This window comes from Mesorhizobium calcicola, from assembly GCF_042682105.1.
Lineage (GTDB): Bacteria > Pseudomonadota > Alphaproteobacteria > Rhizobiales > Rhizobiaceae > Mesorhizobium > Mesorhizobium calcicola.
The window spans coordinates 1-54927 of sequence record NZ_JBHUGY010000040.1 but is presented as its reverse complement, the minus strand read 5'-3'; the positions used below and the strand labels follow the sequence as shown (position 1 = coordinate 54927).

Below are 54927 nucleotides of genomic sequence, written 5' to 3'. Positions count from 1 at the left end.
CGCACGCTGTCGCGGCCGTTCCTCTTGGCCTTGTAGAGCGCGTCGTCGGCACGGCGCATCAGCGGCTCCAGCGCCTCGTCGCCGCTGCGGGCCGCCACGCCGAAGCTGGCTGTAACCTTGGTGCCGGCAGGAAGCCCGTCGACATGGCCGGCCGAATAGACCGTGCGCACCGCCTCGGCGAACAGCCGCGCGGCGGCAAGATCGCTCAACGGCAGCAGCACGGCGAATTCCTCGCCGCCGATACGCCCGGCAACGCCGCGCGTGCCGGCGGCCAACCGAAGCTTGCTGGCGAAGTCGGCGATCACGCGGTCGCCCGCCGCATGCCCGTGCACGTCGTTGAGCGCCTTGAAATGATCGAGGTCGGCCAGCACCAGCGCGACCGGGAAGCGGGCCGTGGCGCAGTGCCGCAGCAGCAGCATGCCCCGTTCCTCGAAGCCGCGGCGGTTGAGAAGGCCCGAAAGCGGGTCGGTGTAGGTCTCGGTCTTCAGCGCTCTCATCACGTCAAGTGCCGCGGCGGAGAACAGGCAGAGCGCAATGAGCAGCGACAGCAATGCGTGCGACAGCAGCGCCGTCATCCAGTAGGACGAATCATAGAACCCGTCATAGCTGGTGAAAGGTCCGTGCGCGATGACGACGACCAGGGTGCGCACGAAGAAGTTCAGGCCCGACAGCAGCGACAGCACGAAGAGGATTTTTTCGGTCGGGCCGTTGCGGCGCACCGGCCGCAGTTCGGCGGCGACCAGAAGACTGAGCCCGCCGAAAGCGAAATTCATCGCCAGGATACGCCAGGTGAGATCCGGCGTGACGAACAGGAACCAGCACAGCGACGCCAGACCACCGCCGGCCAGCACGCCGATCCCGACATAGGGCACCTTGCGGCCATGGCGGTGGATGATGGCGCTGGACAGGCAGCAGCCGGCAACGCTGAAGCAGATGTTCGACGCCACCTTGGTCAGCGGCATGCCGATGGGCAAGGTGAAATACTGCAGCAGGAAGCCGCCCGCCGAGAGACTGTAGCTGATCGCCAGCACCGCCAGGTAAGGGCGATGGCGTTGATAGGACCATAGCACGAGGAAGGCCGCGCAGAGTGCCAGCGCGATCGTCGGATTGAGCAGCGCTATCAGCAGGCCGGTGTCCAAAGGACCGTGACTTCCCCTCGCTTACGTGAGGGAAGACCTTAGAGGGCAAGCCCAAACAAGCGGTTAAGCGAAAGCGGAATATGCCGCAGAGCGGATGAAAAAGACCCCGGAGCCGCGAAGCGGTCCGGGGCCTGGACATGCATACGAAGCCGGAGGCTCCGGTACTATTTCCATTCGCGGATGTCGACGAAGTGGCCGGCGATCGCCGCCGCCGCCGCCATTGCCGGCGACACCAGATGGGTGCGGCCCTTGAAGCCTTGCCGGCCCTCGAAATTGCGGTTCGAGGTCGAGGCGCAGCGTTCATGCGGCTTCAGCCGGTCGTCGTTCATGGCAAGGCACATCGAGCAGCCCGGTTCGCGCCAGTCGAAGCCGGCGGCGACGAAGATCTTGTCGAGGCCTTCGGCTTCCGCCTGTTCCTTGACCAGGCCGGAGCCCGGCACGATCATCGCATCGACACGCGGGCTGACCGTCTTGCCTTCGACCACCTTGGCGACGGCGCGCAGGTCCTCGATGCGGCCGTTGGTGCAGGAGCCGATGAAGACGCGATCGAGCGTGATATCGGTGATCCTGGTGCCCGGCGTCAGCCCCATATAGTCGAGCGCGCGCTGCTTGGAGGTGCGCTTGTTTTCATCGGTGATATCGTCCGGGTTCGGCACGATGCCTTGCACCGACACGACATCCTCGGGCGAGGAGCCCCAGGAGACGATCGGCGGCAGCTTGGCCGCGTCGAGCACGATCACCTTGTCGAAATGCGCGCCCTCGTCGGATTGCAGCGTCTTCCAGTATTCGAGTGCCGCATCCCAGGCCGCGCCCTTCGGCGCGCGCGGCTTGTCCTTGACATAGGCGAAGGTCGTCTCGTCGGCGGCGATCAGGCCGGCGCGCGCGCCGCCCTCGATCGACATGTTGCAGATCGTCATGCGGCCTTCCATCGACAGCGCACGGATCGCCTCGCCGGCATATTCGATGACATAACCGGTCCCGCCGGCGGTGCCGATCTCGCCGATGATGGCCAGGATGATGTCCTTGGCGGTGACGCCCTCCGGCAACTGGCCGTCGACACGCACCAGCATGTTCTTGGCCTTGCGTTGGATCAGCGTCTGCGTCGCCAGCACATGCTCGACCTCCGACGTGCCGATGCCGTGCGCCAGCGCGCCGAAGGCGCCGTGCGTCGAGGTATGGCTGTCACCGCAGACGATGGTCATGCCGGGCAAGGTAAAGCCCTGCTCCGGGCCGATGATGTGGACGATGCCCTGGCGGATATCGTTCTCGGAATAATATTCGACGCCGAAATCCTTGGCGTTCCTGGCCAGCGCCTCGACCTGGATGCGGCTTTCCTCGTTCTTGATGCCGAATTTGCGCTCGGGCGAGGTCGAGACATTGTGGTCGACCACGGCCAGCGTCTTTTCCGGATGCCGGACTTTTCTGCCGCTCAGGCGCAGGCCCTCGAAGGCCTGCGGGCTGGTCACTTCATGGACGAGGTGGCGGTCGATGTAGAGCAGGCAGGTCCCGTCGTCCTGGCGGTCGACGATGTGGTCGTCGAAAATCTTGTCGTAGAGGGTGCGCGGTGCGCTCATGTGCGTAAATCCGTCGATATGAGAATGAGAAGGGCAGATGCCCGACCTTCGGCCGGCGAAACGACCTGGACAGGTCGGCCTAGCTAAGTCGGCTGGTCAGTGCGCCCGACACGCGCGCGGAGAAGCGCGACGGCAGGCGTTTTCTGTCCTGCAGCACGAACCCCTTGTAGGCCGGATCGCCAAAAAGCTCTTCCATGGCGTGGCTCATATCAATGTTTTGGGTTTTCGGCAATTGCGGCGGTAATTTCACAGAACTTGGGTTCCTCGCCCTCACTTCTACACCTTCGGGGGAGAGGAAGGGCACCAAAGGTCGGCGAACTCGGGCCTTTCCTCTCCCCCGTCGATCGGGGGAGAGGTGTCGAGCGAAGCTCGACGGAGTGGGGGTCGACCTGGCTCGGCCATTTCAAGCGCCTCGCCCTGATCGAGGCTCCGTGGCGAGTTGTCAGCGGCAGCGCATTTGAGGGCCGGCTTCCCCCACTCCGTCGCTGCTTCGCAGCGCCACCTCTCCCCCTCCGGAGGGAGAGGAAAGGTGCCAAGGCCGGCGAACTCGCGGCTCACACAACCTCAAAAACAAAGGTCTTCACCAGCGCATCAGGCTCGGCGATCGCATAGCAGCGGAACCATGGGCTTTGCTCGACCGGCCGCCATGTCTTCGCCTGCTCCAATTCGTCGAACACGGCCTGAAACCCGCCGCTCGCAAAAACCTGGTCGCGCACGGTGAAGATGGCGTGCCCGCCTTTCCTGGTCATGCGAACCAGCTCATGCAGGGCCGATGCCGGCGCATGGCTGATGGTGAACACGCCGGTCGAGAAGAAGGCGCGGAAATGGCCGTCCGGCCACGGCAGCGGCCCGCCCAGCATCGCCTGTTTCAGCTCACTGTAGGCATTGCGGCTGCCGGCGATTTTCAGCATGTCGTCGGAGAGGTCGAGCCCGGCGATGTCGCGGTAGCCGAGCGCCTTCAGCGACGGCCCCGACAGACCGGTGCCGCAGCCGGCATCGAGCAATGGTCCGTCTCCCGCCGGCACATGGCGAGCCACCCAGGCGGTGATCAGGAACGGCAAGAGATAACCGAGCGACGCGGTCTCGCTGTCATAGGTCGCGGCCCATGCGGCATAGGCATCGGCCAGCGCTTCCGGCGTGTCGGCCGCGTAGACGGAATCCAGCGCCGCATTGGCTTTGTCGACGATCATAGGTCGTGCTTCTCCCAGCTCATGCATGTCGCCTAAAAGTGCGCGCGGTTTTGGGACAACGACATGCATGAACCCAGGATACCGCCGTCTTCGCCCAAACACTATTCCTCGTGCTGGCGGCGCAATCGCCGTTCCAGCCCCCGCAAGGCCAGGGACAGGCCGACTGTCAGGATGAGATAGATGTAGGCGACGATCGAATAGGTCTCGAAGAAGCGGAACGAGCCGGCGGCGTAGACCTTGCCCATCTGCGTGATGTCAGCGACGCCGAGCACCGAGACCAGCGAGGAATCCTTGACCAAAGCGACGAAATCATTGCCGAGCGGCGGCAGGATGGTGCGGATCGCCTGCGGAAACACGATCAGCCGGAAGCGCTGCGCGCGTGTCAGCCCGAGCGCCTTCGCCGCCTCGATCTGGCCTTTCTCGACGGCTTGGATGCCGGCGCGAAAGACCTCGGAGATGAAGGCGGAATAGCCGATGGTCAGCGCCATGATGGCGCGCCACAACAGCGACACGTCGCGCACCAGCAATTCGCCCACGAGGCCCGCATTCTGCAGCGGCGCGGTCAGTGCGTTCCAGCCCACGACGAAGGCCGGCGCGCCGACGAAGGCGATCCAGAACAACAGCACCAGGATCGGCACGCCGCGGATGATCTCGACATAGAAGCGGGCAATCTGGCGTAGCCAGCGCGAGCCCGACAGCCCCATCAGCGCGACGCCGAGGCCAATGGCCGAAGCCAGCACGAAGGCGATCACGGTGACGAAGACGGTGATGCCGATGCCCTTGGCGACGGTGGCGAAAACCTGGGCGTAGAGGTTGCTGGTGGCGACGAAGACGGCCACCGCGATCGCGATGGCCACGGCCACGACGAGCCACCAGGGGAAGTCGGATTTTGAGGACGATGCAGGCGTTGCCATCAGGCGTCACTTGCAAGGCAGATATTGCGAGGGCAGCGTCGTGCAGATTTCAGCGCGCCAGCATCACCCCACACCCGCGCCAAGACGAACTACTGCCCCATCTTGTAATCAAGGAACCATTTCTTGTTGAGCGCATCGAAAGTGCCATCGGCCTTGAGCGCCGCGATTGCCGCGTTGACCGGCTTCACCAGATCGGAACCTTTCGGGAAGATGAAGCCAAAGTCCTCGGTGCCGAGCGGCCCGCCGATCAGCTTCAGCTTGCCCTCGGAAGCATCGACATAGCCCTTGCCCGCGGTGCCGTCGGTCAACACGACATCGACGTCGCCGGACTTCAACGCCTGCACCGTCGCGCCGAAGGTCTCGAACAGTTTGATGCGCGGGTTCTGCTCGTTGCCGTCGAGCACGCTGTAGACGGCGGTGTAGAACGGCGTCGTGCCGGCCTGGGCGCCGATCAGCCCGTCCTTGAAGGCGCCGAAGGTCTTGGCGTCGGTGAAGCGGCTTTCGTCGCCGCGCACCAGCATGAACTGTTCCGAGCGCATATAGGGGTCGGAGAAATCCACCTTCTCCTTGCGGTCGTTCTTGATGGTGATGCCGGTCATGCCGATGTTGTACTGGTTGTCGGAAACCGCCTGGATCATCGCGTCCCAGGAGGTGTTCTGGTACTCGACGGCGAAGTTCAGCCGCTTGGCGATCTCATTCATCGCGTCATATTCCCAGCCGATCTGTTTTCCCGTCTTGGCGTCGATGAACTGCAGCGGCGGATAGGCGTTTTCGGTCACCACCACCACCTTCTTGCCGCCGAGATCGGGCAGCGCCTGCGCCAGGGCGGCAACCGGCGTAAGCATGAGGGCAAGCAGGCCGGCCAGCAGCAGTTTCGATTTGGTCATGACACACTCCCGGAAATTGAATGGCCCGGACAGGGGCCGGGCTTGCAGGAAAATCCGGCGCCGACTTTAGCTTTCCGCAAGCGCCATGCAAGACGGTCCGCTGCGTCAGCGCACGCGAAAAGGGATTCGGATGCCCTGAATTCAGGGATTTCGGGATGATCTGCTTATCTTGAGCCAGAGACCAACGCTTCCGCATCTGCCGACGCGTCTTCCGCTACAGCGTTGCGCAGACCGGCAACAAGATGGGTGAGCGTTGCGTGCAGCGCTTTCGCTGCACCAGGCTCGAGCGGCACGCTGCAGGCAAGTGCCGCAGACACATCCTTTGCGCGCGCACTCAGCGCCTGGCCCTTGGCCGTCGGCTCGACCAGCACGCGGCGCTCATCGGCGGCATCGCGGCGGCGGGTAATGAGGCCGCCTGCCTCCATCCGCTTGAGCAGCGGCGTCAGCGTCGCGGAATCAAGGCCCAGCGCCTCGCCAAGCGCGCCCACAGTGCTCGGCGCGTGCTCCCATAGTGCCAGCATGACCAGATATTGCGGATAGGTCAGGCCGAGCGGATCGAGCAACGGCCGATAGAGCTTGGTCATCAGTCCGCTCGCCGAATAGAGCGCAAAGCAGAGCTGCTGGTCGAGCTTCGGTATCCCGGCGAAATCCGCCGGGACGTCCAGGGGCGAAGGGGTCGTTCTGGTGGTCATGCTGCCTTTGCCGGAAGCGCCACTGCCGAAAGCGCCACGTCGATGTTGCCCTTGATGGCGTTGGAATAGGGGCAAACCTGGTGCGCTGCCGATACAAGCGCTTCCGCCGCCGCCTGAGCAAGACCTTTCGTCTCGGCCGCGAGCGAAACGCCAAGCAGAAAACCGCCCTGGCCATTGGGATGCAGGCTGACATTGGCCGTCACCGAGGCGTCCTGCAGCGGCAGTTTCTGCTTGCCGGCGATGTAGCGCATGGCGCTTTCGAAGCAGGCGGCATAGCCGGCGGCGAAAAGCTGCTCGGGGTTGGTGGCGCCACCCTTGCCGCCCAGTTCCTTCGGCATGGCAAGGTCGAGGCTGAGCAGGCCATCGCCGCTCCGGACATGGCCGGCGCGGCCGCCGACGGCCCGAGCTTGAGTGGAATACAATGCGGTCATCTCGTCTCTCCATTTACTTTGTGCACGATTGTTTAGTACACGATATAAATCGAGTCAACCGCAGATTTCCTGTCAGGGCATAAAACCCCAAAACGAAAAAAGGCGGCCGAAGCCGCCTTTTTACAATCATGCTTGTCTGAAAACCTTATTCGGCGGTAGCCGCTTCCGCGGCCTTGGCTGCCTCGGCGGCGGCCTGCTTCTCGGCGGCGTCCTGGGCGGCCTTCTCGGCGGCCAGAGCCTCGGCGGCTGCGACCTTCTCGGCCTCGATGCGGGCCTTTTCGGCGTTCAGCGCATCGCGCTCGTCATCGTTCAGCTTGCGGGCGCGCACGCCGGTGTTTTCCGAGATACGGGCCGACTTGCCGCGACGATCGCGCAGGTAGTAGAGCTTGGCGCGACGCACCTTGCCGCGACGAACGATCTCGACGCCTTCGACCATCGGCGAGTAGACCGGGAACACGCGCTCGACGCCTTCGCCGTAGGAGATCTTGCGGACGGTGAAATTTTCCTGGAAGCCGGAGCCGGCGCGGGCGATGACGACGCCCTCATAGGCCTGGACGCGGGTGCGGGTGCCTTCGGTCACGCGGACCTGGACGCGCACGGTGTCGCCGGGCTGGAATTCGGGAAGCTTGCGCTTGGCCTCGATCTTGGCGGCCTGCTCGGCCTCGAGTTGACGGAGAATATCCATCTCAAAAATCCACTTCTTGTTCTTCCGACAGCCAGAGCGTCCGACACTCGCCTTGCAGTTCCATTGACCGCTCGGCTATGCCCTTTGTCGAAGACATCGGTGTCCAAGACATCGGGCAGGGGCGACTACACCGTCATTGTTGACGGGTCCGGCAGAGTTTTTCTTGCCGGTACGGGCGGGCACATACAGCTATTTCAGCGCTTTGTCACGTCTGTGTCGGAGTCTTTTTTGCCCGCATGGCACCATCATAACCTTCCGGTGCCGGGTTGCGTCCGTATGCCAAGCTTCCTAAGCCGGGCGAAGCACAGTTTTACGCGGCGGCATTCCATGTCCATCTTCGACGCCATCCTGCTTTTCCTCGCCGGTTTTCTGTCAGGCGCCGCCAATGCGGTCGCCGGTGGCGGCACCTTCATCACCTTCGGCGCCATGACATTGGTCGGCCTGCCGCCGATCGTCGCCAACGCCACCTCCTCGGTGACGCAGCTTCCAGGCTACATCACCTCGACGCTTGCCTACTCAGCCGACATCAGGCATTTCTGGCGCGCAGCGCTGCTGCTCTGTCTGATTTCCGCCGTCGGCGCGCTGGCCGGTGCGCTGATCCTGCTGGCGCTCGACAATCCGTCCTTTCGCGTCCTGGTGCCGTGGCTGCTGTTGGCCGCGACCGCACTGTTCGCCGCCGGGCCGTGGCTGAAGCCGGCGCCAAAACCCGGGCATGAAGCGTCGGTGGGTTCGCTGGCCGGTTCGCTGGCGCAGTTTCTCACCGCCACCTATGGCGGCTTCTTCGGCGCCGGCATGGGCGTGATGATGCTGGCGACGCTCGGCCTGACGCAAGCCGGCGACTATCACCGGCTGAACGCGCTGAAGAACATGCTGGCCGTGGTCATCGCCGCAGTCGCGATCGTCGTCTTCGTCTCGGGCGGCGTCGTCGCCTGGCCGCAGGCGATCATCATGATCCCGGGCGGTGCGCTGGGCGGCTATGCCGGTGTCTGGATCGCCAAGCGCGTGCCGCAGAACGCGGTACGCGGCTTCGTCGTCGCGGTCGGCCTGTTTCTCGCCTTCTACTACTTCAGCAAGGGGTGAGCGCCGAGCAAATCCGGCCGCCGCTCCTTCGTCAGCGCCTCGGACTGAGCCCGCCGCCATGCGGCGATCTTCTTGTGATTGCCGGAAATCAGCACCTCGGGAATCTCGCGCCCTTCGAATTCCTGTGGCCGCGTGTAGTGCGGATGTTCGAGCAGGCCGTTCTCGAAACTCTCCTCTTCGCCCGAGACCGCATTGCCCATCACGCCGGGCAACAGCCGCACCACCGCGTCGAGCACCACCAGCGCTGCCGGTTCACCGCCAGAGAGAATGAAATCGCCGATGGAAACTTCCTCAAGGTTCCGCGCGTCGATCAGCCGCTGGTCGACGCCTTCGAAGCGGCCGCACAAGATAACCACGCCCGGGCCCACGGCCAGTTCGCGCACGCGCGCCTGGGTCAATGGCCTGCCGCGCGGGCTCATCAGCAGCCGCGGCCGCAAATCGCCCGGCGGCGAGGTGTGGTCTATGGCTTTCGCCAAAACATCGGCGCGCATCACCATGCCGGCGCCGCCGCCGGCCGGCGTGTCGTCGACGGTGCGGTGGCGGTCAGTGGCGAAGTCGCGAATCTGGATCGCTTCCAGCGACCATGTGCCGCCTTCCAGTGCCCGGCCGGCCAGCGACAGGCCAAGCGCGCCGGGAAACATCTCGGGATAAAGCGTCAGCACCGAGGCTTTGAACGTCACCGGTTGCCCCCGGCGTCGCTCGGTCCGCGCGGCCTGCCCTTCGGGTCGAAGTCTTCCTCGCGCGGCGCATCGCCATCCGCGTCGTCGACCAGCCCGGCCGCCGCCGGATCGACGCGGACAAAACCCTCGGCGATCGACACATCAGGCACGGCGGCCTGCGTGAACGGGATCAGCACGCCCTTGCGCCCGCCGAGTGTCACATCGAGAATGTCGCCGCCGCCGAAATTGTGCACCGCCACGACCTTGCCGATCGTGGCTCCCGTGTCGTCCCGGACCTCGAGGCCGACGAGATCGGCATGGTAGAATTCGTCCTCCTCGCCGTCATCGGGCAGCATCGAACGGTCGACGAACAGCTCCGTGCCGGCCAGCGCCTCGGCCGCGTTGCGGTCGGCAACACCCTTGAAGCGGACCACGACGACGGTGTTGGCGGGCCTGATATCGATAATCTGGAAGGCGCGGCCGTCCCTGGCGTAGAGCGGCCCATAATCAGCCAGCGCCAGCGGCTCGCCGGTGAAGGTCTTCACCCGCAATTCGCCCTTGATGCCGTGGGCGGCGCCGATCACGGCCATCTGGACGGGGTTCTGGGGCTTGCTCATGGCGCGACATCCTTTGGCTTTGCTCTAACGCTCCCCGATTGTCATTTCAATGACATGGCTCTTCACCGGTTCCTAACCCGGCTGCCGGAAAATGGCCGCCAATGCATGTCGCCCAAAAAGTGGCCCCGGTTTTTGGGACAACGACAGGCATGAAGACAATGCATGTCGCCCAAGAGTGGCCCCTGGTTTTGGGGATAACGACAGGCATGAAACAAAGACTGGAAGCACGCCATGCAGGAATTCCTCATCCCGGCAAAACCCGACCTCCAGGCGGCGCGTGAAAGCTGGCTGAAGATGCTGGCGCGCGAACGCCGGCTGTCGCCGCAAACCGTCGAAGCCTATGAACGCGACACGCGCCAGTTCCTGCATTTCCTCACCGGCCATTGTGGCGGCTCGCCTGGCATCCCGGACATCGCCAATCTGCGTCCGGCCGATCTGCGCGGCTTCCTCGCCGCCCGCCGCAATGCCGGCGCCGGCGCCCGCACGCTCGGCCGCGGGCTGGCCGGCATCCGTTCGCTGCTGCGGTTCCTCGAACGGCGCGGCCTCGTCAATGCGGCGGGTGCTGCCGCATTGCGTGCGCCGCGCCAGCCCAAGTCGCTGCCCAAACCGCTGACGGCGAGCGATGCCAAGCACGTCGTTTCCGTCGAAGGCCAATTGGCGGAGGAGCCGTGGATCGCGGCCCGCAACGCCGCCGTGCTGACGCTGCTCTACGGCTCTGGCCTGCGCATTTCCGAGGCGCTCGGCCTCGCCGGTGCCGAACTGGCATCGGAAGCCGACACCGTGCTGCGCGTCACCGGCAAGGGCGGCAAGACGCGGCTGGTGCCGGTGCTGCCGGTGGCGCTGCGGGCCATCGCCGAATACCGCCGGCTCTGTCCCCATCACCTCGACCCGAAGGGCCTTTTGTTTCGCGGCGCGCGCGGCGGCCCGCTCAATCCGGCGATCGTCCAGCGCGACATGGCCAAGCTGCGCTCGGCGCTCAACCTGCCGGATACCGCGACGCCGCACGCGCTGCGCCATTCCTTCGCCACGCATCTGCTCGGCCGTGGCGGCGACCTGCGCACCATCCAGGAGCTCCTGGGCCACGCCAGCCTGTCGACGACACAGATCTACACCGGCGTCGACACCGCGAGGCTGCTCGAAATTTATGAGTCTGCTCATCCCCGCGCCTGAGTCCGTGTCCAGCGCACAACGAGTACTGGCCGGTCGAAGACAATTTCGCAGCGCCGGTTAACCGTTTTGCCGCTTTTTGGTTCTAGGACAAAGGCTATGAAACGCGTCATCGCCATCGCCGACCGTGCAGCTTCCGTATCGCTGAAGCTGCTTGTCGCGCTCAATGTCCTGTTTTTCCTGTCGTTCCTCGCCGTCTTGCTGTTCGCGGCCGGCAGGGCACACGCCGAGATCCCGACCTGCACCGGCGCCGACATGTTGTCTGCCTTGCAGAAGAACGATCCGGCCACCTATCGCAAGATCGAGGCGGACGCCGCGGCCACGCCGAATGGCAAGGGCCTGTTATGGAAGCTGGAGAAGCCGGGCGAAAAACCGTCCTTCCTGTTCGGCACCATGCACATGACCGACCCGCGCGTCACCGCGCTTCCGCCGGACGCGCAGAAGGCCTATGACGCCGCCGACACCATCGTCATCGAAACCACCGACGTGCTCGACAAGCAAAAGATGATGGCGGCGATGCTCAAGGAGCCGGAACTGATGATGTTCACCGACTCCACGACGCTGTCGTCATTGCTGTCGCCTGGCGATGCGGCGGCCATGAATGCCGCGCTTGACGCGCGCGGCATTCCGCCGGCAACCGTTGCCAAAATGAAGCCGTGGATGCTCTCGGCCATGATGGCGCTTCCGGCTTGCGAACTCGCCCGCCAGTCCGGCGGCGCCCCGGTGCTCGACGTCAAGCTGGCTGAGGGTGCTAAGACTGCGGGAAAGCCGGTGGAAGGCTTGGAAACAGCTGCCAGCCAGCTGCGCGCCATGGCTTCGCTGCCGCTGGCATTCCACATGAAGGGCCTCGTCGACACGCTGAAGCTGGGCGACAAGGTCAACGACATCAACGAAACCATGATCGTTCTCTACCAGCGCGGCGACACCGGCATGTTCTGGCCGTTGTTCCGCGCGGCCATGCCTGATGAGAAGGACGACCCCACGGGCTATGCGGCGTTCGAGGAAACCATGATCACCAGTCGCAACAAGGTGATGGTCGAGCATGCCGAGCCGATCCTTGCCAGGGGCAACGCCTTCATGGCGGTCGGCGCCCTGCACCTTCCCGGCCCCGAAGGCCTGGTCGAGGATTTCCGCAAGGCGGGCTACACTGTCACGGCGGTAGGGCTTTAACTCTACTTGATCAAAACCTGAGCCAGCATCGCCGGAACGATGATCCGGTGAAACGGCATAACGATCGCGAGATAGGCCCGGCCAAACAGGTTGTGCGTCTTCACGATCGTCGACGCCGCCACTTCCTGCCGGCCCGCGCCGAGGTCGTTCACCTCCACCAGGATACGGAAATCGAGATGCCGGTCGTCCAGACCCAGGACGACCCTGCCAGGGGCCCGGCTGATGAGCGGAAAGATACCGATCCTGCTTTCCGGCAATGCGTCGCGTTCCGGCCCCGTCTTCAGCCCGAATGGCCTGACGGCGAGGTTGCGTAGCAGCATAAGCCAGCCGACCCATCGCGGCGTTCGCCCCAGAACGTGTTCGGCCGCGCCAATTGCGGTCAGTGCAAGACCATCGGTTACCAGTACGTATCGGTCGGCGAACTGAGCGCCGGCAAGGGCGCCTTCAGGGTCGGGGAAAGTCTGTGCAGTGGGCGTCATACCGGCAAATCCCTCGCAACCAACGATAGCATCGGTTGGTTTGGCTTGCTGCGTGGCGAAACGCCGCCAGTCCCGGCGGCGCCCCCCTTCCCGGCCCCGAAGGCCTGGTCGAGGATTTTCGCAAAGCCGGCTATACTGTCGCCGCTGTCAACTGAGTCGCATGGTCCGGGCGTCGTGTTTTCGGCGTTTTCCTCGACTAGCGTGAAACCCATTCGACGGTAACGCGTTGATGGCTGTTGTTTGATGTTTTTCATCCACGGAGGACACTTTTATGGCGAACGCACCGAATCCAAACGACCCGTTCAATTCGTCCACCAATGTCCCACCGCCACGCGGCGGCGGCGGCAGTACCTGGCTGATTGCGCTGGTCGTCGTTATTCTGGCGGTTGTCGCGTATTATGTTTTCGGAAGAAGCGGTGGTGAGCATCCGGCGCCTGCCGAGCCACCGGCGGCCAGCACACCGGCGCCTGCACCGGCTCCTGCAGAACCCATGAAGCCCGCCGAACCAGCTCCGGCAGCGCCCGCTCCGGCGGCACCTGCGCCTGCCGAACCGGCACCAGCGCCCGCTCCGGCACCAGCACCAGCACCGGCCCCTGCGCCGGCTCCGGCCCCAGCACCGGCCAACTGATCGGCTCGATACCAAATACGAACGGCCCGCTGAAAAGCGGGCCGTTTTGCTTTGGATGGTGGTGCCTGAAAGGCCTTTCCAGAAACTCGCTCCGGCGAGTCAGCTGGTGTGGTTTTCGAGAACCGGAGCGCAGCGGACATTTGGGTCCGTGAGCACCGGAAGCGGAGAAAACCTCGCCAGATGGCCGCCGGAGTAGAGTTTATGAAAGGCCTTTAGAGCGGTTTGCGTTTTGTCTGAATCAGGATTCCCAAGATTGAGCAAATCAGATTCGATGTTCTGACCGTTGGAGGTCGGGACAGATGGCCAAGCCTTGTTCGATGGATTTGCGGGAACGGGCACTGGCTCGCCTTGAAGAAGGCGAGACGAGCCGAGAGGTGGCTGCGGCGCTGAAGGTGGCAGTTTCGAGCGTGATCAAGTGGGCGGCGCGCAAGCGTCGGCTGGGCAGTGCGGCACCCGGCAAGATGGGCGGTCATCGACCCTATCTGATTGACGGGGAGCATCGTGCTTTCGTCCTGAGCGAGGTCGAGCGGGATGCCAACATAACGCTTCATGAATTGACGGCCGCACTGGCTGACCGGGGTCTCATCATCCACCCCGCCAGCGTCGGTCGCTTCTTGCATCGCGAGGGCAAGAGCTTCAAAAAAAACCGTTCTGCCGGCTGAGCAGCTCAAGCCGAAGCTGATGCGTCGGCGGGCGCAATGGATGCGCTATCAGACCCGCATTGACCCAACGCGCCTGGTCTTCCTGGATGAAACGTGGGTCAAGACCAACATGGCGCCGTTGCGTGGCTGGGGTGTGCGCGGCAAGCGGCTGATGGCTCACGCGCCATATGGTCATTGGAAGACGATGACCTTCATCGCCGCGCTGCGGCATGATCGGGTAGAGGCGCCTTGGGTCATTGACGGACCCATCAATGCGCAGGCCTTCCGTGTCTATGTCGAAACCGAACTCATCAAGACACTGAAGCCGGGCGACATTGTCATTCTCGACAATCTCGGGTCTCACAAGGGCCAAGCCGTCCGCGACATCGTCAGGGCCGCCGCAGCGCGGCTCTTCTTCCTGCCGCCCTACAGTCCAGATCTCAATCCAATCGAGAAGCTCTTCGCCAAGCTCAAGCACTGCATGCGACGTGCCGCCAAACGAAGCATCCAGGCCGTACACAACGCTATCGCCCGCACCCTCGACGACGTCACCCCAAATGAATGCAACAACTACATCGAAAGCGCAGGCTATAAGTCAACCTAAATGCGAACCGCTCTAGATGTGGATTGGCTTGAAGAACGTCGCCAGCGCCGCCTCCTTGACCGCTTCCGACATCGTCGGATGCGCGTGGCAGGTGCGGGCGAGATCCTCTGACGAACCGCCGAATTCCATCAGCACCGCCGCCTCGTGGATCATCTCGCCGGCGCCGAAGCCGACAATATGAACGCCGAGCACGCGGTCGCTTGCCTTGTCGGCGAGAATCTTGACGAAGCCGTCGGTGTGCAGCATGGCGCGCGCCCGGCCATTGGCGCTGAACGGGAATTTCCCTGCCTTGTAGTCGATGCCGGCCTTCTTCAGCTCCTCCTCGGTCTTGCCGACCGAGGCGATTTCCGGACTGGTGTAGACGACGCTCGGAATGACGTCATGGTTCACGTGACCGGCCTGGCCGGCAATGGTTTCCGCCACCGCCACGCCCTCGTCCTCGGCCTTGTGCGCCAGCATCGGCCCGGCGATGACATCGCCAATGGCGAAGATGCCGGGCACATTGGTCCGCAGATGCCCATCGGTCTTGACCCGGCCATGCCCGTCGACTTCGACGCCGGCCTCGCCAAGCCCGAGACTGTCGGAATAGGCGCGACGCCCGGTGGCGATCAGCACCGCGTCGGCCTCGATGGTCTCGGCGGCGCCGCCATTGATCGGCTCGAAGGTGACGGTCGCGCCCTTCTTGGCCTTGGCGATGCCGGTGACCTTGGCGCCGAGCTTGAACTCGAAACCCTGCTTCGACAGCATCCTCTGGAACTGCTTGGAAACCTCGCCATCCATGCCGCCCAGGATGGTGTCGAGGAACTCGACCACGGTGACCTTGGCGCCAAGCCGCGCCCACACCGAGCCGAGCTCGAGCCCGATGACACCGCCGCCGACGACCACCAGATGGCCAGGCACTTTGTCCAGCGACAGCGCGCCGGTCGACGATATGATCACCTTCTCGTCGATATCGACCTTGACGCCGGGAATGCCGGCGACGTCGGAGCCGGTGGCGATGACGATGTTCCTGGTCTCGATCTCCTCGACCTTGCCATCCTCTCCGGTCACCGAGACCTTGCCGGCGGCGACCACCTTGCCGGTGCCGCGAAAGCTGTCGATCTTGTTCTTCTTGAACAGGAAGGCGACGCCGTTGACGTTGGAGGACACGGTCGCATCCTTGTGCGCCATCATCTTCTTCAGGTTCAATTTCGGCGCTGATATCTCGACACCGAGCGTGTCGAAGGAATGGCCGGCCTCGGCGAACATCTCGGAGGCGTGGAGCAGCGCCTTCGACGGAATGCAGCCGATGTTGAGGCAGGTGCCGCCGAAGGTCGCGTTCTTCTCGACCACCGCCGTCTTCAGCCCGAGCTGCGCCGCCTTGATGGCGCAGACATAGCCGCCCGGTCCCGATCCGATGATAACGACGTCATAAGCCATGATACTGTCCTTCTTCACTGGGGCTCAGCGGCCGCCGCTTACATTCAGGATCGCGCCCGTCGTATAGGACGCGGCGTCGGATAGAAGATAGAGGACCGCGCCCGCGACTTCATCAGCGGTGCCGGCCCTTTTCATCGGCAGCATGTCGCGGAACCGCTCCACCCGGTCCGGCTGCCCGCCGGAGGCGTGGATCTCGGTGTCGATGATGCCCGGTCGCACCGCATTGACGCGGATGCCTTCCATCGCCACCTCGCGGGCGAGCCCGATGGTGAACGTGTCGACGGCGCCCTTGGAGGCGGCATAGTCGACATATTCGCCCGGCGAACCCAATGTCGCAGCGGCCGACGAGATGTTGACGATCGACCCGCCCTTGCCGCCGTGGCGCGTCGACATGCGTTTCACCGCCTCGCGGGCGCAGAGGAACGAACCCACGATATTGATGCGCATCATGCGCTCCAGCCGCGAGACATCCATTTCGTCGACGCGCGCCTTGACGTCGACGATGCCGGCATTGTTGACGAAGGCATCGAGCCGGCCATAGGCGCGATCGACAGCGCCAAATATGGCAACGATATCGGCCTCAACGCCGACATCGCCCTTGACGGCAAACGCATCGCCGCCGGCGGCCTGGAGCTCGGCGACCAGTGCATCGGCGGCGTCCTGATTCGCAGCGTAGTTGACCGCGACGCGGTAGCCGGCCCTGGAACCGAGCCGGCAGATCGAAGCGCCGATGCCGCGACTGCCGCCGGTGACCAGCAGCACCTTTTGCGCCCCGCTCATTCCTGGCATCCTTTCAAGGCAAACACATCCCACGGCACTTTCGAAAATCCATTGCCGCCATAGGCCGAGGATTGACGCAGCGCCGGACCAAGATCCGACAGGATCAGCGTCTTCGGCGCCTCGACGCCTTCGGCCGGCAGCAGCCCGATGCTGCCCTTGTCATCCAACGTGTAGATGACGCCGTGCCAGGACGTGCAGGCGGCAAGCTCCTCGCCGGTGACGTCGCCCTCGGGGCATTTGTACATCAGCACGCCGTTCGGCCGCGACACGCCCTCGTTCCAGATGACGATGCCATTCAGCACCACATCGTTGTCGAGGATCATCCGGAAGGTGTTGGTGACGGTCGCCGAGGTGACGGTCGGGGTAAAATCAATCTCGCTGCCGCTCTGGGCCTCGCCATAGACGGCAAGCTCGATCGGACAGGCGGCGAAGGCAGCCAGAGGCCACCCAAGGCCGACCGCAGAGGAAACCAGCAAACCGCCGAGACGTATCGTCATCGGGTTTTGGGTGCCAACGCCTGGGCGACATCGCCGTCCCGCCGGCACTCCGACGCAGCCGTGCTCAGGACCATGCCTACTGGTCTCCCGTCTCTGGCGTCGAAAGGGCGGGCAGGCGTTTGTCCACCTCTACGCTGATGCCGGCATAGCTCATCGTAGCAAGCCTTTCGTACCAGCTCTTGTCCTCCTTGCAGCTCCGTCTCAGCGAGGCTAGCGTCGCCGCATCCGGTTTGTGCCAGAGGTGGTTGGCGTCGGCTGCGTTCAGCTCCGCACTCACTTCGTCGCGCGGCAGGCCGACTGCGACCAGCTTCTGCCCAACTTCGATCAGCATGCCATTCCAGTCATGGATCAAGGTCGGCAACAATCCGAATCCGACAGCGCCGACGCAGTCGAACAGCCTTGTCTGCGCTGGCAGATCACCTTCAATCGTTGCCTTGATTTCTTTCCACTGGGCATCTGAAACCGGCGCTTCGATCGCGCGAAGTCCAGTGCTTTTCAGCATTCCCTTGATGAGTTGGACCCACCCCTCATTCTCCGACCCTGCAAGTTCGTCGATTTTACTGTCGCTATTGCAGTCGATTTTCGCAGGGATCAGCGGGCGATCGAGCCGCGCCTTGACACTCTTGACGAAGTCGGCGGGAAAGCCGTCAGCCCAGAGCGACGCAACGAGGATCGCTGCTGCCTCCCCCCATGCCTTGTCGTCGCGAGCAGGTGAGGACGACGGTGCGCAGACTGCCGCAATGGAGCGCTCCGTAACGAGCGAATCGGCATAGAAATCCAGCACAGGGATGTACTGCAATGGCGGTACCTCGTCCGCGTGGGCCTGAGGACTGAAGGCGCTGAACCCCGCGGCCAACGCTGCCGAGGAAAGCGCCTGCAGAACGTACCTCATAGAACTCCCCTCTCGCTCAAGCCGGCGGTCAGAGATCGAGCACCAGCCGTTCCGGATCCTCCAGGCTTTCCTTGACGCGGACGAGGAACGTCACCGCTTCCTTGCCGTCGACGATGCGGTGATCGTAGCTGAGCGCCAGATACATCATCGGCCGGATCACGATCTGGCCGCCGACCACGACCGGCCGGTCCTGGATCTTGTGCATGCCGAGGATGCCCGACTGCGGCGCGTTGAGGATCGGCGTCGACATCAGCGACCCGTAGACGCCACCATTGGAAATCGTAAACGTGCCGCCCTGCATGTCGGCGACCGACAGTTTGCCGTCGCGCGCGGCGATGCCCAACCGGCCGATTTCCTTTTCGATCTCGGCGATCGACATCTGGTCGGCATCGCGCACAACCGGCACGACCAAGCCTTTTTCGGTGCCGACGGCGACGCCGATATGGGCGTAGTTCTTGAAGATGATGTCGGTGGCGTCGATCTCGGCATTGACCGAGGGGATTTCCTTCAAGGCGTGGGTGACGGCCTTGGTGAAGAAGCCCATGAAGCCGAGCTTCACGCCGTGCTTCTTCTCGAACACGTCCTTGTACTTGGTGCGCAACGCCATCACCGCGCTCATGTCGACCTCGTTGAAGGTGGTCAGCATGGCGGCGGTCGACTGCGCTTCCTTGAGCCGGCGCGCGATGGTCTGGCGCAGCTTGGTCATGCGCACGCGCTCCTCGCGCGACGCATCGTCGCCCGAGGATGGCGCACGCACCGCAACCGGCACCGGCGCTGCCTTGGGCGTCTCGGCCGGCTGCGACGGCGCGCCCTTGGCGATCGCGTCGAGCACGTCGCCCTTCAGCACCTGGCCACGCTTGCCCGAGCCGGAGAGCTGATCGACCGCCAGATTGTGCTCGGCGATCAGTTTTGCCGCCGCCGGCGCCGGCGGCATGGAGCGCGGCTCGACCGCGCCGGCATCGCCGGCGATCTTGGCGGTCTCGGCCGCGGCCTGCTTGCCGGTCGATGCCGCATCTGGTGACGAGGCCTGCGACACCGCCTGTGGCTTGGTCGCCGGGGCGGCGGCATCGCCACCCGCCGAAATCGAACCCAGCAGCGCGCCGACGCCGACCGTTTCACCTTCCTTGACGGTGATCTCGCCCAGCGTCCCGGCGGCGGCGGCAGGCACCTCCACCGTCACCTTGTCGGTCTCGAGCTCGACCAGCGGTTCATCGGCGGCGATCGTGTCGCCGACCTTCTTGAACCACTTGCCGACGGTCGCTTCGGTGACGGATTCGCCGAGAGTGGGAACGCGGATTTCGGTAGCCATTGTGCCTGTCCGTTTCTTTCGGTTCTGTTTTATTCGCCCAGATCTGTTCTATTCACCCAGATCTGTTCTATTCACCAAGCGCGTCTTCGAGCAAGGCGGCGAGCTGGGCAAGGTGCTTCGACATCAGTCCGGTCGCCGGCGAGGCAGCCGCCGGGCGGCCGGTGTAGCGCACCCGCTGATGCTTGGCATCGATATGCGCCAGCACCCATTCCAGATATGGATCGATGAACGACCAGGCGCCCATGTTCTTGGGCTCCTCCTGGCACCACACCATCTCGGCGTTGCGGAAACGTGACAGTTCCGTGATCAGCGCCTTGGCCGGGAACGGATAGAGCTGTTCGACGCGCAGCAGGTAGATGTCGTTGATGCCGCGCTTCTCGCGCTCCTCGTAGAGGTCGTAATAGACCTTGCCCGAGCACAGCACGACGCGGCGGATCTTCGAATCCTTGGTGAGCTTGATCGTCTGGTTGGGCAACAGCTGGGCATCGTCCCACAAAAGCCGGTGGAACGAGCTTTCGCCCGAGATTTCCGGCAGCGTCGACACCGCCCGCTTGTGGCGCAGCAGCGACTTCGGCGTCATCAGGATCAGCGGCTTGCGGAAGTCGCGCTTCAGCTGCCGGCGCAGGATGTGGAAGTAGTTAGCCGGCGTCGTGCAGTTGGCGACTTGCATGTTGTCTTCGGCGCAAAGCTGCAGGAAGCGCTCGAGGCGGGCCGAGGAATGCTCCGGACCCTGGCCTTCATAGCCATGCGGCAAGAGACAGACGAGGCCCGACATTCTGAGCCACTTGCGTTCGCCCGACGAGATGAACTGGTCGAACACCACCTGGGCGCCGTTGGCGAAGTCGCCGAACTGCGCTTCCCACAAGGTCAGCGCCTTCGGTTCGGCCAGGCTGTAGCCATATTCGAAGCCCAGCACCGCCTCTTCCGACAACATCGAGTTGATGACTTCGTAGCCGGCCTGTGCCGCCGACAGATTGTTGAGCGGGATGTAGCGGGTCTCGTCGCGCTGGTCGTAGAGCACGGAATGGCGCTGCGAGAAGGTGCCGCGTTCGGAATCCTGCCCCGACAGGCGGATCGGATTGCCGTCGAGCAGGATAGCGCCGAAGGCCAGCGCCTCGGCCGTCGACCAATCGATGCCTTCGCCGGACTCGATCGCCTGGCGGCGGTTCTCGAGGAAACGGATGATCGTCTTGTGCGCCTCGAAATCCTTCGGCACCTCGGTCAGCTTCTTGCCGATTTCCTTCAGCGTCTTGACGGGCACGGCGGTCTTGCCGCGCCGCTGTTCGTCCTGGTTATCGGCCGTGCGCAGGCCCGACCAGGCGCCGTCCAGCCAGTCGGCCTTGTTGGGCTTGTAGCTCTGGCCGACTTCCCACTCGGATTCCAGATGCGCCCGCCAGTCGGCCTTCAGCTGGTCGAGCTCGGCCTGGGTGATGTGACCCTCGGCGATCAGCCGGTCGCCATAGATCTGCACCGTCGTCTTATGGGTGCGGATGTTGCGGTACATGATCGGTTGGGTGAAAGCCGGTTCGTCGCCCTCATTGTGGCCGAAGCGGCGGTAGCAGAACATGTCGACCACGACCGGCTTGTGGAACTTCATGCGGAATTCGATCGCCACCTTGGTGGCGTGGACCACGGCTTCCGGATCGTCGCCGTTGACGTGGAAGATCGGCGCCTCGATCATCTTGGCCACGTCGGACGGATAGGGTGACGAGCGCGAGAAGCGCGGATTGGTGGTGAAGCCGATCTGGTTGTTGATGATGAAATGCAGCGTGCCGGCGACGCGGTGGCCGCGCAGGCCGGACAGGCCGAGGATTTCGGCGATCACGCCCTGGCCGGCAAAGGCGGCGTCGCCGTGCAGCAGCAGCGGCAGCACCTTGGCGCGCTCCTCCAGCGGCACGATCTCCTCGCGGCTGCGGCCGAACAGATAGTCCTGCTTGGCGCGCGCCTTGCCCATCACCACCGGGTCGACGATTTCCAGATGCGAGGGGTTGGCGGTCAAAGACAAATGCACCTTGTTGCCGTCGAACTCGCGGTCCGACGAGGCGCCGAGATGGTACTTGACGTCGCCCGAGCCCTCGACCTCGTCGGGTGCGGCCGAGCCGCCCTTGAACTCGTGGAAGATGGCGCGGTGCGGCTTGGCCATCACCTGGGAGAGCACGTTCAGCCGGCCGCGATGGGCCATGCCGAGCACGATCTCCTTCATACCGAGCTGGCCGCCGCGCTTGACGATCTGCTCCAGCGCCGGGATCAGCGATTCGCTGCCATCGAGGCCGAAGCGCTTGGTGCCCTTGTACTTGACGTCGATGAACTGCTCGAAGCCTTCCGCCTCGACCAGCTTCTGCAGGATCGCCTTCTTGCCGGTGGCGGTGAAGGTGATCTCCTTGTCGGCGCCCTCGATGCGCCCCTGGATCCAGGCCTTTTCCTCGGGGTCGGAAATATGCATGAACTCGACGCCGAGCGTCGAGCAATAGGTGCGCGTCAGGATCTCCAGCATCTGCCGGATGGTGCCGAATTCGAGCCCGAGCACATTGTCGAGGAAGATCGGCCGGTCGTAATCGGCTGATGTGAAGCCGTAGTTCTCCGGCGACAATTCGTTGTAGTCCTCGAGCGGCTTGGCGATGCCGAGCGGGTCGAGATTGGCGTGCAGATGGCCGCGCATGCGGTAGGCGCGGATCATCATGATGGCGCGCACCGAATCGCGCGTCGCCTGGTGCACGTCGGCGTCGGAAAGGACGATACCGTTGGTGACCGCTCTGTCCTTGACCTTCTTTTCCAGATGCTTCTCGACGATGCCCCAGTTGCCGTCGAGCGCCGACACCAGTTCGCCATTGGCCTGCAGCGGCCAGGAGGGCTTTGCCCAGGAAGCGCCCTTGGCGTTCCTGCGCACATCGCCGGCGTCGTCCTTCAGCCCGGCGAAGAACTCCTGCCATTCGGGATTGACCGATTCCGGATCGTCCTCATACGCGGCGTAGAGCGCGTCGATGTAGTCGGCGTTACCGCCATAAAGGAATGAGGTGAGTGAAAACTGGTCGTTGGCCTGATCTTGTCTTGCCATTTTTGTTCGCGGAGCCTGGCTCCGTCTCCTGTTTTTGGAGGGGAGTAGGGCAGTAGGGGAGTAAGGCAGTAGGGAAAGCAGGCGATTGCCGCGCTCGTCCCATTCTTCCTATTCCCCTACTCCCATACTGCCCTACTCCCTTATTGCCTTAACCCTTGATCGCCTCGACCAGCGTCGTGCCGAGCCGTGCCGGCGAGGGCGAAACTCTTATCCCGGCCGATTCCATCGCCGCGATCTTGTCCTCGGCGCCGCCCTTGCCGCCGGAGATGACAGCGCCCGCATGACCCATGGTGCGGCCGGCCGGCGCCGTGCGCCCGGCGATGAAGCCGGCCATCGGCTTCCTGCGGCCACGCTTGGCTTCGTCCTTGAGGAACTGCGCGGCGTCTTCCTCGGCCGAACCGCCGATCTCGCCGATCATGATGATCGACTTGGTCTCGTCATCGGCGAGGAACATCTCGAGCACGTCGATGAACTCGGTGCCCTTGACGGGGTCGCCGCCAATGCCGACGGCGGTGGTCTGGCCGAGGCCGACATTGGTGGTCTGGAACACGGCCTCATAGGTAAGTGTTCCCGAGCGCGAAACAACGCCGACCGAGCCCTTGCGGAAGATGTTTCCGGGCATGATGCCGATCTTGCATTCGTTGGGGGTGAGCACGCCCGGGCAGTTCGGGCCGATCAGCCGCGAAGTCGAGCGGTCGAGCCGCGCCTTGACCTTGATCATGTCCATCACCGGAATGCCTTCGGTGATGCAGATGATCAGCGGGATCTCGGCCTCGATCGCTTCGAGGATCGCTTCGGCGGCGCCCGCCGGCGGCACATAGACGACGGAGGCGTTGGCGCCAGTCTTTTCCTTACCCTCGGCGACGGTGGCGAAGATCGGCAGGCTCTCGCCCTTCGAGCCGGTCCAGGTTTCGCCACCCTTCTTCGGATGGATGCCGCCCACCATTTTCGTGCCGTGATAGGCCAGCGCCTGTTCGGTGTGGAACGTGCCGGTCTTGCCGGTCAGGCCCTGCACCAGCACCTTGGTGTTCTTGTCGACGAGAATGGACATGGTGGCCCTTTTTCTTAGAAATCGTTGATCGAGGAAGGTGAGACACGGCTGTAGACGCCGCTCACCATGTCTTGCCAGACATCGCTGCCGGCGGGTTGGAACTGCAGTCGCATGCGGTAGTTGTCTTCAGTGTCGAAATCATATGTCACGCGCGCGGAGCCGCGCGGCGACGAGCGCAGCAGGGTCAGCGTATTGCCATCCCACGTGCCTGTTGCCGGTGCGGCCGGCACAAATCCCATCGAATCGAACTGATGCATGGTGAAAGTGCTGTTCGCCTGATCGAAGCCGAAAACATTGTGCGAACCGAACGAGACAGTGCCGTCGCGGCGCTGGCGATAGCGCTGAACAACGAACAGGCCGCCAAACTCGGCCTCCGAAAGCACTTCCGAAGTCGCCATACCGGCATCGGTCCATTGCGTGGCCGCCACGTCTTCCTCGCCACGCCACGAACCGACCAGCGCTTGCAGGCGCTGGTGACCGTCCGAGAGGGAGGAGAAAGGTGCCGGGTTCATGGGTTCAGAGCCGCTTCAGATCGGTGACGGTGAGGTCGCTCTTGGCGTTACCGGTGTTGAGCGTCGTCGCCGGCTCGAACATCAGCACGATAGGCTCCGCGGTCAGCGAACGCGGCCGGTGTTCGACGCCGCGCGGCACGACGATGAAGTCGCCCTCGCCGAGTTCGACCGGACCGTCGCGGAAATCGATGGCGATACGGCCGCGCAGCACGAGGAAGGCTTCATCCTCGTTGTCATGCGCGTGCCAGTCGAAGACCTCGCCGAACTTGGCGACCTTCGCCTGGCTGTCGTTGACGTCGCCGGCGATATGCGGGTCGAAGACCTTCTTGATCTTCGCGTCCGCCGCCTCGACGAGGTTTATCTTGTGCGGGGGCATTGGCTATCGACCTCTACCTTGTTCTGTTTTCAAGCTGGGCATCGTTGCTTTCCGTGAACGACAGCGCCGATCCACTGGCCTTTGACCTCGCGCATCGTCACCAGTTGAATGGACAAATCACCGTCGGCGTTCTTGAGCACCCCGAGGGAGTCGGGATCGTTATCCGTCTGGAATCTGCTGCCATACTTGGAAAGCAGTCTCTGCAGGATCATATTGGCCGCCAGCTTCGGCTTGTCTGTGCCAAATGAAACCAGGCAATCGCACTGGCCGTCCACATTCCTGATCGAGGCGACGATTTCCGTGGCTTTGTAAACCTGGCGCCCGTTGGAGTCCGTCCTAAAGCTATTCCCATGAGCGGTCGCGGTGAACTTGCCGAAGCTGGGCGCCGTTGCCGGACACAAACTCATAAACAGGTTCACTCTTATCCCAATCCAGGCGGGCGACGCCGGATCTTGGGCCGAACGTGCCGGGCCAGCCCAAAAGGCCATGCCGGTTAGCGCTATGGCCAGAAGGAGCCGCATCAGCCGCCCTTAACCGCCTTGACGATCTTCTTGGCCGCGTCGTCGAGATCGTCCGCCGACACCACGTTCAGGCCGCTGTCGTTGATGATCTTTTTGCCGAGCTCCGCATTGGTGCCTTCCAGGCGCACCACCAGCGGCACTTCCAGGCCGACTTCCTTGACCGCGGCAATCACGCCCTCGGCAATGATGTCGCACTTCATGATGCCGCCGAAGATGTTGATCAGGATGCCCTTGACCGCCGGATCCTTGGTGATGATCTTGAACGCCGCCGTCACCTTCTCCTTCGACGCGCCGCCGCCGACATCGAGGAAGTTGGCCGGCTCGGCGCCGTAGAGCTTGATGATGTCCATCGTCGCCATGGCGAGGCCTGCGCCATTGACCATGCAGCCGATATTGCCGTCGAGCGCGACATAGGCGAGGTCGTATTTCGACGCCTCGATCTCCTTCTCGTCCTCTTCGGTGGTGTCGCGCAGCTCGAGCACGTCGGGATGGCGAAACAGCGCGTTGTTGTCGAACGACACTTTGGCGTCGAGCACGCGCAGCCGGCCGTTCTTCATGACGATCAGCGGGTTGACCTCGAGCAGGCTCATGTCCTTCTCGACGAAGGCCTTGTAGAGGATCGGGAACAGCGTATCGCCATCCTTGGCCGCGTCGCCGTCGAGCTTGAGCGCGCCGTTGAGCGCCTTCAGGTCGGCCGCCGTCACGCCCTTTCCCGGGTCGATGGCGACGGTGATGATCTTTTCCGGCGCGTCGTGCGCGACCGCCTCGATGTCCATGCCGCCCTCGGTCGAGACGACGAAGGCGATGCGGCCGACCGAGCGGTCGACCAGGATCGACAGATAAAGCTCGCGCTCGATGTCGGCGCCATCCTCGATGTAGAGGCGGTTGACCTGCTTGCCGGCCGGGCCGGTTTGCTTGGTCACCAGCGTGTGCCCAAGCATCTCGTTGGCGTTGGCGACCACCTCGGCCACCGACTTCGCCAGCCTGACGCCACCCTTGGCGTCGGGGCCGAGCTCCTTGAATTTGCCCTTGCCGCGGCCGCCGGCATGGATCTGGCTCTTCACCACATAGAGCGGGCCGGGCAGCGCCCTCGCGGCGGCTTCCGCCTCGCTCGCCTTGAACACCGGCACGCCTTCGGCCACCGGCGCGCCGAAGCTCTTCAGCAGCGCCTTGCCCTGATACTCATGGATGTTCATCTTCGATGTCTCCGGGTTACTTGCTGGCGAGTTGCGGCGCGATCTTGACGCAGGCCTCGGTCAGGCCCTGCACCGTCGCCACCGAAGCGTCGAACATCTTCTGCTCGCTCTTGTTGAGGTCGATCTCGATGACGCGTTCGACGCCGCCGGCGCCGATCACCACGGGAACGCCGACATAGGTGTTCTTGACGCCATACTGGCCGGAGAGATAGGCAGCACACGGCAGCACGCGCTTCTTGTCCTTGAGATAGGCTTCCGCCATCGAGATCGCCGAGGCGGCCGGCGCGTAATAGGCCGAGCCGGTCTTGAGCAGGCCGACGATCTCGGCGCCGCCGTCACGGGTGCGCTGGACGATCTGGTCGAGCCTTTCCTTCGAGGTCCAGCCCATCTTGATCAGGTCGGGCAGCGGGATGCCGGAAACCGTCGAATAGCGGATCATCGGCACCATGGAATCGCCATGGCCGCCGAGCACGAAGGCGGTCACGTCCTCGACCGAGACCTTGAACTCCTCGGCCAGGAAATAGCGGAAGCGCGAGGAGTCGAGCACGCCGGCCATGCCGACGACGTGGCTCTTGGGCAGGCCGGAGAACTTCTGCAGCGCCCAGACCATGGCGTCGAGCGGGTTGGTGATGCAGATGACGAAGGCCTTCGGCGCGTATTTCTTGAGGCCGGCGCCGACCTGTTCCATGACCTTGAGATTGATGCCGAGCAGGTCGTCGCGGCTCATGCCCGGCTTGCGCGGCACACCGGCGGTGACGATGCAGACATCCGCACCCTCGATGCCGGCATAGTCGTTAATGCCGGTGAGGCGGCTGTCGAAGCCGTCGACCGGCGACGACTGCGCGATATCGAGCCCCTTGCCCTGCGGAATACCCTCGGCGATATCGAACAGCACCACGTCGCCGAGATCCTTGAGACCGATCATGTGGGCGAGCGTGCCGCCGATCATGCCAGAGCCGATGAGCGCTATCTTGTTGCGTGCCATGTCAGGATGTTTTCCCTTTGTCAGTGACGGCGCGCCCAAATCTTGAACGACTTGGTTGACGGCGTCGAGGAAGAGGCCGGAATGCTGTGAGGAACCCGCGGATTTTCGCCGCACCCAATAGCCTTGGTGCAAGATAAATTCAATCGATTATTTCGGAGCTAGCATTTTCAATCGGTTAGATAGTTTGGGATTTACGTAAACGTCAAAGTTTATAAGCCAACTTGGGGGAATTTACACAATGAAGATGGAAATCCGAAGGCTATTCCCTGGCGATGACGCCCTTGTGATGCAGGTCGCCGAGGATGTCTTCGACGAGCCGGTCAGGCCGGATCGTCTGGCAGACTATCTCCGCGAACCCGGCCATTTCATGATCGTGGCGCTCGCCGACGGCGTTGTCGTCGGTCAATGCGCCGCCGTCATCCACCGCCACCCCGACAAGGTGAGCGAGCTCTATATCGACGAGGTCGGCGTGTCGCCGGCCTTCCAGCGCCAGGGCATCGCGCGAGACATGCTCGACGCGATGTTCGCGATTGGTCGCGAGCATGGCTGCGAGGAGGCCTGGGTCGGCACCGAGCCGGACAATGTGGCTGCCCGCGCGCTTTATGAGTCGCGCAAGGAGCCGCATGGGGCAGCGCAGGATTTCGTGATGTATGTGTATGAATTGTAGGCGTCGGCGGGACCGGGGGCGAAGGACCGCGACTTCTGAAGACTATCTAGAGCACGTCCGGTTTAATCTGGGTCATAACCTGCGGCCTTGAAGTAGTTCTGGCATTCGGCTGGGGTGAAGAGGTCGACGAGCGATCCGACGGCGGTCCACAGGGCTGTGATTGTCCTCTCGGCTTTGGCCCGCATAAGAGCCTTGAGTTTTGAGAAGGCGTTTTCGATCGGATTGAAGTCGGGGCTGTAGGGCGGCAGGAACATGAGCCTCGCGCCGGTCGTCTCGATTGCATCGCGAACGCCGGCGGCCTTGTGGGCGGGAAGGTTGTCCATCACGACGATGTCGCCCTCCGACAGGGTCGGGACCAGCACCTGCTCGACATAGGCCAGGAATACGTTGCCGTTCATGGCGCCGTCATAGACGAACGGGGCGGTCATGCCCGTCAGCCGCAGTGCGCCGGTGAAGGTGGTGGTTTTCCAATGGCCGTGCGGCACGCCCGCCCGGCAACGCTCACCGCATGGCGCACGGCCCCGCAGCCGGGCCATCTTGGTCGATAGTCCAGTTTCATCGATGAACACCAGCTTTGCCGGATCGAGATCGAGTTGGCCGTCGAACCACGCACGACGGCGCTTCAGGATGTCGGGACGATCCTGCTCCAGTGCATGTGCGGACTTTTTTTGAACGTCCAGCCGTGCCGGCCAAGCCAGGCGCTTAAGGCGCTGCGACTGATCCGAGCCGATCGCTCGACCGCCAGCCGCTCTACCATCTCGTTCAGCGTGATGTCCTTGCGCTCATCGATCAACCCCACGATGAAGGCTTTATGCGCATCGAGGCTGGACGCGCGTCGACGGCCTTGCGGCCGCGGCGTCCGCTCGCCGATCTTCGCCCGTGCGATCCACCGGATTGCACTCGATATGCCGACGCCGAACCGCGCCGCCGCCTGCCGGGCAGACATGCCCGCGTCCGAAGCCTTCAAGACCCGCGATCGAAGATCGTCGCTCAGTGCTCTTCCCATCATCCACCTCATCAAAGTGGATGTTGAATCACCCGCGAAGCCCGACGTCACATCACAATCGATTCATTGATCGCGGGACGTGCTCTAGAGCAATTCCAGGAAAAGTGTGTAACGGTTTTCCCGGGAAAAGCGCGTAGCGCTTTCCCTCAGGGAATTGCGTCAAAACAAACAGATAGAGCGGTTCGGCGTTTCCGTGAAACGGTGAACCGCTCTAGGCTTGCGCCTGTTCCGGCTCGGTCAGATGCACCTTCGCCTGCTGCCGTTCCGCCCAATCCTCCAGCCAGTCACGGCTTTGCATCTCGATCAGGCGCGATGCCGTGCGTTCGAACTCGAAGACCTCGACGCCTTGCTTGGCCACATAAAGCTGCGGCGGCGGGGCCTCGGCGCTGACCACCAGCCGCACATGATGATCGTAGAGCGTGTCGATCAACAGAATGAAGCGCTTGGCTTCGTTGCGCCTGCCTTCGCCGAGCACCGGGATGTGATCGATGAAGACGGTCGAAAAGCGGCCGGCAATCGCCAGGAAATCGCGGGCACCGTGCGGCTTTTCGCAGAGGTCGGCGAAGGAAAAACGCGCCGCATGGCCGGCCGCACGCGGCACGACCACCTGCCGTCCCTTGAGGGTCAGCGAGGTCTCGGCCGTCGGCACGCCACGCGTCATGGCTTGCCAGGCCTCGTCGAGCATCCGGTCGGCCGCCGCATCGGCCGGCGTGACATAGACCGGCGTGCGGGCGAGCTTTTCCAGCCGGTAGTCCTTGTCGGCGTCGAGCGACAGCACCTGGGCATGGCGCTCCAGGATGCCGATGAACGGCACGAAAAGCTGGCGGTTCAGCCCATCGCCATAAAGATTTTCCGGCGCCACGTTCGAGGTGGCGACCAGCACCACGCCGTTGGCAAACAGCGCTGAAAACAGCCGTGACAGGATCATCGCGTCGGCAATGTCGGTGACCGAGAACTCGTCGAAGCACAGCACCCATGCCTGCTCGGCCAGCGCCTTGGCCACCGGCGGGATCGGATCGTCCTCCTTGACCGTGCCGTCCTTGCGTGCCTGCCGGTGCTTCTGGATGCGGTCCTGCACATCGGCCATGAAGTCGTTGAAATGGACGCGGCGCTTGCGCCGCACCGGCAGCAATTCGAAGAACATGTCCATCAGCATGGTCTTGCCGCGGCCGACGCCGCCATGGATGTAGAGGCCTTTGACGGCCTCGTGCGTTTCGCGCTTGCGGGCAAACAGCCAGCCCAGCGCGCTGGACTTTTGCGCCAGCCGCTTGGCCGAGATCTCGTCGGTCAGCCGGTCGAGCGCGACGGCGATCCGCTCCTGCGCCGGATCGCGTCCGATCGCGCCGGTTTCCACCAGGTGGTCGTAGCGCTGCCTGACGGTCGCATGGGTCTGGAGGCCGTCACGCAGATGCATCGGTCACGTCGTTGTCGAGCAATTCCAGGAAAACTGTGTCGCTGTCTTCCGTCCGGAATTGCGTAAAACCAAATAGGATCGGCCTACCTTGTAAGCGAAATCGCCTGGCCGTTGGAAGTCTGGCCGTCGAATTTCGAGCCGCCCGAGGAATAGAGCCGCGCCAGCGCGCCGCCATTTTCGTCATAGAGCGTCAGCTGCTTGCCGGCGACGTTCCACGACTTGATGCCGTCGATCGGCGCCGGGCAGTGCAGCGGCCCGGCGCGGAAGCCGGCGCCGAACTTGGTCTGCGGCGTCGCCACCTTGCAGGTCTGGCCGGAAACGCTGGCATTCCAGACACCGGCGACGCTGGCCGCGGTCAGATCCGTGGCGCCTGCGGGCGCCGTGCCATCCGGCGGCAAGGACGCAACCTGCGTATTCCCAGGCGCGGTCGGGAATTGCGACGGGTCGGTGGCGCCCGGTGCCGCCGGCGGCGGCAGCTGATTGCCGGTCACCTGGCCAGCCGGGGCCGGCTGCAGCGGTGCCGGCTGCTGGTCATCCATCGACGAGAAGCGTGAGGTCGAACAGCCACTCGCAACGAGCGCCGCCAGCGATACGGCCACCAGACCGCTTTTCGAAAAAGTCATTCCAACCTCCGTCGGATTCGGCTGGGGGGCGCCGTCCGCACAATCTCACCCCCACCAAGATGGAGAAGGTGGCGAAATTTCAACCCGATATGGTTAAAATACGGTTTGCAGCAAGATTTGTTGCAAATTTATCGCAGTCACGACGGCACCGGCCCGCTTGCCACTCGGCTCCCTGGGACGGTGCTGCCCCTGGCGCCCGGCAGTCGGAAGCCGCGCTTGCGGTCTTTCCAAATGCTTGCGCCGGCCGGCATCGGTCCTATCTCTTAAAAACCGAAACCTGCCGGAGCCGAAAAAATTGGCCGCGAGAAAGAGAGCTGCCAATCCCTACTACAGCGGCCCGCCCAGCGATCATTTCGACGGCACCTTGTTCTTCAATCCTGACGGCCAGCCACCCGGCCGTTTCGCCGACCTGCTGAAATGGCAGTTGAGCGGCAAGCGCTCGAAATGGCCGGCGACCACTCCAAGCCCTTTTGCGCAGGTAAAACCGGCGACGCGCGTCGAAGGCGCCGGGCTGAAAGTGACCATGGTCGGCCATTCGACGGTGCTGATCCAGACAGCCGGCCTGAACATCCTCACCGATCCTGTCTGGTCGCCGCGCGTATCGCCGCTCTCCTTCGCCGGACCAAAACGCGTCAGCCCGCCGGGCATCGCCTTCGCCGACCTGCCGCCGATCGACCTCGTCCTGGTCAGCCACAACCATTACGACCATCTCGACCTCGCCACGCTGAAGCGGCTGAAGACCCGTCACGACCCGCTGGTGATCACCCCGCTTGGCAACGATGTCCTGATCGGCGATGCGGTTATCGGGATGCGGCTGTCGGCGCATGACTGGGGCGACAGGGTCGAGATCGGCAACGGCGTCGCCATCCATGTCGAGCCGGTTCACCATTGGTCGGCGCGAGGCGCCCGCGACCGGCGCATGGCGCTGTGGGCCGGCTTCGTCATCGAAACGCCTGATAGCAAGGTCTATTTCGCCGGCGACACCGGCTTCCACGATGGCATCAACTACCGGCTGATGGCCGAAAAACATGGCGGCTTCCGCTGCGCCATCCTGCCGATCGGCGCCTACGAGCCGCGCTGGTTCATGGCGCCGCAGCACCAGAACCCGGAAGAAGCGGTGCAAGGCATGAAGCTGTGCAACGCCGCCTTCGCCGCCGGCTGCCACTGGGGCACCTTCCAGCTCACCGACGAACCGATCGACGAGCCGGCCCGGAAATTGGCCGAGGCGCTTGGCGACCAAGGCATCCCGCAGCAGCGCTTTCGCGCCCTGCGGCCCGGCGAGGTCTGGGACGTGCCAGCCATCTAGCCAGGCAGCTCACCAAAGGAACCCAAATTGCTGAAACGCGTTGGTTTCCCAACGCAGTTGGCTGGGAGCCTCGCCATGATCAAGTGGATCATCATTCTTCTGATCGTCGCCGCGGCGGCGAGCCTGCTCGGCATGCCGGCACTGGCCGGAGCCGCCGCCACCGGCGCGCGCATCCTGATCGGCATCGTTCTGAGCATCTTCCTGCTGATCGTCCTTGGCGTCTTCGCGGTGACGTGACCCCGCTCCGCACTGGTAATTCCCGCCCGTTTCCGCCATATAGCGCCAAACGGACATGGAATTCGCGGAGCAATGGCCAGCACTGCCCCTTTCGCCAAGATGAACGGCATCGGCAACGAGATCATCGTTGCCGACATGCGCAGCCGTGCCGATCGGGTGACGCCGGCCGCGGCCATCGCACTGAACGCCGATGCCGCGACCCGATTCGACCAGATCATGGCGATCCACGACGCCAGGACGCCGGGCACTGCCTTTTTCATCGACATCTTGAATTCCGACGGCTCCAAGGCGCAGGCCTGTGGCAATGGCATGCGCTGCGTTGTCCAGGCGCTCGCCGCCGAGACCGGCCAGAAGACCTTCACCTTCGAGACCGTCGCCGGCATCCTCAACGCTCGCGAACATGCCGACGGCTCGATCTCGGTCGACATGGGCACGCCGCGTTTCGGCTGGCAGGATATCCCGCTGGCCGAGGAGTTCCACGACACCCGTATGATCGAGCTGCAGATCGGCCCGATCGACGCGCCGGTGCTGCACTCGCCCTCGGTCGTCTCGATGGGCAACCCGCACGCCATATTCTGGGTCGATCGCGACGTCTGGTCCTATGAGCTCGACCGCTTCGGGCCGCTGCTCGAGAACCATCCGATGTTTCCCGAGCGTGCCAACATCACCATCGCACAGGTCACTTCACCCGACACCATGGTCATCCGCACCTGGGAGCGCGGCGCCGGCCTGACCAAGGCCTGCGGTTCGGCCGCATGCGCATCGGTGGTCGCGGCGGCCCGCACCAACCGGACCGGCCGCAGCGTCAGCCTGATTACGCCCGGCGGCGGCTCGCTGCATGTCGAATGGCTGGATAACGACCACGTCATCCTCACCGGTGCCGCCGAATGGGAATTTTCCGGCAGCTTCGATCCGTCGACCGGCATCTGGGCCCGCGACACCGAAAGCGCGGCCTGATGGCGTCCCAGGGTATCGATGTCGTCACCTTCGGCTGCCGGCTGAACACCTATGAGTCCGAGGTGATGCGGCGCGAGGCGGAAAACGCCGGCCTCGGCGCGCTGGAAGGTGGCGCCGTGATCTTCAACACCTGCGCCGTGACCGGCGAAGCCGTGCGCCAGGCCAGGCAGGCGATCCGCAAGGCGCGCCGCGACAACCCTGAAGCACGCATCATCGTCACCGGCTGCGCCGCGCAGACCGAACCGCAGAGTTTCGCCGTCATGGACGAGGTCGATCTCGTGCTTGGCAATGAGGAGAAGCTGCAGGCGCACTCCTATCGCGCGCTGCCGGATTTCGGCGTCAACGACACCGAGAAGGCACGCGTCAACGACATCTTTTCGGTGCGTGAGACCGCCGGCCACATGGTCGACGCCATCGAGGGCAGGGCGCGTGCCTTCGTCCAGGTGCAGAACGGCTGCGACCACCGCTGCACCTTCTGCATCATTCCCTACGGCCGTGGCAATTCGCGCTCGGTGCCGATGGGCGCCGTGGTCGAGCAGGTCAAGCGGCTCGCCGGCAATGGCTATGCCGAGATCGTATTGACCGGCGTCGACATGACCAGTTTTGGCGCCGACCTGCCGGGTGCGCCGAAGCTCGGCAAGCTTGTAAAGACCATCCTCAGGCAGGTGCCCGACGTGAAGCGCCTGCGGCTGTCGTCGATCGATTCGATCGAGGCCGACGACGAATTGCTCGACGCCATCGCCACCGAACCCAGGCTGATGCCGCATCTGCATCTGTCGCTGCAGTCGGGCGATGACATGATCCTGAAGCGGATGAAGCGCCGGCATCTGCGCGACCAGTCGATCCGCTTCTGCGAGGATGTGCGCAAGCTGCGCCCCGGCATCGTCTTCGGCGCCGACATCATCGCCGGCTTCCCGACCGAAACGGATGAGATGTTCGAAAACTCGGAGAAAATCGTCGAGGAATGCGGGCTGACGCATCTGCATGTCTTTCCGTTCAGCCCGCGCGAAGGCACGCCCGCCGCGCGCATGCCGCAGGTCCGCCGCGAGCTGGTCAAGCAGCGCGCCGCCCGGCTGCGCGCGGTGGGTGAGGCTGCGTATCGGCGCCATCTGTCGTCGCTTTCCGGGACGCGTCAGTCGATCCTGATCGAGCGCGACGGCCTTGGCCGCACCGAAGGTTTTACGCTTGCCGCGCTCGGCGCCGGCGTGCCGGGTGAGATCGTCGAGGCTGACATCACCGGCCACGACGGTATCAGGCTGATCGCGGCGCCCCTTGCCGCCCGCGCCGCCTGAGAAACGCAAAGCATGGCTGGTTTTTTCAAGAAGATATTTTCGTTCGGCAAGAAAGAGGTGGTCGAGGAGCGGGTCGACGAGACCGCCCCGCTGCCGCCGATCAAATGGGAAGCGCTCGATGCGCTGAAGCCGGCGGCGGAGCAGGCCGTTCCGGAGTTCTTGAAGCGCGACGAGCCAGAACCAGCGCCCCACCCTCCCCTTGATGGGGAGGGTCGCCACGAAGTGGCGGGGAGGGGTGACAGCGCCGGCGCCAGTCACCCCCACCCCCGAGCTGCGCTCGGGACCTCCTCCATCGAGGAGGAGGTAAAGCCAGCGCCCGAGGAACCAGCGCCAGAGCCAACGCCTTCGATTCCGACCATACCGGAGCCGACCGTTCCTGCCGTTCCGGAAATCCAGCCTGAGCCTGCTCCGGTCGAGGAGCCGAAGCCGGTTGAGCCGCCAGCGCCTGTCGAGGAGCCGACGCCCGAGGAAATCCCACCCGCGCCTGTCGTGCCCGAGCCGATTCCTGCACCGGAGCCGCAGGAAATTCCGGAGCCAAGGCAGCCGGAGGTCGTGCCGCCGCAACCGGAGACACAGCCAGAGCCAGCACCTGTCGAGGTGCCGGCGCCGCCAGTCGAAGCTCCAGCCGAAACGCCGGCACCTGAAATCCCGCCGGCCGAAGTTTCGCCGCCCATTCGCCAGCCGGCTCCGATTGAGCAGCACTCGGTGCGCGCCGAGATCGCGCCGGAGATCGAGGCCGCGCCGGCGCCCCACCCTCCCCTCGATGGGGAGGGTCAGGGGGCGGAAGCGGCGGGGTGGGGTGGCAGCGCCGGCGCCAGTCACCCCCACCCCCGAGCTGCGCTCGGGACCTCCCCCATCAAGGGGGAGACGACGCAACCAGCGCCACAGCCAAAACCCGTTCCCGCTCCCGGCAAGGTGACCGTCACCAAGAAGGTCGAGCAGAAGGCCGAGCCGCAGAAGGCGCCGGAACCGGCGCCGAGGCGTTCCTGGTTCCAGCGCATGCGGGACGGGCTCGCCCGCTCGTCGCGCGAACTCACCGGCAACATCGCCGGCGTCTTCACCAAGCGCAAGCTGGACGAGGAGACCCTGCAGGACCTGGAAGACGTGCTGATCCGCGCCGACCTCGGCATGGAGACGGCGCTGCGCGTCACCGATGCGCTGGCGTCCAGCCGCTACGGCAAGGATGTCTCCGACATCGAAGTGCGCGCCATCATGGCGGCCGAGGTGGAGAAGGTGCTGACCCACGTCGCCATGCCGCTCGAACTCGATCTCTCGCACAAGCCGCATGTCATCCTGGTGGTCGGCGTCAACGGTACCGGCAAGACCACCACCATCGGCAAGCTGGCGGCCAAGCTGACCGATGGCGGCCTGTCGGTGATGCTCGCCGCCGGCGACACGTTCCGCGCCGCGGCAATCGAGCAATTGAAAATCTGGGGCGAGCGGACGAAATCGCCGGTCATCGCCTCCAAGCTCGGCGCCGATGCCGCGGGGCTGGCCTATGACGCCTTCGAGAAGGCCAGGGAAGCCGGCTCCGACGTGCTGATCATCGACACCGCCGGCCGCCTGCAGAACAAGACCGAGCTGATGGCCGAGCTCGAAAAGATCGTCCGCGTGCTCGGCAAGCTCGACCCGGAGGCGCCGCACACCGTTTTGCAGACGGTAGACGCCACCACCGGCCAGAACGCGCTCAACCAGGTCGAGATCTTCCGCAATGTCGCCGGCGTCAACGGCCTGGTGATGACCAAGCTGGACGGCACGGCGCGTGGCGGTATTCTGGTGGCGATCGCGGCAAAGCACAAATTGCCGGTCTATTTCATCGGCGTCGGCGAACAGGTCGACGACCTCGAACCTTTTTCAGCCAGCGAATTCGCCAGGGCGATCGCTGGAGTGGCTTAACAAGCATATCCCAGAAAGTTGCAGACTTTTTGGATCAGACTATGCGCAAGAAAGAAATGCCATGAACCCACCCATTCTCGAACGCGATCCGTCCGACCCGCAAAAAGAGAAGAAGGAAGGCGTCAATCCGCTGCTCAAGCTGGTGCTGGAGCTGGGGCCGCTGATGGTGTTCTTCTTCGCCAATGCGCGCGGCGAATGGCTGGTGGGGAAATTCCCCGTTCTAGCCGAATTGGGCGGCCCGATCTTCGTCGCCACCGGCCTGTTCATGGCCGCCACGGCAATCGCGCTGATCGCCTCGTGGCTGCTGATGCGCACCTTGCCGATCATGCCGATGGTGTCGGGCGTCGTCGTTCTCATCTTCGGCGCGCTGACGCTCTATCTGCAGGACGACATCTTCATCAAGATGAAGCCAACCATCGTCAACACGCTGTTTGGCGGCGTGCTGCTCGGCGGCCTCTATTTCGGCAGGTCGCTGCTTGGCTATGTCTTCGATTCGGCCTTCAGCCTCGACGCCGAGGGCTGGCGCAAGCTGACCTTTCGCTGGGGCCTGTTCTTCCTGTTCCTGGCCCTTGCCAATGAAGCGGTGTGGCGGAATTTTTCCACCAACGCCTGGGTTACCTTCAAGGTCTGGGGCATCATGCCGATCACGCTTCTGTTCACCTTCAGCCAGATGCCGCTGATCCTGCGCCATTCGCTCGACGAAAAAGCCGGGAAAGAAGAGAAGGCCGGCAAATAGGAGGGGGCCATGGAATTCGTCACCACGCGCGATGAGCTGAGGACGATCTACAAGACACCGCAACCGACCGACGGCTCGATCCGCAAGGAATTGAAGGCGCTCGACGGCCATTGCCGCTCCTTCATCGGCAAGAGCCCCTTCGTGCTGATCGGTTCGTCCGACGGCGCCGGCAATGCCGACGTGACGCCGAAGGGTGACAAGCCCGGCTTCGCCGCCATTCTCGACGACAGGACTATCGCCATTCCCGACCGGCCCGGCAACAACCGACTCGATACGCTGGAGAACATCCTGCTCAATCCGTCGGTCGGGCTGCTCTTCCTCATCCCCGGCATGAACGAGACGCTGCGCGTCAATGGCGACGCCCGCATCACCGTCGACGCCACCCTGCGCGAACGCCTCGCCGTCGACGGCAAGGAACCGCAAAGCGTCGTCGTCGTCACCGTCAAGTCGGCCTACATGCATTGCGCCAAAGCCTTCATGCGCTCGGATCTGTGGAAGCCGGAAACCTGGTACGACCGCGCGACGCTGCCGACGCTCGGCCAGATTCTGCACGACCAGCTGGCGGTGGCCGATTCGGCCGAGGCGACCGACCGCTGGCTGGACGACGCCTACAAGCAGACCATGTGGTAGGCTTTCGGGACGACGATTCGTCCCGGCTGGTTCCAACCCTTGCTGAATATCCTTGCCATCTCGGGCAGCCTGCGCGCGGCCTCAACCAATTCCGCACTGGTCGCGGCCCTGGCGCGCGACGCGCCGCCCGGCTGTCGCGTCACCGTCTACGACCGGCTTGGCAGCCTGCCGATCTTCAATCCCGACGACGAGGGCGATCGAACGCCGCTCGAGGCCTCCGAACTGATCGACGCGGTCACCAGCGCCGACGGCGTCATCATCTCGTGTCCGGAATATGCCCATGGCGTGCCGGGCGGGCTGAAGAACGCCCTCGACTGGCTGGTGTCGCGCGACGCCGCCGTCGAGAAGCCCGCCATGCTGGTGCACGCCTCGTCGCGCTCGCTGTTCGCCCGCGCCGCGCTGAGCGAGATCATACGCACCATGTCGTTCGCGCTTTATGACGGCGGGCTTGAGATTGCCTTGCTCGGCAAGAAACCGCCGGAGGTGGAGAACATCCTGGCTGAACCGGAAAAGCGGCTGGCCCTGCGCGACACCATTTCAGCTTTCGCCGACTTCATCCGCTCGCGTTGAGCGACGGCACCACGCTTTCAGGGCGTAGTGACGCGGAGGCCGCTGTGATGCGCCGTGACATCAACCAAAGAATGCGACGGCGTAGTGTGAAAGCCCTTCTGTTGCGATCCTTCCCACCCCCTCTGTCCTGCCGGACATCTCCCCCGCAAGGGGGGAGATCGGGTGTCATTCCGGCTTTCGCCAATCTCCGCCGTCGCAAGAATGAGCCGAGCGCCGAGGCTGCCAATCTCCCCCCTTGCGGGGGAGATGCCCGGCAGGGCAGAGGGGGGTGCTGTCCCGCCAGCCTCTCGCAAACTTCTGTGCGGCACCCGAAACCCGATGACCAAGGAACGGAAGGCTCGGCCAATCTCGAAGGGTTGCTCCGAAAGGTGCGACTACCGCTTCCATCTCAGCGTCTCGACATCGGTCTTGCCGACATACCAGTCGCGGGCGTTGACCTCCTCGAAGACCACCCAGACATCGTCATTGCTGAGGCCGGTGGCGTCCATGATGGCAGCCGTGACCCTTTTGGCTATGTCCGCCTTCTTGCCCGCCGGATCGGCGGCGATGACTTCCTTGACGATGCGGATGTTGACGAATGGCATGGCTTCCTCCCCTTCGATTTTGTTGACGGCGGCTCAATAAGTCTTGGCGCCGTTGACCATCAGCCGCACCATGTAGAGCGAGGTGGTGCCGGCGATGTAGAGACAATTCAGCTTGTTGCCGCCGAACACGCAATTGGCGGTGACTTCCGGCACCTTGACCTTGCCGATCAGCGTCCCGTCCGGATCGTAGCAGTGGATGCCGTCGGCAGCACTGGTCCAGATGCGGCCGCCCTCGTCGAGCCTGAAGCCGTCGAACAGGCCGGCCGTGCAGTCGGCGAAGACTTTTTCGCCCGAGACCTTCTTGCCGCCCTTGCCGACATTGAACACCCGCATATGGGCAGGATCTTGCGCGCCATGCGTGCGGCCGGTGTCGACGACATACAGCTTGCTTTCGTCGAGCGAGAAGGCAAGGCCGTTGGGCCTGACCATGTCGGTGATGACGGCTTCCACCTCGCCCGTGCCGGGATCGACCCGGTAGACATAGCAGGCGCCGATCTCGCTCTCCGCCTTGTCGCCCTCATAATCATTGTCGATGCCATAGGAAGGATCGGTGAACCAGATCGAGCCATCCGACTTGACCACCACATCGTTGGGCGAGTTCAGCCGCTTGCCGCGCCATTTGGCTGCAATGGTGGTGATCGAGCCGTCATGCTCGGTGCGGCTGACGCGGCGGCCCGAATGCTCGCAGGTGACCAGCCGGCCTTGCCTGTCGACGGTGTTGCCGTTGGAATTGCTGGATGGCTGGCGAAAGACGCTGACACGGCCGTCGGTCTCGTCGAAGCGCAGCATGCGGTTGTTGGGGATGTCCGACCAGACGACATAGCGGCCGGCGGCAAACCAGGCCGGCCCTTCCGCCCATTGGCAACCGGTGAAGAGCTTGTTGACATGCGCATTCGTGCCGATCAGGCGCGCGAAGCGCGGATCGAGAACTTCGTAATCTTCGGCGGCCATGGCTTCCCTCTCAGGTCATTTCAACGCGGCGCCAGATCAAGCCAGCCGGCGACCAATAAGGCAAGATCGATGATGAAATCGCCCGCAACCTCCTGCAGAGGTGATGAGGGCACCGCCAGGTTGATCGCCGTTGACCCCGGTTAAGCGAGGTTAACTCAGGTTAAGCACGGGTAACTCAGGTTAAGCGCACTTAACCCCGGTTAAGCCGGCTTAACCCGCTATGCGTCTGGCGCAACGGTGCATTGCAACATCTTCTTTTTGCAATGCACAATTCCTATGTCATGTTCCGTATCGATCAAGGGAGGAATAACCGCCGCGGAAATGCGGCGCCAAAAGGAACCTTGCTATGATCCTCGACAGCCTCATGACCCGCGCTCGCACCAGCATTGCCAAGCGCAAGCACTACAACCGCCTTGTCGCCGAAATCGATAGCTTTTCCAGCCGCGATCTGGCCGACATGCGCGCCGACCGCTCGGAAATGCTCTACCAGGTCCACAAGCAGATCTACGGCTGATCTTAACTCACGTGATTTGGCGCCGCCCAGGCACGTTGAGATTCAGGTCAGGCCGAGTCGAGAATAGTGGATTCCGAGAACCGGAGCGGAGCGTACTTTTGGGTACGTGAGCACCGGAAGCGCAGGAAGCCGCTATTCGCAAGCCGGCATCACCTGAATATCAACGTGCCGCCAGTGCCTTGTCGATCTGCGGCAACAGCAGCGTCCGCGCCGTCTCGGCCGTCAGCGGACCGACATGCTTGTAGGCGATCTTGCCGTCCTTGCCGATGACGAAGGTTTCCGGCACGCCGTAGACACCCCAGTCGATCGCCGTGCGGCCGGCTTCGTCGACCCCGATCGCCTGGAACGGATTGCCGAGGTCGCCGAGGAACCGGCGGGCGTTTTCCGGCTGGTCCTTGTAGTTCAGCGCCGCCATCACAAAACGCTTGTCCTGCGCCAGCGCCAGCAGCACCGGGTGCTCCTCGCGGCACGGCGCGCACCACGACGCAAACACGTTGACCAGCGTGACCTTGCCGGCGAAGGATTTCGAATCGAGCCCGGGCAGGTTCATGCCCTCCAGCGCCGGCAGGTTGGTCTGCGGCGCCGGCAGGCCGATCAGGGCCGACGGCACTTCCGAAACGTCGCGTCCCGACAACAGCTGCGCCAGGAACAGTCCGGCCAGGCCGAGGAAGACCAGCAGCGGCAAAAGCACGAACAGGCGGCGACGGGGTGGTGCCGGCGTTTCCGTTTCCATGCTCATGATTTGACCGCCTTGTCGGAACGCCGCCGCACCCCGGAGGCTTCCAGTTCGGCAAGCTCGCGTTTTCGCGCCCGCTGGTCGAGCAGGATCCAGGCGACCAGCCCTGCCAGAACCACGGCAGTGATGCCATAGGCAGCCGTGACGTAAAGGGCGTGTACGCTCATGCCTGCCGCTCCATCGACGACGTCCTTCTTTCCAACCCGATCCTTCCGCCTCGCACGATCATGCTTTCCCTTAATGGCGCGCCGGCGGCTTCGCAATCGGCTGCCGCTCCGCAGCCTGCGAACGTATACGGTCGCCGCGCCGCCGCCTTTGATGTCACGCAAACCACGATCGATATCACTCAATCCGTTCCGTGCCGCAGCGCCAGCGCCGCCGAGACCGGACCCAGCACCGCAAGAAACAGGGTCAGCGCGGCAAGAATGAGGAAGGGCTGCAAAAACGGATCGGGATTGGCCGTCGCGCCGTAGCTCGCCGAAACGCCGAAGATCAGCACCGGAATGGTCAGCGGCAGCACCAGCACCGAGATCAGCAGCCCGCCACGCGGCAGTGCCACCGCCACCGCCGCGCCCGCCGCACCGATGAAGGTGATCGCCGGGGTGCCGACCAGCAGCGTCAGCGCCGTGGCGCCGATGGCAACCGGCTCCATGTTCATGAACAGGCCAAGCAAGGGGGCGGCGACCACCAGCGGCAGCACGCTGCCCGCCCAATGCGCCAGGCATTTCGTCAGCACCGTCAAGGCCAGCATGTACCGGTCGTTGCCGAGCACCAGCAGATCGAGCGAGCCGTCCTCGCGGTCGGCCTGGAACAGCCGGTCGAGCCCGAGCAGGCAAGACAGCAGCGCACCGATCCACAGGATCGCCGGGCCGATGCGGGCAAGCAGCTTCAGATCCGGCCCAACCCCGAACGGGATGGTGGCGATGACGGCGAGGAAGAAGATGACGCCGGTCAACGCCCCGCCGCCGGCGCGGATGTTGAGGCGGATGTCGCGAGCGAAAAGGGACCACATTACGATGTGGTCCTTTGTTGAGGTTGGCGTTCTGTCACGCCCCCCTCTGGCCTGCCGGCCATCTCCCCCACTTGGGGGGAGATTGGCAGCTTCGGCGCCTCGCTTGTCTTTGCGACGGAGGTGATTGGCGAAAGCCTGGGCGCCATCCGATCTCCCCCCTCGTGGGGGAGATGTCCGGCAGGACAGAGGGGGGCGCCTCGCACCGCCATCAACCGGCTTCCCCCATCCTCAATTCCTTCGCTCCCTCGAGCCCCAGCGGCAAATGCGTCGCCGCGACGATGATCCCGCCCTCCTCGCAATGCCTCGTCATCAGCCCCGCAAACCGCGCCTCCGACGCCTTGTCCAGTCCCGCCGTCGGCTCGTCCAGCAGCCACAATGGCCGGTGGCTGACCAGCAGCTTGGCGATCGCCGCGCGGCGACGTTGCCCGGTCGAGAGATAGCCGAAGGGCAAGTGGCCGATGCCGCCGAGCCCGACGGTTTCCAGCGCCTCTTCGACGCCGGCATGCCCATCGCCGTTGAAGTCGCGCCAGAAGCGCAAATTTTCCGCCACGCTGAGCGCCGGCTTCATCGCGTTCTGGTGGCCAAGGTAATGACAGGCCGAGGCGATCGACGGAAATGCCTCGCCCCCGTCTCCAATCTTCACAACGTCCTCAATCTTCATGACGCCTTCGATCCGCACGCTGCCTTCCGCCACCGGCAGCAGCCCGGCGATGATCCGCAGCAGCGTCGATTTACCGGCGCCGTTCGGCCCGGTGACGACGAGCGCCTGGCCGCCTTCGAGGGCAAAGCCGATGCCGGAAAACACCGTGTCGCCGCCGCGTTCGCCGCCCAGATTTTCGGCGATCAGCCGCATCCATCGCCTGCCCTGAAACCCATGTGCCGCGGCAGCTGCCGCATCGCACAAATTTGCTTTGCAACTGTCTAGAACTATTCCAGAAAATTCTCTATATGCGGTGCATCCGTGCCAGCGGTCGGCGCGGGAACAGAATTAGCGCCGAACCAGCGCACGCGCCGCCTTGAACGGCTCGGGTTGCTTGGGAACGGACAGCGGAAATGGCCGTACCCGCACCTTTGCGCGTGATTGCATGCCATCGGCGTCCGTTCCCTTTCAGGCTGAACAGACAAGGATCGCACGTGTCAAAATCCCTCGACAGTTTCAATTGCCGCCGCACGCTGACCGCAAGCGGCACGGAGTATGTCTATTTCGATCTCATCGAGGCCGAGAAGAACGGCCTCACCGGCATCGCCCAGCTGCCCTATTCGATGAAGGTGCTGCTGGAGAACCTGCTGCGCAACGAGGACGGCCGCTCCGTCACCAAGGAATCGATCCAGGCGGTCGCCGGCTGGCTGACCGACAAGGGCACCGCCGGCGTCGAGATCGCCTATCGCCCGGCCCGCGTCCTGATGCAGGATTTCACCGGCGTTCCGGCCGTGGTCGACCTTGCCGCCATGCGCGATGCCATGGCCTCGCTCGGTGGCGACCCGCAGAAGATCAACCCGCTGGTTCCCGTCGACCTCGTCATCGACCATTCCGTCATTGTCGATGAGTTCGGCACGCCGATGGCCTTCGCCCGCAATGTCGAGCTCGAATATGAGCGCAACGAGGAGCGCTACAAGTTCCTGAAATGGGGCCAGCAGGCGTTCCGCAACTTCCGCGTCGTGCCGCCCGGCACCGGCATCTGCCATCAGGTCAATCTCGAATATCTCGGCCAGGTGGTGTGGACCAACACCGAGGACGGCGAAACCACCGCCTATCCCGACACCTGCGTCGGCACCGATTCGCACACCACGATGATCAACGGCCTTGGCGTGCTCGGCTGGGGCGTCGGCGGCATCGAGGCCGAGGCGGCCATGCTCGGCCAGCCCGTCTCCATGCTGTTGCCCGAGGTGATCGGCTTCCGCCTCACCGGCAAGCTGAAAGAAGGCGTCACCGCCACCGACCTCGTGCTCACCGTCACCCAGATGCTGCGCAAGAAGGGCGTCGTCGGCAAGTTCGTCGAGTTCTTCGGCCCCGGCCTCTCCAACATGACGCTGGCCGACCGCGCCACCATCGGCAACATGGCGCCCGAATATGGCGCCACCTGCGGCTTCTTCCCGGTCGACACCGAGACCATCCGCTACCTCACAATGTCGGGCCGCAGCGAGGACCGCATCGCGCTGGTCGAGGCCTATGCCAAGGCGCAAGGCCTGTGGCGCGACACCGGCTCGGCCGATCCGGTGTTCACCGATCTGCTTGAACTCGAGCTCGACAGCGTCGTGCCGTCGATGGCCGGCCCCAAACGGCCGGAGGGTCGCGTCGCGCTGGAAAGCATTCCCGAAGGCTTCGCCAAGGCGATGGAGACCGAATACAAGAAGGCCGCCGAGATCGGCAAGCGCTACACCGTCGAAGGCACCAGCCACGATCTTGGCCATGGCGACGTCGTCATCGCCGCCATCACCTCCTGCACCAACACCTCGAACCCGAGCGTGCTGATCGGCGCCGGCCTGCTCGCCCGCAACGCCAACCGCCTCGGTTTGAAGCAGAAGCCGTGGGTGAAGACCTCGCTCGCCCCGGGCAGCCAGGTGGTGGCCGAATATCTGGAGAAATCCGGCCTGCAGAAGGAGCTCGACCAGATCGGCTTCAACCTGGTCGGCTTCGGCTGCACCACCTGCATCGGCAATTCCGGCCCGCTGCCGGCGCCGATCTCGAAAACCATCAACGAAAAAGGCCTGATCGCCGCCGCGGTCCTGTCCGGCAACCGCAACTTCGAAGGCCGCGTCTCGCCCGACGTGCAGGCCAACTATCTGGCCTCGCCGCCGCTGGTCGTCGCGCATGCGCTGGCTGGAACCGTCACCAGGGACCTCACCACCGAACCGCTCGGCGAGGACAGGAACGGCAACCCGGTCTACCTCAGGGATATCTGGCCGAGCTCGGCCGAGATCCAGGAGTTCATCGAGAAGAACGTCACCCGCGAACTGTTCGCCCGCAAATATGCCGACGTCTTCAAGGGCGACGAATACTGGCAGAACGTCAAGGCCCCGGAAGGCCAGACCTATGCCTGGGACGACAACTCGACCTATGTGCAGAACCCGCCCTATTTCGCCGGCATGACCGCTGGTTTCGGCAAGATCGGCGACATCAAGGGCGCCCGCGTGCTCGGCCTGTTCGGCGACAAGATCACCACCGACCACATCTCGCCGGCCGGCTCGATCAAAGCGGCCTCACCGGCCGGCAAATATCTCACCGACCATGGCGTCGGCGTCGCCGACTTCAACCAGTACGGCACGCGTCGCGGCAACCACGAGGTGATGATGCGCGGCACCTTCGCCAACATCCGCATCCGCAACCACATGCTGGGCGAGAATGGCAGGGAAGGCGGCTACACCATCCACTACCCGTCGAAGGAAGAGGAATCGATCTACGACGCGGCGATGGAATACAAGAAGGAAGGCGTGCCGCTGGTGATCTTCGCCGGTGTCGAATACGGCAATGGCTCGTCGCGCGACTGGGCGGCCAAAGGAACGAATCTCCTTGGTGTCCGCGCGGTCATCGCCCAGTCCTTCGAGCGCATCCATCGCTCGAACCTGGTCGGCATGGGCGTCATCCCCTTCGTCTTCGAGGACGGCACTTCGTGGGCCACGCTCAATCTGAGAGGTGACGAGCTGGTCGAGATCGACGGGCTGAGCAGCATCAAGCCGCGCCAGACGATGACCGCCAAGGTCACCTATGGCGACGGCTCGGTGAAGAACGTGCCGATCATCTGCCGCATCGATACGCTGGACGAGCTCGACTACTTCAAGAACGGCGGCATCCTGCAATACGTGCTGCGCGATCTGGCAGCTTAAGGGCAGGGATTAGGGCTTAGGCAGTAGGGCTTAGGCAGTAGGGAACAAGGACACCTACTGCCTACTGCCTACTGCCTACTGCCTACTGCCTACTGCCTACTGCCCACTGCCCTGCCTTTTCCAAAGCGCGCCACGGCGGCCAGAAGCACGCCGAGCATCAGCGCGTTGAAGATGTGCCAGAGGAAGTGCGTGCCGAGCGGGAAGCTGCCGCAGACCAGCGGATCGATCATCCGGCAGATGACGGACACGACGAAGATCGCCGATCCCGTCAGATTGTACCAGCCGGCGCGATTGCCGCTCGCCGCCACCAGGATGCCGAAGAAGGCGAGCGCCAGAAACGGCGGCAGGTAGGCCGTCGTGCCGTTCGAGGCCTGGCGCAGCCAGTCCGGCACGGCCAGCGTCAGCAGCCCGGCAACCACATAGAACACAACGAAGATGGCGATGGCCTTGCCCCATCGCATGCCGAGGAAGCGGCGCAGGTTGAACAGCGTATAGGCGAGCGTGAAGCCGGCGATCGGCAGCACGTCGACCCAGATCGTGCCTTTGGTGGCGAAGGTATGGAAGATCGTCGAACCGATGCCGATTGCCACCACCCACCAGGCCAGCACCTCGGCAAAGGTGCCGGTGCGCAGCCTTCGCACCTCGCGCACGCCCCACAAGCCGGCGGCGATGAAGGCGAGGTTGGTCAGGGCATTGACCGGCTCGGACCAGAGTTCCGGCCCGGTCCGCTCGCAATAGAGATCGACCGGCGTCAAAAGGGTTTGCCACATCGTGATTGCCGCCCGAATCGGTTTTCTACCCTGAAGTGCAGGCCCTTTTCCTATGGCGCCGCTGCGGTCGGTTGCAATGGCAATAATTTCACCGCAACGTGACTTCCCGTTGACTTCCGGTTCTGCCACATATTTCGGCAATCACAATAAAGCCGGCGGCACCGGCGGGAATCGGAATGGCCATGGCCTCGCGAAAATCATTGTGGCTGGCAGCCCTTGCGCTGGCCTTCTCGGCGTTTGCCGGCGCCGGCCAACCCGCCGAGCCCGGCAAGCCGCAAGCCGACAGGCCCCAGGCCGACAAACCCTTGGGCGTGGTCGAGCTGTTCACCAGCCAGGGCTGCAACTCCTGTCCGCCGGCCGATGCGTTGTTCGCCGAACTTGCCGCCAAGGAAGACATCGTCGCGCTCGCCTACCATGTCGACTACTGGGATTATCTCGGCTGGCAGGACACGCTGAGCCGCAAGGAGAACACCGAGCGGCAAAATGACTATATGCGCGCCTTCGGCAGCCGCTCCGTCTATACGCCGCAGGCGGTCATCAACGGCCGCGTCCATGTCAACGGCGCCAGCCGTGTCGACGTCGATGGCGCGCTTGCCCGCATGGCCAAGAGCGGCGAAGGCCTGCGGGTTGCCGTCAAGGTCAGCCGGACCAGCGACCGTGTGATGATCGACGCCGGCGATGCCGGATCCGGCCCCAGCGATGCCCATGTCGTCATCGTCTATTTCGACCCGCCGCAGACGGTCAAGATCGCCGAGGGTGAGAACACCGGCCGCAAGATGACCTATTGGAACGCGGTCTCGGGCATCCAGACCGCCGGCATGTGGCACGGCAAGGCGCAGCGCTACGAATTGCCGATGAGCGAGATCTCCAAGAAGGGCGGCTGCGCCGTGCTGCTGCAATCAGTCGGCAAGGATGGCCTGCCCGGACCCATCCTGGGCGCCGCCTTCATTCACAAGCCTTAGAAGCTTTCAGAGCTTGATTGGGCGCGCCGCGATGGCGAGACGACCCGCTCGCAGCTGCGGTTCTGAGATGCCGGCGGGACAGCACCCCCCTCTGGCCTGCCGGCCATCTCCCCCGCAAGGAGGGAATTGGCAGCTTCGTCGTCGCGCTGCAGAACAGGATCGTGCTCTGCCTCGCGGCATCGCCCCGCGCTCCAGCCAATAAAAAACCGACGTCAGCTTGCTTCTGACGTCGGTCATTTAGGTTTTGGGATCGTCGCACCCGGTTTCCCCTAGGAAAAACCGAGGTTGGTTCGATCCGACGCAGACCCGTGGGCGGGGGGCTTGGGGTTTACGAGCCGGTGCCGGACCGAACCGTCTCAGGCAACGCGGGTAAATTCGTCGGACATTGGGGCATTAGCGCGGATAAAAAATGGCGAGAATGTGGCGAAGCATCACCAATTCCAACAGGGCGTTTCATAAAAGTGACTGGACGTTGCAGGAACAGCGTAGCGCCGCCCTCGCTTCGCCGGGTCTTGCAATTCCGGCGCGAACACGCCAACTTTGGTCGGCAAAGATTCATTTTGAAGGATCGAGGCATGACCGATGATGCCAGCGGGACGGGGGATGGGGACGCATCCGCAATATTGATCCCGCTGCACGAGGCGCGACGCGAGCACCTCGATCAGCCGGTGCGCTTCGACCGGCGTGAATTGGACCAGATCCTCAGGCTTTACGGACGCATGGTCGCCGCCAACGAATGGCGCGACTACGCCATCGATCATCTCACCGACAGGGCCGTGTTTTCCGTGTTCCGCCGCGCCAGCGAAGTGCCGCTGTTCCAGATCGTCAAAGACCCGAAACTGGCCCGCAAGCAGGGCGCCTTTGCCGTCATCGCCGCTGGCGGCCGCATCCTGAAGCGCGGCCAGGAGCTCGGCCGCGTGCTTGGGATCTTCGACGGCAAGCTGAAGCTCGTCGAGGCTTAACCCTCTAGGACGTAGTGACGATTTAAGGGTTTGGGATTCCCAAGGATTGGCAAATCAGATTCAACGCTGATTTTTGGAGATCGGCGATGGATTGCGATGCGCTTGGGGACGACCAGTGGGACCGGATCAAGGGTTTTGTGCCCGGCGGCACGAAAGGCAAGCGCGGCCCGCGTACAGATAATCGGAAGTTCCTCGACGCGCTGTTGTGGATGGCGCGTTCGGGTGGCCGTTGGCGCGACCTGCCGGAGCGGCTTGGCGATTACCGCTCGGTGAAGCGGCGCTATTATCGTTGGATCGGGATGGGTGTGCTGGACGATATGCTGGAAATGCTCGCCCGCGAAGCCGACCTCGAATGGCTGATGATCGACAGCACGATCGTGCGAGCGCACCAGCATGCCGCCGGGGCACGCAAGGTCAAAGGGGGGCGGATGCCCAGGGCCTGGGTCGGTCTCGCGGCGGCCTGAGTACCAAGATCCACGCCGCCACCGAGGCGCTCGGCCTTCCCATCCGCCTGATCGGCACCCCCGGCCAGCGCAACGACATCGCCTTGGCCCACGACCTGATCGACGGTATCGACGCCGATGCCGCCATCGCCGACAAGGGATACGACGCCGATCACCTCGTTGACAGGATCACTGAACAGGGCGCAGAGGTCGTCATCCCGCCCAAGCGCAACCGCAAGGCCCAGCGGCCATACGACCGCGATCTCTACAAGGAGCGCAACCGCATCGAGCGCTTCTTCAACAAGCTCAAGCAGTTCAGGCGCGTCGCAACCCGTTACGACAAGCTGCTCGCAAACTTCATGGGTTTCGTCAAACTCGCAGCGATCGCCATTTGGCTCAGATAGTTAAATCGTCACTACGTCCTAGAGCAGTTCACCGTTTCACGGAAACGGCGAACTGCTCTAACTCTTTGTTTTGACGCAATTCCGGACGGAAAACCGTTTCACACTTTTCCTGGAATTGCTCTATTTTTGCTGGCGGAATTTTCGCTCCGGCAGCGAATCGGGATCCGGCGGAGCGAGCGCCCCGCCATTCAGCGACAGCTGCATGAACACCGTGTCCAGCCAGCGCCCGTGCTTGTAGCCGGAGCCCTCAAGGCGTCCCGAATGGCGAAAGCCGAGCTTCTCGTGCAGCCGCACCGAGGCGCTGTCCGCCCGCCCGTCGCCGATCACGGCGATGACCTGGCGGAAGCCCGCCGCCTCGACGGCCTCGATCAGGCTTTGCATCAGCTCGAGCCCGACGCCCTGGCCCTTGGCCTCAGGCGCGACATAGACGGAATCCTCGACGATGAAGCGGTAGGCCGGGCGCGGCCGAAAGGCGCCGGCATAGGCATAACCGAGCACGGCGCCGTCCTTTTCCGCCACCAGATAGGGAAATCCGCCAGCCATCAAACTGTCAAATCGGGCGCCCATCTCGGCGCGGCCGGGCGGCTCCAGCTCATAGCTCGCCGTGCCCTGGGTGACCGCGTCGGCATAGATTTCCGTAATCCGGTCGAGGTCGGCCGCTGTTGCGGGCCGGATGATGGTATTGCTCATTATTTATGCATGCCGTTGTTTTGCCTGCGATAACAGCAAAGCCTGGCACAAAAGGAAAGGGCGGCCGTTGGGCCGCCCTTTCCAAACTCGCTGGTCCAGTTCCCGAAAGCGGGATCCGCTTAGCGGCGGTCGCCCATGAACTGCAGCAGGAACATGAACAGGTTGATGAAGTCGAGGTAAAGCGTCAGCGCGCCCATGATGGCCTTGCGGCCGGCGACATCCGACGCGTCACCCGCGAAATACATCTCCTTGATCTTCTGCGTGTCATAGGCGGTGAGGCCCGCAAAAATCAGCACGCCGATCGCCGAAACGGCGAAGGAAAGCGCCGACGACTGCAGGAAGATGTTGATCACCATCGCGATGATCAGACCGAACACGCCCATGATCAGGAACGAGCCCATCGCCGTCAGGTCGCGCTTGGTGGTGTAGCCGTAGAGCGACAGCGCGCCGAAGGCGGCGGCGGTGGCGAAGAAGGTCTGCGAAATGCTGGCCGTGGTGTAGACCAGGAAGATCGACGACAGCGACAGGCCGACGAGGCCGGCATAGACCCAGAACGTCGTCTGCGCCGCCGCAACGCTCATCGACTGGACGCGGAACGACAGGAACAGCACGGCGGCCAGCGGCGCCAGCATCACCACCCAGCGCAGCGGCGAGCCGAAGATCGCGTAGCCGAAGGAGGTCAGCATCTCGCCGCTTGGCAGCGTCGCGACAGCCGAGGCCGGATCGGAGGTGGTGGCCAGCATGATCGTGCCGATCGCGGCAAGACCGGTGATGAGGAGGCCAAGCCCCATCAGATTGTAGACCTTGATCATGTAGGCGCGCAGGCCCTGATCGATGCCTGCATCAACGGCGGCGCCGGGCACGGCGCGCGTCTGATAGTTGCGAATGGGTTCAGCCATGGGAGTCCTCTATTGCTTCTGCCCCGTCCGGTGTCAGGTCCACCGGGACCCAGGCGCCGCTGGCGGGGCTCCAGCATGCCTGCGGCGAAATATGATGGTTATTCGCGTCAAGAACAAGACCGTAACCGGGTGTAATGCTTCGTGAGGCAGCTGGAATCCGGTTTTTGCGGCCTTTGGCGGCGCAACATTACGTCGATTTAACCAAATCCGGTCTCGGCGGGCGCGACTCAAAGGTTGCGCAACACCGGCGCGGCCTTGTGGCCGAGCACCCGCCAGGTGCCGGCGAGACCGATGCCGACCGTGATGACGAGCGAAAACAGGATGGTCGCCACCGCCACCTCGGGCATGAAATGCGATGGCAATGTCATGATGCGCGCGACGACGAACCAGGCGGCAGCGCCACCGGCCGCCAGGGCGAAGATCGCGGTGGCCAACCCGATCAGCATGTATTCGAGCGAGAAGGCGGCAATCAGCGTCGTGCGTGTCGCACCCAGCGTCTTCAGCACCACCGCGTCATGGACGCGCGCCCGGTTGCCGGCGGCAAGCGCGCCGGCCAGCACCAGCACCGAAGCGATCAGCGCCACGCCGGCCGCGGCCCTGATCGCCGTGCCGAGTTGCCCGACCAGCCGGTTGACGACGTCGAGCGCGTCCTTGACCCGGACCGTCGTCACCGCCGGGAAGGCGCGGGTGACGGCATTGAGGATACGCGCGTCGTCGGCCGCCGAGGCACTCTTTTCGGTCAGCGTCGCCATCCAGCCATGCGGCGCCCCGGCGAATGTGTTGGGCGAGAACACCATGACGAAGTTGATGCCCATCGTCTCCCATTCGACCTGGCGGAAATTGGCGATCCTGGCCGTCACGTTGCGGCCGAGCACATTGACGGTGACGGTGTCGCCGAGCTTCAGCCCGATCTCTTTGCCTTCCACGGCAGAGAACGAGACCAGCGGCTCGCCGGCATAATTGTCGGGCCACCAGCTGCCCTCGGTCAGCGTCGCGTTGTCCGGCTGTTTGGCGTCATAGGTCAGGCCGCGATCGCCCTTCAGCACCCAGGCGCCTTCCGCCGGCACCTGCACCTTGTCGACATCGACGCCGTTCAGCGCCATCACCCGGCCGCGCAGCATCGGCACCTTGGCCAGCGTCCCCTGTGGCGCTTGCTTGCCGATCAGCGTGGAGAACGCATCGACATCGCTGCTCTGGATGTCGACGAAGAAGAAATTCGGCGCCCGCTCCGGCAGGCTGCCGGAAATCTGTTGCCTGAGGTTGCCGTCGATCAGCGCCAGCGTCACCAGTAGCGTCAGACCGAGCCCAAGCGACAGCACCACCGACGGCGTCAGCGCGCCGGGCCGGTGGATGTTGCCGACGGCAAGCCGCAGCGCCACGAAGCGCACGCGCGGGCTCTTCCTGGCCGCCCATTGCACCAGCGCGCCGACCAGGCGCAGCACCAGGAAGGCGAAGATGGTGGCGCCGACGAAGATCGAGGCGATGCGCCGGTCGCCCGAAAACAGGATGGCCAGCGCCGCCAGCAGCAATGCGATGCCGATGGCCGCCGCAACATAGACAGGGCGCGGAAAGCCGCGGCCTTCCAGCCCCATCTCGCGAAACAACGCGGTCGCCGGCACGTCGCGGGCGCGGCCGAGCGGCAGCAGCGCGAAGGCCAGCGTCACCAGCAGGCCGAACAGCGCCGCCATGCCGAGCGCGCCGGGATAGAAGCCGCCTTCCGCCGGCACCGGAATGACCTGATGAAGCGCCGCACCGGCCGCGAACGGCATCAGCGCCCCGAGCACCAGGCCGAGCACGATGCCCAATGCGGCGATGATCAGGATCTGCACCAGATAGACGGCAAAGACGAAGCCGCCGGAAGCGCCCAGGCTCTTGAAGGTGGCGATGACGCCGCGCTTGCCATCGAGATAGGCGCGCACCGCGTTGGCGACACCGACGCCGCCGACCACCAGCGCCGTCAGCCCGACCAGCGTCAGGAACTGCGAGAAGCGCTCGATGTTGGACGACAGCGCCGGCGCGGCATTGCTGCGCGTGCGGATCGACCAGCCGGCCTGCGGGAAATCCTTGGCCGCCTGATCCTGGATGGCCTTCAGCCGTGCCTCATCGGCGTCGGCCGGCAACCGGATCTTGTAGGCGTTTTCGACCAGGCTGCCCGGCTGGACCAGCCCGGTGGCCGCCAGCCCTTCGGTCGAGATCATCAGCCGCGGCGCGAAGCCGAAACCGTCGGACACCGCATCCGGTTCGGTGATCAGCCTGGCGCGCAGTTCGAAGGTGGCGGTGCCGAGCTTCAGCCGGTCGCCGAGCTGAAGATGCAGCCGCTCGAACAGGAGATCGGGGGCCGCGGCGCCGAAAACCCCGAACTCTTCGCCGAACAGTTCCTGGTTCGACAGTGCCGGCTCGGTCGCCAGCGCGCCATAGAGCGGATAGGCATGGTCGACCGCCTTGGCCTCGACCAGCGCCTGGTCGGTTCCGTCGGCGAGACGTGCCATCGAGCGCATGCTGGCGGTCCGCGAAACGACGCCCAGCCCGTCAAGGAAGCCACTTTCGGCCTGGCTGGCGTCGCGCTGGTTGATCTGGAAGCGGAGATCGCCGCCGAGCAGCGTCTGGCCCTGATTGGCGACGCCGGCGGTGATCGCACGCGCCACAGAGTTGACGCCGCCGATGGCCGCCACGCCAAGCGCGATGCAGGCGAGGAAGATCAGGAAGCCGGACAGGCCGCCACGCATTTCGCGCAGCGAGAAGCGGACCGCAAGCTTCAGCGTCCGCGACAACGGCATCAGGCCGTCACCTTGGCAGGCGCCGGCGCCTCGATCCGGCCGGAGCGCATCGAAACCTGGCGCGAGCAGCGTGCCGCAAGCGCTGGATCATGGGTGACCAGCACCAGCGTCATGCCGCGCTCGGCGGCCTTGGCGAACAGGAGGTCGGCGACCTGCCGCCCCGTCGCCTGGTCGAGATTGCCGGTCGGCTCGTCGGCGATGAGAATGCGCGGCGACGGCGCCAGCGCCCTGGCGATCGCCACCCGCTGTTGCTCCCCGCCCGACAATTCGCCGGGATAGTGAGTGACGCGGTCGCTCAGGCCCACGGCCGCCAGTTCGCGCGCCGCCACCGAAAACGGATCGGCATGGCCGGCGAGTTCCAGCGGCACCGCGACATTTTCGAGCGCCGTCATGTTGGGAATGAGGTGGAAGGACTGGAACACGATGCCAATGTTTCGGCCGCGAAACGAAGCAATCTGGTCCTCGGTTTTGTCGTTGAGTAGCTCGCCGGCGATTCGTACCGTACCCGAATCGACCCTTTCCAGCCCTGCCAGAACCATCAGCAACGTCGACTTGCCCGAGCCCGAAGGACCGACGATGCCGGTCGCCTCGCCGGCCGCCACATCGAGGCTGATCCCCTTCAGCACATGGACGGAAGAGGCCCCTTCGCCGAGCGTCAGCGATACGTCTTTCAGCGCGATGACGGCTTCTGTCAAAATGAAAGCGTCCTATATTGAGAGGATGAAGGCTCTGCTTGCCGGAGGCCGTCGTCGGAAGAATTCCTTGGTCATATGGGGCCTGCCACATGTCTTTCAAACGCAGTATTGCCGCAGGCTTGATCGTTTTCCTCGCCATTTGCGGCGCCATTTCGTCGGCGCAAGCCGAGCCGTTCAAGATCGTCGGCTTCGGTGACAGCCTGATGGCGGGCTATGGCC

The 54927-nt window shown here is 63.9% G+C and carries 57 protein-coding genes and 1 pseudogene (1 of these 58 only partly in view); 19 read left to right on the top strand and 39 right to left on the bottom strand.

Annotated features, from left to right (window positions below; genetic code table 11):
- From ACFSQT_RS26610 to rplS, 9 genes are all read right to left on the bottom strand, one after another.
- Positions 1–1139, bottom strand: partial view of a GGDEF domain-containing protein gene (locus ACFSQT_RS26610; protein WP_379023746.1) — the 5' portion only. The gene continues 58 nt to the left of window position 1, outside the view; 1139 of the gene's 1197 nt are visible here — the first part of the coding sequence; it begins with the start codon at positions 1137–1139; its stop codon lies beyond the left edge, outside the window.
- 164 nt (positions 1140–1303) lie between these two features.
- Positions 1304–2713, bottom strand: coding sequence for a 3-isopropylmalate dehydratase large subunit (gene leuC / locus ACFSQT_RS26605; RefSeq protein ID WP_379023744.1), 1410 nt, complete (start codon positions 2711–2713; stop codon positions 1304–1306).
- Positions 2714–2792: 79 nt separating this feature from the next.
- On the bottom strand, positions 2793–2963 hold the full coding sequence (locus tag ACFSQT_RS26600) for a hypothetical protein (RefSeq protein WP_379023778.1): 171 nt from the start codon (positions 2961–2963) through the stop codon (positions 2793–2795).
- 304 nt (positions 2964–3267) lie between these two features.
- Positions 3268–3903: a class I SAM-dependent DNA methyltransferase gene (locus ACFSQT_RS26595; protein WP_379023742.1), complete on the bottom strand. Its 636-nt coding sequence runs from the start codon at positions 3901–3903 to the stop codon at positions 3268–3270.
- 101 nt (positions 3904–4004) lie between these two features.
- Positions 4005–4817 (bottom strand): amino acid ABC transporter permease, encoded by an 813-nt coding sequence (locus tag ACFSQT_RS26590; protein WP_379023740.1) that lies wholly within the window; start codon positions 4815–4817, stop codon positions 4005–4007.
- Between the two features lie 89 nt (positions 4818–4906).
- Entirely contained in the window at positions 4907–5704 is a 798-nt protein-coding gene (locus ACFSQT_RS26585; protein ID WP_379023738.1) for a transporter substrate-binding domain-containing protein, read from the bottom strand.
- 164 nt (positions 5705–5868) lie between these two features.
- Positions 5869–6396 (bottom strand): MarR family winged helix-turn-helix transcriptional regulator, encoded by a 528-nt coding sequence (locus tag ACFSQT_RS26580; protein WP_379023736.1) that lies wholly within the window; start codon positions 6394–6396, stop codon positions 5869–5871.
- Entirely contained in the window at positions 6393–6827 is a 435-nt protein-coding gene (locus ACFSQT_RS26575) for an organic hydroperoxide resistance protein (protein ID WP_379023733.1), read from the bottom strand. The genes ACFSQT_RS26580 and ACFSQT_RS26575 overlap by 4 nt, the downstream gene beginning before the upstream one ends.
- 145 nt (positions 6828–6972) lie before the next feature.
- The gene (gene rplS, locus ACFSQT_RS26570; protein WP_379023731.1) at positions 6973–7512 is read right to left on the bottom strand and encodes a 50S ribosomal protein L19; all 540 of its coding nucleotides are present in this window, start codon (positions 7510–7512) and stop codon (positions 6973–6975) included.
- Between the two features lie 327 nt (positions 7513–7839).
- Here rplS and ACFSQT_RS26565 point away from each other — a divergent pair, with 327 nt between their 5' ends.
- A complete protein-coding gene (locus tag ACFSQT_RS26565; protein ID WP_379023729.1) occupies positions 7840–8592 on the top strand; it encodes a sulfite exporter TauE/SafE family protein in 753 nt (250 codons plus the stop codon).
- Here the strand turns inward: ACFSQT_RS26565 and trmD are convergent.
- The gene (gene trmD / locus ACFSQT_RS26560) at positions 8574–9272 is read right to left on the bottom strand and encodes a tRNA (guanosine(37)-N1)-methyltransferase TrmD (protein WP_379023727.1); all 699 of its coding nucleotides are present in this window, start codon (positions 9270–9272) and stop codon (positions 8574–8576) included. The two genes, ACFSQT_RS26565 and trmD, sit on opposite strands and share 19 nt — an antisense overlap.
- On the bottom strand, positions 9269–9868 hold the full coding sequence (gene rimM, locus ACFSQT_RS26555) for a ribosome maturation factor RimM (protein ID WP_379023725.1): 600 nt from the start codon (positions 9866–9868) through the stop codon (positions 9269–9271). Before rimM ends, trmD begins: the two co-directional genes overlap by 4 nt.
- A 231-nt stretch (positions 9869–10099) precedes the next feature.
- Between rimM and ACFSQT_RS26550 the strand changes: the two genes are divergently transcribed.
- Positions 10100–11038: a tyrosine recombinase XerC gene (locus tag ACFSQT_RS26550; protein WP_379023723.1), complete on the top strand. Its 939-nt coding sequence runs from the start codon at positions 10100–10102 to the stop codon at positions 11036–11038.
- 96 nt (positions 11039–11134) lie between these two features.
- Positions 11135–12205: a TraB/GumN family protein gene (locus ACFSQT_RS26545; protein ID WP_379023721.1), complete on the top strand. Its 1071-nt coding sequence runs from the start codon at positions 11135–11137 to the stop codon at positions 12203–12205.
- 2 nt (positions 12206–12207) lie between these two features.
- Here the strand turns inward: ACFSQT_RS26545 and ACFSQT_RS26540 are convergent, their stop codons facing one another.
- Together ACFSQT_RS26540 and ACFSQT_RS26535 are read right to left on the bottom strand one after the other, a co-directional pair.
- On the bottom strand, positions 12208–12684 hold the full coding sequence (locus ACFSQT_RS26540) for a DUF2867 domain-containing protein (RefSeq protein ID WP_379023719.1): 477 nt from the start codon (positions 12682–12684) through the stop codon (positions 12208–12210).
- A gap of 374 nt (positions 12685–13058) precedes the next feature.
- Entirely contained in the window at positions 13059–13301 is a 243-nt protein-coding gene (locus ACFSQT_RS26535; RefSeq protein ID WP_379023717.1) for a hypothetical protein, read from the bottom strand.
- Between the two features lie 310 nt (positions 13302–13611).
- Here ACFSQT_RS26535 and ACFSQT_RS26530 point away from each other — a divergent pair.
- A protein-coding gene (locus ACFSQT_RS26530) for an IS630 family transposase (protein ID WP_379023715.1) occupies positions 13612–14557 on the top strand; the annotation gives its coding sequence in 2 pieces (ribosomal slippage) (positions 13612–13950 and positions 13952–14557; 945 coding nt in all).
- Between the two features lie 12 nt (positions 14558–14569).
- Here the strand turns inward: ACFSQT_RS26530 and lpdA are convergent.
- From lpdA to mdh, 12 genes are all read right to left on the bottom strand, one after another.
- Positions 14570–15976: a dihydrolipoyl dehydrogenase gene (gene lpdA / locus ACFSQT_RS26525; protein WP_379023713.1), complete on the bottom strand. Its 1407-nt coding sequence runs from the start codon at positions 15974–15976 to the stop codon at positions 14570–14572.
- 24 nt (positions 15977–16000) lie between these two features.
- Complete coding sequence (locus tag ACFSQT_RS26520; RefSeq protein WP_379023711.1) at positions 16001–16756, bottom strand: SDR family oxidoreductase; 756 nt, start codon at positions 16754–16756, stop codon at positions 16001–16003.
- Positions 16753–17253 carry a hypothetical protein gene (locus ACFSQT_RS26515; protein ID WP_379023709.1) on the bottom strand — a complete coding sequence of 167 codons (501 nt, stop codon included), beginning with the start codon at positions 17251–17253 and terminating at the stop codon, positions 16753–16755. The genes ACFSQT_RS26520 and ACFSQT_RS26515 overlap by 4 nt, the downstream gene beginning before the upstream one ends.
- Positions 17254–17329: 76 nt before the next feature.
- A complete protein-coding gene (locus ACFSQT_RS26510; RefSeq protein WP_379023707.1) occupies positions 17330–18145 on the bottom strand; it encodes a hypothetical protein in 816 nt (271 codons plus the stop codon).
- A gap of 28 nt (positions 18146–18173) precedes the next feature.
- The gene (gene odhB, locus ACFSQT_RS26505; protein ID WP_379023705.1) at positions 18174–19454 is read right to left on the bottom strand and encodes a 2-oxoglutarate dehydrogenase complex dihydrolipoyllysine-residue succinyltransferase; all 1281 of its coding nucleotides are present in this window, start codon (positions 19452–19454) and stop codon (positions 18174–18176) included.
- 67 nt (positions 19455–19521) lie between these two features.
- Entirely contained in the window at positions 19522–22509 is a 2988-nt protein-coding gene (locus tag ACFSQT_RS26500) for a 2-oxoglutarate dehydrogenase E1 component (RefSeq protein ID WP_379023703.1), read from the bottom strand.
- 148 nt (positions 22510–22657) lie between these two features.
- Positions 22658–23560 carry a succinate--CoA ligase subunit alpha gene (gene sucD, locus ACFSQT_RS26495; RefSeq protein ID WP_379023701.1) on the bottom strand — a complete coding sequence of 301 codons (903 nt, stop codon included), beginning with the start codon at positions 23558–23560 and terminating at the stop codon, positions 22658–22660.
- 14 nt (positions 23561–23574) lie between these two features.
- On the bottom strand, positions 23575–24072 hold the full coding sequence (locus ACFSQT_RS26490) for a DUF1579 family protein (protein WP_379023699.1): 498 nt from the start codon (positions 24070–24072) through the stop codon (positions 23575–23577).
- Between the two features lie 4 nt (positions 24073–24076).
- A complete protein-coding gene (locus ACFSQT_RS26485; RefSeq protein WP_379023697.1) occupies positions 24077–24448 on the bottom strand; it encodes a cupin domain-containing protein in 372 nt (123 codons plus the stop codon).
- Positions 24449–24477: 29 nt separating this feature from the next.
- On the bottom strand, positions 24478–24867 hold the full coding sequence (locus ACFSQT_RS26480; protein ID WP_379023695.1) for a hypothetical protein: 390 nt from the start codon (positions 24865–24867) through the stop codon (positions 24478–24480).
- A gap of 101 nt (positions 24868–24968) precedes the next feature.
- The gene (gene sucC, locus ACFSQT_RS26475; protein WP_379023693.1) at positions 24969–26165 is read right to left on the bottom strand and encodes an ADP-forming succinate--CoA ligase subunit beta; all 1197 of its coding nucleotides are present in this window, start codon (positions 26163–26165) and stop codon (positions 24969–24971) included.
- Positions 26166–26181: 16 nt separating this feature from the next.
- Complete coding sequence (gene mdh, locus ACFSQT_RS26470) at positions 26182–27150, bottom strand: malate dehydrogenase (RefSeq protein ID WP_379023691.1); 969 nt, start codon at positions 27148–27150, stop codon at positions 26182–26184.
- A 238-nt stretch (positions 27151–27388) separates the two neighbouring features.
- Here mdh and ACFSQT_RS26465 point away from each other — a divergent pair, with 238 nt between their 5' ends.
- Positions 27389–27817, top strand: a complete 429-nt coding sequence (locus ACFSQT_RS26465; protein WP_379023689.1) for a GNAT family N-acetyltransferase — start codon at positions 27389–27391, stop codon at positions 27815–27817.
- Positions 27818–27879: 62 nt separating this feature from the next.
- Here ACFSQT_RS26465 and ACFSQT_RS26460 read toward each other — a convergent pair.
- The 3 genes from ACFSQT_RS26460 to ACFSQT_RS26450 all read right to left on the bottom strand — a co-directional run bounded on the left by ACFSQT_RS26460 (position 27880) and on the right by ACFSQT_RS26450 (position 30860).
- A protein-coding gene (locus ACFSQT_RS26460) for an IS630 family transposase (protein WP_379018015.1) occupies positions 27880–28823 on the bottom strand; the annotation gives its coding sequence in 2 pieces (ribosomal slippage) (positions 27880–28487 and positions 28487–28823; 945 coding nt in all).
- 211 nt (positions 28824–29034) lie between these two features.
- A complete protein-coding gene (gene zapE / locus ACFSQT_RS26455; RefSeq protein ID WP_379023687.1) occupies positions 29035–30237 on the bottom strand; it encodes a cell division protein ZapE in 1203 nt (400 codons plus the stop codon).
- 83 nt (positions 30238–30320) lie between these two features.
- The gene (locus ACFSQT_RS26450) at positions 30321–30860 is read right to left on the bottom strand and encodes a protease inhibitor Inh/omp19 family protein (protein WP_379023685.1); all 540 of its coding nucleotides are present in this window, start codon (positions 30858–30860) and stop codon (positions 30321–30323) included.
- 295 nt (positions 30861–31155) lie between these two features.
- On the opposite strand from ACFSQT_RS26450, the gene ACFSQT_RS26445 reads away from it, so the two are divergent.
- From ACFSQT_RS26445 to ACFSQT_RS26410, 8 genes are all read left to right on the top strand, one after another.
- Positions 31156–32166, top strand: coding sequence for an MBL fold metallo-hydrolase (locus tag ACFSQT_RS26445; RefSeq protein ID WP_379023683.1), 1011 nt, complete (start codon positions 31156–31158; stop codon positions 32164–32166).
- Positions 32167–32241: 75 nt separating this feature from the next.
- Positions 32242–32403, top strand: a complete 162-nt coding sequence (locus tag ACFSQT_RS26440; protein WP_379023681.1) for a DUF1328 domain-containing protein — start codon at positions 32242–32244, stop codon at positions 32401–32403.
- Positions 32404–32475: 72 nt separating this feature from the next.
- The gene (gene dapF, locus ACFSQT_RS26435; protein ID WP_379023679.1) at positions 32476–33360 is read left to right on the top strand and encodes a diaminopimelate epimerase; all 885 of its coding nucleotides are present in this window, start codon (positions 32476–32478) and stop codon (positions 33358–33360) included.
- Complete coding sequence (gene mtaB / locus ACFSQT_RS26430; RefSeq protein ID WP_379023677.1) at positions 33360–34652, top strand: tRNA (N(6)-L-threonylcarbamoyladenosine(37)-C(2))-methylthiotransferase MtaB; 1293 nt, start codon at positions 33360–33362, stop codon at positions 34650–34652. Before dapF ends, mtaB begins: the two co-directional genes overlap by 1 nt.
- Positions 34653–34664: 12 nt before the next feature.
- Entirely contained in the window at positions 34665–36548 is a 1884-nt protein-coding gene (gene ftsY, locus ACFSQT_RS26425; protein WP_379023675.1) for a signal recognition particle-docking protein FtsY, read from the top strand.
- Positions 36549–36609: 61 nt separating this feature from the next.
- The gene (locus ACFSQT_RS26420; protein WP_379023673.1) at positions 36610–37284 is read left to right on the top strand and encodes a septation protein A; all 675 of its coding nucleotides are present in this window, start codon (positions 36610–36612) and stop codon (positions 37282–37284) included.
- A 9-nt stretch (positions 37285–37293) separates the two neighbouring features.
- Entirely contained in the window at positions 37294–37914 is a 621-nt protein-coding gene (locus ACFSQT_RS26415; RefSeq protein WP_379023671.1) for a pyridoxamine 5'-phosphate oxidase family protein, read from the top strand.
- 39 nt (positions 37915–37953) lie between these two features.
- Positions 37954–38484 carry an NADPH-dependent FMN reductase gene (locus ACFSQT_RS26410; RefSeq protein WP_379023669.1) on the top strand — a complete coding sequence of 177 codons (531 nt, stop codon included), beginning with the start codon at positions 37954–37956 and terminating at the stop codon, positions 38482–38484.
- Positions 38485–38858: 374 nt separating this feature from the next.
- Here the strand turns inward: ACFSQT_RS26410 and ACFSQT_RS26405 are convergent, their stop codons facing one another.
- Positions 38859–39068 carry a tautomerase family protein gene (locus ACFSQT_RS26405; protein ID WP_379023667.1) on the bottom strand — a complete coding sequence of 70 codons (210 nt, stop codon included), beginning with the start codon at positions 39066–39068 and terminating at the stop codon, positions 38859–38861.
- Between the two features lie 33 nt (positions 39069–39101).
- Positions 39102–40019, bottom strand: coding sequence for an SMP-30/gluconolactonase/LRE family protein (locus ACFSQT_RS26400; RefSeq protein ID WP_379023665.1), 918 nt, complete (start codon positions 40017–40019; stop codon positions 39102–39104).
- A 346-nt stretch (positions 40020–40365) separates the two neighbouring features.
- On the opposite strand from ACFSQT_RS26400, the gene ACFSQT_RS26395 reads away from it, so the two are divergent.
- On the top strand, positions 40366–40533 hold the full coding sequence (locus ACFSQT_RS26395; RefSeq protein ID WP_379023663.1) for a hypothetical protein: 168 nt from the start codon (positions 40366–40368) through the stop codon (positions 40531–40533).
- Positions 40534–40693: 160 nt separating this feature from the next.
- Here the strand turns inward: ACFSQT_RS26395 and ACFSQT_RS26390 are convergent, their stop codons facing one another.
- The 4 genes from ACFSQT_RS26390 to ccmA form a co-directional block, all read right to left on the bottom strand.
- The gene (locus tag ACFSQT_RS26390; protein ID WP_379023661.1) at positions 40694–41272 is read right to left on the bottom strand and encodes a DsbE family thiol:disulfide interchange protein; all 579 of its coding nucleotides are present in this window, start codon (positions 41270–41272) and stop codon (positions 40694–40696) included.
- A complete protein-coding gene (gene ccmD, locus ACFSQT_RS26385; protein ID WP_379023659.1) occupies positions 41269–41436 on the bottom strand; it encodes a heme exporter protein CcmD in 168 nt (55 codons plus the stop codon). The genes ACFSQT_RS26390 and ccmD overlap by 4 nt, the downstream gene beginning before the upstream one ends.
- Positions 41437–41615: 179 nt before the next feature.
- Positions 41616–42281 (bottom strand): heme exporter protein CcmB, encoded by a 666-nt coding sequence (gene ccmB / locus ACFSQT_RS26380; protein WP_379023657.1) that lies wholly within the window; start codon positions 42279–42281, stop codon positions 41616–41618.
- A 208-nt stretch (positions 42282–42489) separates the two neighbouring features.
- Complete coding sequence (ccmA, locus tag ACFSQT_RS26375) at positions 42490–43134, bottom strand: heme ABC exporter ATP-binding protein CcmA (protein WP_379023655.1); 645 nt, start codon at positions 43132–43134, stop codon at positions 42490–42492.
- A 281-nt stretch (positions 43135–43415) separates the two neighbouring features.
- Here ccmA and acnA point away from each other — a divergent pair, with 281 nt between their 5' ends.
- Entirely contained in the window at positions 43416–46106 is a 2691-nt protein-coding gene (gene acnA, locus ACFSQT_RS26370; protein ID WP_379023653.1) for an aconitate hydratase AcnA, read from the top strand.
- Positions 46107–46195: 89 nt separating this feature from the next.
- Here acnA and ACFSQT_RS26365 read toward each other — a convergent pair whose 3' ends face one another.
- Complete coding sequence (locus tag ACFSQT_RS26365; RefSeq protein WP_379023651.1) at positions 46196–46876, bottom strand: ceramidase domain-containing protein; 681 nt, start codon at positions 46874–46876, stop codon at positions 46196–46198.
- Between the two features lie 176 nt (positions 46877–47052).
- Here ACFSQT_RS26365 and ACFSQT_RS26360 point away from each other — a divergent pair, with 176 nt between their 5' ends.
- From ACFSQT_RS26360 to ACFSQT_RS26350, 3 genes are all read left to right on the top strand, one after another.
- A complete protein-coding gene (locus tag ACFSQT_RS26360) occupies positions 47053–47838 on the top strand; it encodes a DUF1223 domain-containing protein (RefSeq protein WP_379023649.1) in 786 nt (261 codons plus the stop codon).
- A gap of 575 nt (positions 47839–48413) precedes the next feature.
- Complete coding sequence (locus tag ACFSQT_RS26355) at positions 48414–48800, top strand: DUF2794 domain-containing protein (protein ID WP_379023647.1); 387 nt, start codon at positions 48414–48416, stop codon at positions 48798–48800.
- An 86-nt stretch (positions 48801–48886) separates the two neighbouring features.
- Positions 48887–49647, top strand: a protein-coding gene (locus tag ACFSQT_RS26350; RefSeq protein ID WP_378925984.1) for an IS5 family transposase whose coding sequence is annotated in 2 segments (ribosomal slippage) — positions 48887–49226 and positions 49226–49647 — 762 coding nt in all. Because the reading frame shifts where the segments join, the coding sequence is not laid out codon by codon here.
- 120 nt (positions 49648–49767) lie between these two features.
- Here ACFSQT_RS26350 and ACFSQT_RS26345 read toward each other — a convergent pair.
- The 4 genes from ACFSQT_RS26345 to ACFSQT_RS26330 form a co-directional block, all read right to left on the bottom strand.
- Positions 49768–50337: a GNAT family N-acetyltransferase gene (locus ACFSQT_RS26345; RefSeq protein WP_379023645.1), complete on the bottom strand. Its 570-nt coding sequence runs from the start codon at positions 50335–50337 to the stop codon at positions 49768–49770.
- A gap of 119 nt (positions 50338–50456) precedes the next feature.
- Positions 50457–51236 carry a Bax inhibitor-1/YccA family protein gene (locus ACFSQT_RS26340; RefSeq protein WP_379023643.1) on the bottom strand — a complete coding sequence of 260 codons (780 nt, stop codon included), beginning with the start codon at positions 51234–51236 and terminating at the stop codon, positions 50457–50459.
- A gap of 227 nt (positions 51237–51463) precedes the next feature.
- Positions 51464–54013, bottom strand: coding sequence for an ABC transporter permease (locus tag ACFSQT_RS26335; protein ID WP_379023641.1), 2550 nt, complete (start codon positions 54011–54013; stop codon positions 51464–51466).
- Positions 54013–54708: an ABC transporter ATP-binding protein gene (locus ACFSQT_RS26330; RefSeq protein WP_379023639.1), complete on the bottom strand. Its 696-nt coding sequence runs from the start codon at positions 54706–54708 to the stop codon at positions 54013–54015. Before ACFSQT_RS26330 ends, ACFSQT_RS26335 begins: the two co-directional genes overlap by 1 nt.
- 38 nt (positions 54709–54746) lie before the next feature.
- On the opposite strand from ACFSQT_RS26330, the pseudogene ACFSQT_RS26325 reads away from it, so the two are divergent.
- A pseudogene (locus ACFSQT_RS26325) lies at positions 54747–54927 on the top strand (arylesterase); the annotation flags it as partial.

What these genes read in the sequence shown, in the direction of transcription:
- leuC (WP_379023744.1), bottom strand. Translation starts at nt 2,713, where the DNA reads ATGAGCGCACCGCGCACCCTCTACGACAAGATTTTCGACGACCACATC.
- ACFSQT_RS26595 (WP_379023742.1), bottom strand. Translation starts at nt 3,903, where the DNA reads ATGATCGTCGACAAAGCCAATGCGGCGCTGGATTCCGTCTACGCGGCC.
- ACFSQT_RS26590 (WP_379023740.1), bottom strand. Translation starts at nt 4,817, where the DNA reads ATGGCAACGCCTGCATCGTCCTCAAAATCCGACTTCCCCTGGTGGCTC.
- ACFSQT_RS26585 (WP_379023738.1), bottom strand. Translation starts at nt 5,704, where the DNA reads ATGACCAAATCGAAACTGCTGCTGGCCGGCCTGCTTGCCCTCATGCTT.
- ACFSQT_RS26580 (WP_379023736.1), bottom strand. Translation starts at nt 6,396, where the DNA reads ATGACCACCAGAACGACCCCTTCGCCCCTGGACGTCCCGGCGGATTTC.
- ACFSQT_RS26575 (WP_379023733.1), bottom strand. Translation starts at nt 6,827, where the DNA reads ATGACCGCATTGTATTCCACTCAAGCTCGGGCCGTCGGCGGCCGCGCC.
- rplS (WP_379023731.1), bottom strand. Translation starts at nt 7,512, where the DNA reads ATGGATATTCTCCGTCAACTCGAGGCCGAGCAGGCCGCCAAGATCGAG.
- ACFSQT_RS26565 (WP_379023729.1), top strand. Translation starts at nt 7,840, where the DNA reads ATGTCCATCTTCGACGCCATCCTGCTTTTCCTCGCCGGTTTTCTGTCA.
- rimM (WP_379023725.1), bottom strand. Translation starts at nt 9,868, where the DNA reads ATGAGCAAGCCCCAGAACCCCGTCCAGATGGCCGTGATCGGCGCCGCC.
- ACFSQT_RS26550 (WP_379023723.1), top strand. Translation starts at nt 10,100, where the DNA reads ATGCAGGAATTCCTCATCCCGGCAAAACCCGACCTCCAGGCGGCGCGT.
- ACFSQT_RS26545 (WP_379023721.1), top strand. Translation starts at nt 11,135, where the DNA reads ATGAAACGCGTCATCGCCATCGCCGACCGTGCAGCTTCCGTATCGCTG.
- ACFSQT_RS26540 (WP_379023719.1), bottom strand. Translation starts at nt 12,684, where the DNA reads ATGACGCCCACTGCACAGACTTTCCCCGACCCTGAAGGCGCCCTTGCC.
- lpdA (WP_379023713.1), bottom strand. Translation starts at nt 15,976, where the DNA reads ATGGCTTATGACGTCGTTATCATCGGATCGGGACCGGGCGGCTATGTC.
- ACFSQT_RS26520 (WP_379023711.1), bottom strand. Translation starts at nt 16,756, where the DNA reads ATGAGCGGGGCGCAAAAGGTGCTGCTGGTCACCGGCGGCAGTCGCGGC.
- ACFSQT_RS26515 (WP_379023709.1), bottom strand. Translation starts at nt 17,253, where the DNA reads ATGACGATACGTCTCGGCGGTTTGCTGGTTTCCTCTGCGGTCGGCCTT.
- ACFSQT_RS26510 (WP_379023707.1), bottom strand. Translation starts at nt 18,145, where the DNA reads ATGAGGTACGTTCTGCAGGCGCTTTCCTCGGCAGCGTTGGCCGCGGGG.
- odhB (WP_379023705.1), bottom strand. Translation starts at nt 19,454, where the DNA reads ATGGCTACCGAAATCCGCGTTCCCACTCTCGGCGAATCCGTCACCGAA.
- ACFSQT_RS26500 (WP_379023703.1), bottom strand. Translation starts at nt 22,509, where the DNA reads ATGGCAAGACAAGATCAGGCCAACGACCAGTTTTCACTCACCTCATTC.
- sucD (WP_379023701.1), bottom strand. Translation starts at nt 23,560, where the DNA reads ATGTCCATTCTCGTCGACAAGAACACCAAGGTGCTGGTGCAGGGCCTG.
- ACFSQT_RS26490 (WP_379023699.1), bottom strand. Translation starts at nt 24,072, where the DNA reads ATGAACCCGGCACCTTTCTCCTCCCTCTCGGACGGTCACCAGCGCCTG.
- ACFSQT_RS26485 (WP_379023697.1), bottom strand. Translation starts at nt 24,448, where the DNA reads ATGCCCCCGCACAAGATAAACCTCGTCGAGGCGGCGGACGCGAAGATC.
- sucC (WP_379023693.1), bottom strand. Translation starts at nt 26,165, where the DNA reads ATGAACATCCATGAGTATCAGGGCAAGGCGCTGCTGAAGAGCTTCGGC.
- mdh (WP_379023691.1), bottom strand. Translation starts at nt 27,150, where the DNA reads ATGGCACGCAACAAGATAGCGCTCATCGGCTCTGGCATGATCGGCGGC.
- ACFSQT_RS26465 (WP_379023689.1), top strand. Translation starts at nt 27,389, where the DNA reads ATGAAGATGGAAATCCGAAGGCTATTCCCTGGCGATGACGCCCTTGTG.
- zapE (WP_379023687.1), bottom strand. Translation starts at nt 30,237, where the DNA reads ATGCATCTGCGTGACGGCCTCCAGACCCATGCGACCGTCAGGCAGCGC.
- ACFSQT_RS26450 (WP_379023685.1), bottom strand. Translation starts at nt 30,860, where the DNA reads ATGACTTTTTCGAAAAGCGGTCTGGTGGCCGTATCGCTGGCGGCGCTC.
- ACFSQT_RS26440 (WP_379023681.1), top strand. Translation starts at nt 32,242, where the DNA reads ATGATCAAGTGGATCATCATTCTTCTGATCGTCGCCGCGGCGGCGAGC.
- dapF (WP_379023679.1), top strand. Translation starts at nt 32,476, where the DNA reads ATGGCCAGCACTGCCCCTTTCGCCAAGATGAACGGCATCGGCAACGAG.
- mtaB (WP_379023677.1), top strand. Translation starts at nt 33,360, where the DNA reads ATGGCGTCCCAGGGTATCGATGTCGTCACCTTCGGCTGCCGGCTGAAC.
- ftsY (WP_379023675.1), top strand. Translation starts at nt 34,665, where the DNA reads ATGGCTGGTTTTTTCAAGAAGATATTTTCGTTCGGCAAGAAAGAGGTG.
- ACFSQT_RS26420 (WP_379023673.1), top strand. Translation starts at nt 36,610, where the DNA reads ATGAACCCACCCATTCTCGAACGCGATCCGTCCGACCCGCAAAAAGAG.
- ACFSQT_RS26415 (WP_379023671.1), top strand. Translation starts at nt 37,294, where the DNA reads ATGGAATTCGTCACCACGCGCGATGAGCTGAGGACGATCTACAAGACA.
- ACFSQT_RS26405 (WP_379023667.1), bottom strand. Translation starts at nt 39,068, where the DNA reads ATGCCATTCGTCAACATCCGCATCGTCAAGGAAGTCATCGCCGCCGAT.
- ACFSQT_RS26400 (WP_379023665.1), bottom strand. Translation starts at nt 40,019, where the DNA reads ATGGCCGCCGAAGATTACGAAGTTCTCGATCCGCGCTTCGCGCGCCTG.
- ACFSQT_RS26395 (WP_379023663.1), top strand. Translation starts at nt 40,366, where the DNA reads ATGATCCTCGACAGCCTCATGACCCGCGCTCGCACCAGCATTGCCAAG.
- ACFSQT_RS26390 (WP_379023661.1), bottom strand. Translation starts at nt 41,272, where the DNA reads ATGAGCATGGAAACGGAAACGCCGGCACCACCCCGTCGCCGCCTGTTC.
- ccmD (WP_379023659.1), bottom strand. Translation starts at nt 41,436, where the DNA reads ATGAGCGTACACGCCCTTTACGTCACGGCTGCCTATGGCATCACTGCC.
- ccmB (WP_379023657.1), bottom strand. Translation starts at nt 42,281, where the DNA reads ATGTGGTCCCTTTTCGCTCGCGACATCCGCCTCAACATCCGCGCCGGC.
- ccmA (WP_379023655.1), bottom strand. Translation starts at nt 43,134, where the DNA reads ATGCGGCTGATCGCCGAAAATCTGGGCGGCGAACGCGGCGGCGACACG.
- ACFSQT_RS26365 (WP_379023651.1), bottom strand. Translation starts at nt 46,876, where the DNA reads ATGTGGCAAACCCTTTTGACGCCGGTCGATCTCTATTGCGAGCGGACC.
- ACFSQT_RS26360 (WP_379023649.1), top strand. Translation starts at nt 47,053, where the DNA reads ATGGCCATGGCCTCGCGAAAATCATTGTGGCTGGCAGCCCTTGCGCTG.
- ACFSQT_RS26355 (WP_379023647.1), top strand. Translation starts at nt 48,414, where the DNA reads ATGACCGATGATGCCAGCGGGACGGGGGATGGGGACGCATCCGCAATA.
- ACFSQT_RS26345 (WP_379023645.1), bottom strand. Translation starts at nt 50,337, where the DNA reads ATGAGCAATACCATCATCCGGCCCGCAACAGCGGCCGACCTCGACCGG.
- ACFSQT_RS26340 (WP_379023643.1), bottom strand. Translation starts at nt 51,236, where the DNA reads ATGGCTGAACCCATTCGCAACTATCAGACGCGCGCCGTGCCCGGCGCC.
- ACFSQT_RS26335 (WP_379023641.1), bottom strand. Translation starts at nt 54,013, where the DNA reads ATGCCGTTGTCGCGGACGCTGAAGCTTGCGGTCCGCTTCTCGCTGCGC.